This window comes from Halomonas sp. 111 (assembly GCF_052379685.1).
In the GTDB taxonomy this organism is placed as follows: domain Bacteria; phylum Pseudomonadota; class Gammaproteobacteria; order Pseudomonadales; family Halomonadaceae; genus Vreelandella; species Vreelandella citrativorans.
Window position 1 is genome coordinate 1 of record NZ_JBQSYV010000028.1, and the last position, 41591, is coordinate 41591.

Here is a 41591-nt window from a genome sequence, read left to right on the forward strand (position 1 = left end):
ATTAGGTTCTGTTTGAAAAATGCTTAACAGCAAATGGCCATTCGCATTGAATGGCCATTTCTTACTTCTGAACCCCTGTAAATCACAGCGGCGGACAACCTCAGACTTCTTCTGAACCCCTGGATTCAGGGCGTTGCTGGAACTGAAGACCCATTAAAAAATTACGCAACACCTGGTCTTTACACTCACGATAATTTTTATGCGTAGGCTTGCGGAAGAAAGCACTTAACTCGTGGTTGCTCAACCGAAACTCGGCCTGCTCAAAAATAGCTAGAATATCGTCGGCTTTTAAATTCAGCGCAATGCGCAGCTTCTGGAACACCATATTGTTGTTCAAGTTACTTTCTGGCGCGGGCTGCTCGCCGTCACGCTTCCCACGCTTATAGCTAATAAATCCGTTAAGAAACGCGGCCAACTCGCGGTCTCTCATCTTAAGGAATTTTTCGTCTTCCTCCTTTTTTAGCCACCCGGACACCTGCTCCTCAGATACTGTGAACTCTGCCAGCGCGAAAACTTTCAATACGGCAGTATCTTTTAAATCAAAGCAGTACCGGATACGGCGAAAAATATCATTATTGGTCAAACGACAGCTCCTGGTCTTAGGAAAACCCAGCACAATCCCGCTGGATGTGCATTTATCAAGATCATCATGGTAACAACAAAGCCAGCTATTTCGCTGTCAGTTTTTCAAGCAGCTCATCAATTTCTGCTTTCAAATCTTTATCTTCAATCTTGTTGGCACTGATTTTGGCATTTTGCAGATGTTGAATAGCAGCCTCTTCCTGGCCCAACTCAACCTGCAGGGTCGCCATTGAAAAACCGATAGACGACAGGTGGTCTTTAGCATTGGCGACCTCGGCTTTGTGAAGCGCCTTTTCATACATCACCAGCGCGTCATCCAGCTCTTCGGTAAAATCCGCCAACGTTTCCCACTGCTCTGGATGATCCTTATCGGTATCTTCATGCTCAATACAAATGGCGTTCAGCTCTGCATAAAGCGAATCAAACGTCTCTCGATCGTCCTTCTCTGCCGCCTTCATCAGCTTTTCAGCCAACTCATAAACAGCCTTGTAAATTTTGGTATTGATCATGTCAGCTACCTTCAACAGTAAAATGAGAATCGACTGATAAACTCGCCGATACGACCCGATATGCGCGCCCACACTACGGCAATTGGCGATGGGGCGCATTATACCCGTGAAGCGCTCTCTTGAAGGTTTTTCCGACAGTAACGTCGAGTTGGCATAGTTTGGCAGCGAGTAACGCCTAACACGTTCGTCTCCAAGCTATTGACACAAACCATCAAGGTAATCTGCATTATTCTCGGGCTAATCATGGCGTTAAGCCTAATCGGCGCCGAGACGATTATAGGTGCCCTGCGAGGAGGAGCTGGGGTGATCGGTATCGCCATTGGTTTTGCCGTCAAAGACACCATCGAAAACTACATCGCCTCCTTGATGCTCAGCATCCGCCAACCCTTTCAGGCGCGAGACCACGTAGTTATCAACGACAGAGAAGGCATCGTGGTACATCTGACCTCACGCGCCACCATTCTTATGACGCTGGTGGGAAATCAACGGCGTATCCCTAACGCCGACGTCTTCAAGGGCATCATTCTCAATTACACTCATAACCCGGAGCGCCGCACAATGCGGCACTCGGAAAGCATTACATGGTGAAGTTTATTTGTCAGCCAGAATGCCCGTTGCCACGACGGTTTCGAAATACTCAACTTTTAAATCGAAGGACTGGAGCAGTTTTTGTGTGCTCGGTTTCACGACAGCATCGTCGAAAGCGGCGCCCTCGAAATGGCCTGCGGATTCAAGATCTTCCCAAAAGCTGGCAACGACCAGTTCATTGTCCTTACCCTCGACTTTGGTCGACAGAGTTGCGCCAAGATGCCCCGGGAGCTCGGCCATCTCACGAAACGTCGTGCGCTCAAGGTGTTCTGCATACTGTTGAAGAACCTCATCGGTACCAGCTACGGCGCGCCACCAGCGAATAATCATGGTGTTATCCTCTTTATTATCGTTTCAAACATTGCCTGCATGAGAAATTTCTTATAGCAAAAAAATCCTATAAAAGCAATTAAATCAACAAAAGTGTCGAGTAAATGCTACCAGAGCTCTATACATTCCACTTTGAAAGAGCTTTTAAGCCTAGAATAACGACTTAAAATGCTATGCATCTTTAAAACAAATCAAGGTTAGGCCTATTGGACCAATGATCTATACCTAAAAACGAAAATTTCCGATATAAGTAAATTATGACGACAAAAAATATACTTCAAACCGCTCTGAAATCTCTTAGGGTACTCCGTATCGTATCCGAAGCGGGCGAGCCGATCTCCATGACAGAAGTCGCCGTCAAGGCCGAGCTGTCTCGCACTGTGGCGTTTCGTATGCTGAAAACGCTGGAAACGGCAGGCTACGTACAGGTAGTTCAGGGTGGATTACGTTATGAAGCGACCGTCAACCAGGCGGGCGCCGCCTCGCTGGGAGATGCACTCGAGCTTTTGCGCAAGATCTCAATTAGCAATCCCGTCGAGGGGGTCAGCGCGCAAATACTTCATCAGAACTCGTCCTTGTCACTGCCGCAAATTCATTCGGCACTGGACGATCTGCACCGTTATCGCCTGGTGGACCCCATAGGTGCCGATCACTGGCGAATCTCTCCAGCGATACTTGGCTATGCACAGCCGCTACTGCGGGGCTCACCCACTCTGACCGCGCTGCGCCCGATCATGCAGCGCCTTTCTGATGAGACCGGCGAAACCATCACCTTTTTCCGTGAAACAGATGGCTTTCAGGTGGTGACGGAAGTGATTTCCTGCAAGCAGCCGCTGAGCTATTCGCTTCCCCTTGGTAGCGCCCACTCGGTGCTGAGAGGCGCCGCCGGGCGCGCCTGGCTTTCGGGACACAAAACCGAGGAAGTTACCCGCATCGTTTACCGCTTGGGCGCGCTGGGTACTCACGAGCCGCTGGTCAGCCTGGAAACGCTGATCGAAGATGCCCATGCCTTTCGAAAACAGGGCTACGCCTACTGTCATAACGAGCGAATTCCGAATGCCGCCGCCACTGCGGTACCGGTCGTCGGACCTACAGGGCGGGTCGCCGGCGTACTGAGCGTCATGGCCCCAGATTCCAGACTATCGAGCAACCGAGCCAACATCATCGGCTCGCGCATGGCAAAACTGACCGAGAACCTTTTCGGAGCAACCGCCCTTGATGAAGAAGCGCTTACACCGCAGCAGGGCTGAATCTGGGCATCTACGCCCACCAGAGCAGAATTGGCAAACCGCCTTTCGAGGCTAATTAATAACGACAATATTCCCAATACCAGTGGAGACATCGCCATGATCATCAAACTAACTGCCACAACGCTCATCGGCGCAACGCTTGCTGCCGTTCCGGTGCTTTCCCAGGCAGCCGACTATCCGACCCGCCCGGTATCGGTCATCGTACCGTTCAACGCAGGCGGAAGTACTGATCTGCTGGGCCGCGCGTTTTCGCGGGAAATGGAAGATATTCTGGGCACCGCCTTCCCAGTCAAGAATATTGGCGGCGGCGCGGCAACGATTGGCACCGCCAACGTGGCGCGTGCACGCCCCGATGGCTACACCATTGGCTATGTGGCCGCCGCTCCGCTGATCAGCCAACCACACATGCGCGATACGCCCTACTCGACCAACGACTTTACCTATATCTGCAAGACTTTCGATTCGCCCCAAGTGCTGGCGACCAAGCCTGACTCCCCTTTCGAAGGGTTGGGCGACTTGGTCGCCTACGCAAGCGAGCATCCGGGTGAATTGACCTACAGCTCGCCAGGCCCCGGCTCGCTTCCACACCTTGCGATGGAGATGCTCCTTGCGGAAACCGGTATCGAAATCCGTCACGTGCCGATGAACGGCGACGCAGCCGGCGCGGCCGCGCTCATGGGCGGGCATATCGACCTTATGATGGCGGTTATCCCCATTGCGCTTCAAAACGAGCTGCACACCATCGCGGTGATGTCTGACGAGCGCTCGGACATGATGCCCGATGTCGAGACAAGCATCGAGCAGGGCTTTGACACCACCTTCTCCTGGTGGGGAGGCGTTGTTGCTCCGAAAGGCGTCTCCGACGATATCGCCGCAACTCTGGGCGACGCCTGCGCGAACGCGACTCAGCAAGAGCGGTATCTCGAAGTGTTGTCCCGGCTGGGAGCGCAGGCAGGCTACCTCGACAGCGAAGATATGGCCGAGGAAGTTCAGACACAAAGCGAAGCCACGGCCCTGATCATCGATAACATCACCACCGAGTGATCGCCAATCGACGCAAAGGAACATCCCATGTCAAAGCACTTGTCTGACCTGGTCGGCGGGGTGATCTTTTTCGGTCTCACCCTGCTGTTCTGGCTACAAACCACCGGCCAGCCTGCCGTTGGGCAGGATATGGCCAACAACCCTTTCTGGTATCCCAGGGTGCTGTTAATTCTGATGGGACTGGCCTCACTGTTGCTCATCGGCAAGGGGATGGCCAAGCGTTCGGAGCAAGGGGAGCGCATCAAGCTCCCCTTCAAGAGCATCCGACTGTGGGCCGGCGTGGGGTTGATCGCTCTGTTTCTGCTCGCCTTCGACTCGCTTGGCTTTTTACCCTCGGCGTTGTTACTGGTGCCTCTTTTTTGTTTCAGCATGGGCTACCGAAACTACGTTGTCGTCGCGGTATTCACGCTCGTGTTCGTCCCCCTGATCTGGCTCGTCTTCACGTATGGATTCAGTATCCGCCCGCCAGGCGTAGGGCTGGATACCGTTCTCGAAATGATCGCTGGAGGAACCGATGGATAGCCTTCTAACTGCGTTGCAAAGTCTCAGCGACCCTCAGGTCATCTTTCTGGTCATTGCCGGCACCGGCGCAGGCATTTTGATTGGCGCCATGCCGGGTCTTGGCTCCGTACTAGCGATCACCTTGGCACTGCCGCTCACCTTCGTGCTCGATCCCCAGGCCAGCATCATACTGCTGCTTTCGCTCTATTGTGGCTCGGTCTATGGAGGCTCGCTTTCGGCTATTACCATCAATACGCCCGGCACCCCGCAATCCGCCGCGACGCTGCTGGATGGCTACCCGATGATGGTCCAGGGCAAGGGCCCCCAAGCCATGGGCTGGGCCACCGTGGGCTCTACTATCGGCGGTCTGCTGTCGGCGGTAATTCTTGTGATGGCTGCTCCGGTGCTGGCTCGCTTCGGGCTGAGATTTGGCCCTATAGAATATTTCGCACTTGGGATTTTCTCCTTAACCTGTGTAGTCGCAGTTTCTGGCGAGGCGCGGCTCAAGGGGCTTATCGCCTGCCTGTTCGGCTTGCTGATCGCCACCATCGGCCAAGACCCGCTGACCGGCAGCCTTCGCCTAGACTTCTCTTCCTTCGAACTATCAGCGGGCGTCGGCCTCATTCCGCTTCTCGTAGGTCTCTTTGCTCTATCTGAAGTATTTTCACGCCTGTCCACCAAACTCCCCGCCACCCTGGGCAATACCCAATCCGGCTTTCGTCTGCCGGCGCTCAGGGATTTGCTCTCGCGTTGGCAGATTCTTTTACGCTCGTCGGTTATCGGCACGGCCGTGGGCACCCTGCCCGGCGTGGGCGCCACCGCCGCCTCAATGATCAGTTATGCCGAGGCGCGCCGCGTCTCTCCAAACAGGGAGAACTTTGGCAAGGGCGAACCCGATGGCCTGCTGGCCTCAGAAACCGCGAACAATGCGGTCACTTCAGGGGCGCTAGTGCCAACGCTTTCGCTCGGCATTCCGGGCGATCCAATCACGGCGGTCATGCTGGGAGCGCTCACGCTGCAGGGCGTAACACCAGGCCCCAAACTGTTCACCGAGAACCCGGATCTCACCACCTTCATTTTCGCCGGCCTCTTTTTTATCAACATCGCCATGTTCGCTTTGGGCGCTCTGCTCTGCCCGCTGTTCTCGCGCATCATCCGTGTGCCCGAGCAGTTGCTTCTGGCCGCGGTCATCATTCTCGTTGCTATCGGCACGTATTCGGTCAACTACAGCGCGTTCGATCTGGGGCTCATGCTGGTGGCAGGGCTAGCGGGCTTTGCCATGCGACTGCTGGGTTTTCCGCTCGCGCCGGTGGTCATCGGCTTCGTGCTCGGCAACATGATCGAACAGAGCCTGCGCCAGGGCATGATTCTTACCAACGGTAACTTCCTTGGTTTCCTGGAAAGCCCCATTGCGCTGACGCTGTTCGTTCTGACCGCCGTATTTCTTGCGCTGCCTCCCCTGCTGCGTCTGATCAAATTCCAGAGGGCACACTGATGCGTGCCGACACACTCACCACCGATACAAAGCCGATGCCATGACCATCTCCTATCAGTCAGACCTGTTGAACAAGATCAAGCCAGCCGCCGCCTTGGCGGTCGCCGCGAAGGCAACCGAACTGAAGGCCGCAGGGGCGCCGGTGATCAATCTCTCGCTGGGGGAGCCGGATTTTGATACGCCGCCCCACGTGTTGGACGCCGCCGAACGGGCCATGCGCGGCGGCGCGACCCGCTACACCGTGCCGGATGGCTCCGCCGAACTCAAGGACGCCGTGGTTGAGAAGTTCAAGCGCGACAATACGTTGACGTACACCCGCGAGAATATCTCCTGCGCCAACGGGGCGAAGCAGTCGATTTACAACACCCTGCTAGCCACGCTGAACCCCGGTGACGAAGTACTCTTCGGCGCGCCGCACTGGGTCTCTTATACTGGCGTATCAACCCTGGCGGGAGGCATTCCGCGGGCCGTACCTTGCAGCGCGGCCTCCAACTACAAACTCACACCACAAGCGCTGGAAGACGCCATCACGCCCGCGACGCGCTGGGTTATTTTCAACTCTCCGGCCAACCCCACCGGCGCAGTCTACTCCCGCGGCGAGTACAAAGCGCTGGGCGAGGTACTGGCGCGCCACCCGCGCGTGCTGATCATGTCAGACGAGATATACGAGCACATCTACTATCTGGATACGCCATTTGCCAGCTTTGGCGAAGCCTGCCCTGCGTTGTTTGATCGCACTGTCATCATCAACGGCGTTGCGAAGGCCTATGCGATGACGGGCTGGCGAATCGGCTACTTGGCCGCACCGGCGGAACTTGCCAAAGTCGCCTCCAAGATCCAATCACAGACGACCGCGAACCCCTGTTCCATTAGTCAGGCCGCGGCGATCGAGGCGCTGACCGGGCCCCAGGAGTTCATCGTATCGGCGCTAAGCGAATACTGCGCGCGGCGCGATTTGATCAGCGATGGGCTGGAGCGCCTTATGGGCATGCCGGTCAAAGCACCCGATGGAGCCTTCTATGTGTTCCCGGATATGACCGCTTATCTCGGGCGCCCATTGAAAAACGGCCTCAGCGCCAACACCGACGTAGCGCTTGCCACCATGCTACTGGAAACCGCCAACGTCGCCTGCGTGCCGGGCAGCGCTTTCGGTAGCCCCGGACATATTCGTTTCTCATTTGCTACTTCACGGAAGAATATAGGCCGCGCTATGGATAACCTTGAAACACTTCTACCCGGTGATACATCCGCCTGAGCGCTTACCATAGCAGCCCTTTTACCGAGTATGGGACCCCCTACCGGCGCACAATGACAAACGTAATAGCAGCACGATGAGCTTGATTTATAGCTCGCCGTGCTCAACACCCGCGATTTATGAGTCAAACCAAAGGCATGTTCTACAGACAAAGGTATAATCATCAAGCATGGGCGAGTTTAAGCCCGACAAGCCCCGCAACGATCAGCGTTAAACTCATTAGTTTGAGTACGCCCAAAGATTCGCCAAACAGCACGATGCCTAAAATGGCCGTCCCCACTGCGCCAATCCCTACCCATATCGCGTAAGCGGTACCCACGGGCAGGGTTTTCAGCGCCAGGCCCAGCAGTAGAAAACTCGCCACTAGCGAAAGTAGCGTCCAGGCAGTCGGCCAGAGTTTTGTAAAGCCCACCGAATATTTCAGCCCGATGGCCCAGCCGATCTCCAAAAGGCCCGCTACAAACAATATAAACCAGCTCATGTATTCCTCATCGTCGATTGCTTAATCAATTCTCTGACTCGATTATCTCATAATGGCGCACGGCGTTGCGGGTCAGCCCGCCCTATTCGGGATTTGGATGCGGAGCAGCAAGGCATGTGCAAAGTTCACGCAACACGGTAAATCAGCGCTACTACAAGCACTACGTTATACTGCGGCATATTTTCATTTCGACACCCCTTACGACATCCCGTCAGAGCCCCCTATGTCATTTGCAAAACTAGGCTTATCCAGCCCACTTGTTCAAGCGATTACCAAACTTGGTTACAAAGCCCCAACGCCCATTCAGGAACAGGCGATTCCTGCCATTCTTTCGGGTAACGATTTAATCGCCACCGCACAAACCGGAACAGGCAAAACCGCTGCCTTCGTTCTGCCTCTGCTGGAAAGATTTAGTACAGCGGGAACGCTACGCGGCAAACGCATCCGTGCGCTGATCCTCGTACCGACCCGCGAGCTAGCAGTTCAGGTTGAAGCCAGTGTGGCTCAATACGCTAAACATCTGCGCTTAACATCTATGGCGGTGTATGGCGGTGTGGATAGCGAACCTCAAAAACAGCGTTTAATTGAAGGGGTTGATATCCTTGTCGCCACACCGGGTAGATTGCTGGATTTGGCGCATCAGCGTGCGCTGCACTTTGATGAACTCAAAGCCATGGTGTTGGACGAAGCGGACAGAATGGTCGACATGGGTTTTGTCGACGATATCAACAAAATCATTGAACGCCTGCCTGAAAACCGTCAGAACCTGCTGTTTTCGGCCACCATGAATGGCGACGTTCGCGCCCTCGCCTACGGCTTTTCAGACAGCAAGATGACCGATCTAGCGTCTGAAATATCCATTTCTCCCAACATTCGCGCCGCCGCTAATATCAAACAATGGCTAATCGCCGTAGACAAAGACACCAAGTCCGCCCTTCTGAGCCACCTGATTAACGAGCAAGCGTGGGATCAGGCGCTTATTTTTATTGAGAAAAAACACGGCGCGGCCAAGCTGGTTGACCAACTCGCAAAACGTGGCATCAAAGCGGATTCCATTCATGGCGACAGAAGCCAGGCCATGCGCGAAAAGATTTTGGCGCAGTTCAAATCTGGCGAGCTAAAGTACTTGGTCGCCACGGAGGTTGCCGCACGGGGGTTGGATATTGGCGAGCTAAGCCGTGTGGTGAATTACGATTTACCCTTTCAACCAGAAGAGTACATCCACCGTATTGGCCGAACCGGCCGTGCGGGTGCCTCTGGTGAAGCTATCTCGTTTGTCGCCTTGGGCGACTTTAAAAATCTTTGCGCCATTGAAAGGCGATTAGACAGCATTATTGAGCGCAAAGAAATTGAAGGCTTTCCGGTTCGAAAAGTAGTGCCCGCTTCAAACCTGAACTTTAAGAAAAAGTAATCGTTAAGCCTTACCAAAGAAGCTCACCTCTTAATGAATAAAAGGTGAGCTTCTCTACTAAAGGCGTTTGCAATTAAGGTCTATTTAAACAAACCATGGGTAAGCAGTGTAGCCGTTAAAGGTCTTCCTGATGACTAGGCTGAGCCTGGTGAAAACGCGTCCAATAGTTCGGCATTGGTTGGATATTTCTCCAATAAATCAAATAACTTCTGCGCGCCTTCCACTGGTTTAAGTTGTGTCAACGCTCTACGCAGTGTGCGTACTTTTTCCATGTCTTTTGCCTCAATCAAAAGTTCTTCGCGCCGGGTACTGCTTTTGGCGATATCTATGGCCGGGAAAATCCTCTGATTGGCCACCTCGCGTGACAGCACGATCTCCATATTGCCCGTGCCCTTAAACTCCTCGAAAATCACCTGATCCATACGGCTTCCCGTATCCACCAGCACGGTGGCCAGAATGGTGAGCGACCCGCCGTTTTCGATCTTTCGCGCGGCGCCAAACAGCTTGCGCGGTATTTCCATCGCTCGGGCATCCAACCCACCCGACATGGTACGGCCATTGCCCCGCTGCTCGGCATTATGAACGCGTGAAAGCCTAGTCAGCGAATCGATCACGATCATCACATCGTGCCCTTCACCCGCTTGTTTGCGCGCCGTTTTAAGGAGCTTATCGGCCATACGCACATGGTGGGCGTAGCTTTCGTCTGACGACGACGCATGTACCTCTGCCGACACGCTGCGCTTGAAATCCGTCACCTCTTCAGGGCGCTCATCGATCAGCAAGGCATACAGCTTGATATCCGGGTGCGCCTCGGCCACAGCCTGGCAGATGTGTTTGAGCAACGTCGTTTTGCCGGAGCCTGGCGGTGCCACGATTAAGCCACGCTGCCCCATCCCGATGGGCGTGATCAAATCCATCGCGCGCACACTGCGCTGCTTGGAACCAGGCTCTAAATGAATGCGGGGGGAAGGATGAATCGCGACGCCGTTTAAAAAGCGTTTTTCGGGGTCATCGGAGAATTGGTCGCCTAATTCGTCGGCGGGCTTGGCGTCAGTCTGTCTTTTAACTTTTAAGCTTAGTGTTTTTCTCGTCATAAGATCGATGGATCGCCTTGGGTAAGCTGGGTGAATAGAGTAATGGCTGGGCTTTGAAAATGGTATTGAGCGCGAGCAACACTGCCTCAGCCATTCTCAGTGAACTGGAGCAAATCGTCGGCAATCTCGTACCACGGTGCCTTGTTGCCCACGAACACATGGCGGCCTGGACGCACACCGGGATCGGTATCGAGGGTGCCAAGGGGAAGCGCGTAAACCTCCGGCTTTTCCGTGAACCGAGTATGAATGCTGGACCCGCAGGTCGAACAGAAGACCTTGAACTCCCCGGGCGACGACTCGTAAGTTTTAAGTAGCTCTTCGCCTTTGATGGTTCGCCAGTCGCTGGCCTGCACCTTGGCACAGGTTCGAAAAGCGGCTGCGTGGAGCTTGCGGCACATCGAGCAGTGGCAGTGGTAGACGTCGGTTAGGGGGCCGGTTATTTCGTATTGGATGCCGCCGCAGAGGCAGCTGCCTGATAGGGTCATTTTTAAACTCGCTATTTTACGACCGCATTTGCGGCTGGTTTGGGGCACAGCAGAAAACCAGTCCGCCAACATACGCTCGCTAAGCCCTATACTTGACAGAACCACTAACTTTGAACACATGCATACACCGCCTTCCGGTGGTTTCGCTCCCTTGGCATGTAATGCTTTTTACTATCTCTTTTTCCTTGCTGTTTACCGCTTCTCGTAAAACATTACCCATCGAAAAACCACCACCGTCACACGATGGATTGGTGCAATCAATGTATTCACCGCCAGGGTACTTTGCGGTGAGGTAATGTGTTGTCTGTTCTTTCATCCAGATTAGGCTTTCTAACTCTATAACATGAATGGACATTTCCTGAACTTCAGGAAAAGCGTCTTTGAAATTACCTTTTGACCCGAAAACGTAGTCTTTTTCGTTAAAAACATCTGAAGCCTTCTTCGGCATACAACTTCTCCTTTACGGCTTAACGCCCGGCTTTGGGGCGGACTTGTAGCCGCGAAGCGGCGGAAAGGCCGTCCCAGCCCCGAAGGGGCGACAACAGCCGTTTGTTAGGCACCCGGCGGCTCCTCCGCCTGATCATCAGATTCTCCGTTATCGGTTTCTGTCGGATGGTTTCGGGCGTTCCAGAATGTGTTAAACACAATCTTGAGCATGAGCCACCACGCATAGATGGAGTAAGTGGACTGTGCCTGATCTACGCCAATTAGCCCGTGTGCAAGTTCATTTCGCAGGTTTGGGCCGAACGGGTCGCAGAAAAGCGCCTTGATTTCAAAGGCTATGTCCTCGCCGAAAATGGCCTTCACAGTATCGTTTTCCATCAACGTGCTCAGACCGTTCTCGTTCTCTATGCCACCTTGATCGAGATTTGTAGTTTGCACGCCAGCTTGTTTCAAGTGACACCGAACCAGGTGTTCCAGCTGAGGGACCAGAATGTGCAGTGCGGTAACGACATCGTTATCGAAGCCCGCATAGAGCCCCTTGCCAACAAGTTGCTCTCGACCGGCCGGCACGAGCGGTGATTGCTTGGCCAACGCGACGAAATCGCGCTCCCGGATACGGTGCTCAAGCCTGACAACTTCCAAGGCGGGCCAGATATCACCCTGAACTACGATTTCCAGTTCCATAACGTAATGCTTGACCGTTTCTGCCCACAATGCCCTTTCTTCAGCTTCGGCTGACCCGAAGTCGGCTCCGGGACGCTTGGCAATCACTCGACCGTCGGAGGACATGTGTGTTGCAGCAAATAGAGCCTGCAATGGGTATTGCGCCATCATCTCCCGGGAGAGTTCCTGAATTTTTTCGACTTTAGCTCCACGGTAGATGTTGGCTAGCGCGAGGAGTGCCTCCAGGGGAGGTTTTCCTCGGACTGCCTTCTTCGCGTTTTGTATTAACTCTGAAATATCAACCGGTTCTGACGAAATAACGCCCATTTCCTCAAGCGACAGCTCTCCCGCCTCATTCAACTCGGCCCGGAGTTCAGCCACTCGAACATCAACGTTATGCGCTTCACGATAGGCTCGAGGGACTGACCTATATTTTTGAATTGCATTTTCATAGAAGCTACCCGCCACCATGTGGCTTGGGGCTGAACCACCAGACTGCCGACCGATAGCCTCATTAACCCAGGCTTCGGCGGACTGAACGATCATTTCCGCCATCTTTTCTTGGTTTCCGCCACGGGCATACCATTGCTCAGCTGCTTCATAAAAATCGCGAGAACGTTGAATATTCCCCGACTCGGCATATGTGTTGGCTAATGTTTCGAGATGAGAGGCCACATTATGACGGCGATCCTTTCCGAGACGATGTTTATCCAGTAAATCAGCAATCCACACTGGCAGGTAGCCGTCTTCAATGCTCGAGCCAAAAAGCCCGGCCAAAATTTCTTGCTCTATCGCTTGAATTCGATCGCCGGCTCCAGCTCTAAGCATCAGACACAATTGAATGGCGCGATCCCAACATTCGCGACCATCTCTGACCCAACTCTCGGTGCTAATTGCAATTTGGTGATATGCGTCAATAGCTGCTAGCGCAGCCTGAGGCTGTCTGGGTTTGGCGACTAGCCAAACCAAATCTGCGATCCTGGCCCTCAACTTAGGATCATCTAGTTCGCCGTATATTGATGAAAAGAAGGCGATTTCTTCCTCACCCAAATCATCGGGCAATGCTGATCGCTTGCCATCCATGACCATGAAAGGCTTAAAGGGCTCGTTGATGCTTCCCGCCTTTAACATCATTGAGCACGCATCTGCGAGAAGCCAGAGAACACGTCCTTGCTCCGGATTACCTCCATCAACAGCCTCACGAGCGGCCGTCGATAGTGCTTGCCACATGGATGAGTAGTCTTCTCGTGCGGCCGCATTGAGGGCCTCATCCCAGCGTGATGATTCGAAGGCTTCTCTTGTTATCGGTGTATTGGCCGGATAGCGTGTCAACTTGATTCGCCTTGTTTGAGGGTGCCTAACGCCGACGCTCGGTTGCCGACCGAAGCGCAACAGCGCTTTGGGCGGCCAACTGCAGCGACTTGTTATACATATTCACGACCAGCTAAAGCCTGTAAAGCTCACACTATCCGTTACCTGGATCACTTGCTGGTCTGAGTATTTCTTACCGAACCACCCTTCATACTTAATAGTGATCGGAAAACAAGAACCGTAACGCCAAAAACCACCATCGTCGGCCATTGAAGTGCCAAATGAGCAAGTAGTTTCCTGCGTATTTTGCAAAACACGGATGATGTGTTTTTCTTCAAAGCAGCAAAGCCACCGAGCCTTGTTCTCTTGCGTTGCGTCACGGCCTAACGCCGACTCGATTTCGGACATATTGATGCTCAATCGTATGTTACGCGCTGGCAACGACCCCGAATTGGCTATTTGTAGGTCGTAGGCGATGGCTTTATTGTCAGCTTGGTGCGTTTTCACCATAGCAGTGACTATTGGTCGAAACGATTTTTTCCAGAACCAGACGGATACTGAAAGCGAAGCGATCGACGAGCCTAATGCAACAAACGCAATCAACGTAGACGGAGTTAGAACCAGGTCGAACGTCATTGACATCCTTCACTCTTTATAACGTATGGTTAAGGGGCGGGCTTTAGCCCGTCCCAGTGAGCGCAGCGAACGGTTTGAACCAGTTGTTAGACTTTTGGTGGTGTCCAGCCATTACGCTCTGCAAGGATTTGCCACTCTGGTTTCTTTGAGCCAACAGCTTTTTGACAATAATTAATCAGTGCTTTTGCTTCTGGGGCTTGAGCATTTTCTATTGAAAATGGAGTTCCCTTACTCTTGCTTCTTGCATGTCCGTTTTGGAGTTCACGAACAAGCGTGTCAATCGCCTGTATGAGAGTTGAATCCTCAGTGGCAGCTCTTATTTTTCCGAGCGCGGTCATATGAGCGCTGGCGCTCTTGACTTCCTTAAGTGAGACTAATGTTTTTTCGTAGTAATTCATAATGGCATCTTGAGCATTAGCTTGATGGCGGAACTTAGCGTGACTATTTTTACTTAAAAAGTTATATTTGGTGGCTGTTATGGCAATTCAAGATTTTTGCCATCGGTCATAAATACTGGGTTTTCCCAGTGTTGCTCCACAAATTTGTTTAATTCTTCTTTAGTTTTAAATGTGACGTCCTTCAGGGGTATCCCGCTTGGTGTTTTTTCCATCGGACGGCCTGTAAGTGGGTTCATTATTACAAAACCCTCGGGTGCTATTTCCTTATTGCTCATTACTTGCTCTCCACGAAAGTTATTTAGAGTGTAAAGGTTTATTGGTTTTGATGAGTCTAACGCTGCCAACACGCGCATATTTTTTGTGGAGCCGCAGGCGCGGCGAAAAATACGTCGCAGTGCTTGGCCTTGTTAGCTTATTGAGTTGTATACATTAATGAAATTTGGGATTTGTGAATGATCTGCACCCGCATCTTTAAGATAAGTAAATGCGGCCTCTGCTTTTTCTTCATCGATTTGAGGGTCGAAGCCGGATTCCTTCAGTTTTGACTTCCACCAGCTGATGTTCTTCTCGTGATCGTTTTTTGAGATCTCAAATATGACAAATGTATATACACCTTTCTCTAGATACTCCTCCCCACCTCGGGACATATGCTCTACAAACATGTGCCCCCGCTGAGCTCCCATAGCTGTAATCATGCTCTCAATAAAATGTGCCTTGACGTTGATCTTCCGCCCAATGCTGACAGCAACTGATCTCGGCTTTGAAGAAATTACTTTGTAGACAATTCCTAACACTAAAGCGATGCCAATTACCCAGTACCAAATCATTTGATGCTCCATAGGTTATTTTCAGCTAACAGTGATTATATCCCCATCTGCATAACCTCAATAAACGCGCCGGCGCGTTTATTGAGGTTATGTAGCCCGGGTATAAGCCATAACGTACTGATTCATATGCCACTTACCAATTGTCAGGCAGCATATTCATTATTCGCGTGCCCGCTCGTTTTGCTCATTTCAATCATACTCTATTCACAAATTTTCCTTCGGTCACGTAGTAATTTCATGACAGCGGTCAGCAATAGGTCAGAGTGCAGCGAGGTCACTGGAAAGAATGGGGCGCGGTGAGGAAAATCTGATGTCAGTTTTTTGAGCTAAAAGGCTGCATGAGCGCTAGCATCGGGGCAGCTAGCGCTGCCCTTCGCGGGTGCCTCATTGGCTCGTGCCTCGCCAAATCGTTACGCCGCGCTACGGGGTGATGATTATTGAGGCGGAATCTTTCGCGCGCTAAAGCGGGCTCCCACAAAACCAGCCTGTAGCAGTCCTAAGGAAAGGGGGGGGGCAGGCCAAGTTGGCCTGCAAAGTGGTGGCTTGCGTTATGCTTTCAGCACGTACTTGAGGGTTTCAACGACCTGCTCGGTGGTGGTGCACCAGGCTTGCGCACCGGCGTCCACTTCTTTCAACGGGTGAACGATATCCTCAGAGTGCAAGGTGATGTAGGGCTTGGCGAGTGCTGAACAGTAGCCCGCATCAAACGCGGCGTTCCACTGCTTGTATTTATCGCCAAAGCGTACGACGACTAAATCGCTTTGTTCGATCAGCGTGCGGGTGCGGATGGCGTTGACCTTGGAGGATTGGTGGTCACGCCAGAACGGGTTGCTCTGCTCGCCCAGGTGGTCGCCAGCGGCGTCACTGGCGTCGTGGTCGGTGACCGGGGCGGTGAACACTATATCTAGGCCGGCGGCGTCGGCGCCGCGCTGGATTTCGTCGCGCCAGTCGGTGTGAATCTCGCCGGAAAGGTAGACGTAAAAGCTCATGGCTTGCTCCTTGAATGCTGACTGTCAGGTAACTGTAGCGTCATTTTATGGAAAAATATTCCACATTAATACCGGCGCTAGATGAGTGGCTGTTGGGCGAGTAGGTAGATATCCATAATCCAGCCATGCGTTTCACGTAGTGCTGCGCGGCGTTCAATAATCTCGTCACTTACCTCGCTGAGCGGGCCTTTGATCAGGCACTGCTTATCCATGCCTAAATAAGCGCCCCACCAGATGTGGGTGTCGGCTTGTGGCAGCGTGGTAAACGCCCCGCCGCTGTCGAGCATCACGGCTACCGTGGCGGCATCTTCAGGCCAGCCGCGTTCGCGCAGGCGGCGGCCGGTGGTGATTTGGATGGGTTCGGCGAGCGCGTTGAGCGGGATTTTATGCTCGGCGGTGAGCACTTGCAGGCTGGTGATGCCGGGCACGACGTTGACCTCAACCGCACGGCCGCTATCCGTCAGGCGCTTGGCGATGCGCAGGCTGCTGTCGTAAAGCGAGGGGTCGCCCCATACCAGCATTCCTACTCGGCCACCGCCAGGCAGGTGCTTATCCATCAGCTCGGCCCATACGCTGGCAATGGCGTTATGCCATTCGTCTACTGCGTTTAGGTACTGGCTCTCGGCATCGCGGGTGGGTAAATCGAACTCAACGATGCGGGTATTAGCCGTTTCATTAAGAAGCTGTTCGCAAAGCACGCGGCGCAGGTCGATAAGGTCCGATTTCGCTTCACCCTTACGGGGTAGCAGAATCACTTCGGCCTCGTTGAGGGCACGCACGGCTGCGAGCGTTACGTGGTCGACGTTGCCGGTGCCAATACCGATCAGCGAGAGCGTGATCATGCGCCGCCCTCTTCATCGCTGCTGGCAAACGGTGAGTCGGCGGACTGGGGGCGAAAACGGCGGTCGTAACCTACCGCGTACAGGCTGCTTTCCTGAAAGTCTTCGGATTCGAGCACCGGCCCTACCAGAATCAGCGCCGTACGCTGGAGTGTGTTGTCGATCAGGGATTCCACCGTGGATAAGCGCCCGCGCACCACGTGCTCATCCGGCCAGCTGGCCCGCCATACAATCGCTACCGGGCACTCTTCGCCGTAATGGGGCGTCAGGCTTTCTACTACCTGGGCCAGGTTGTGGATGGAGAGGTGAATAGCAAGCGTGGTGCCGGTGCGGGCGAAGTTGGCCAGCGTTTCATTTTCAGGCATGGCGCTTGCCCGGCCCGGCGTGCGGGTCAGCACGACGGACTGCGCTACGCCGGGTAGCGTGAGTTCCTGGCCGAGCGTTGCCGCCGCCGCCGCAAAGGAAGGCACGCCGGGGGTAACACTGTAGGGAATATCAAGCTCGCGCAGGCGACGCAGCTGTTCGCCCATGGCGGACCACACTGATAAATCGCCGGAGTGCAGCCGGGCTACGTCATGGCCTGCGGCGTGGGCGGTTTGAATTTCCTGCATAATCTCATCGAGCGACAGCGGCGCGGTGTTGATGATGCGCGCGCCTTCTGGGCAGTGCTCGAGGATTTCTTCGGGGACGAGCGACCCTGCATACAGGCATACCGGGCAGGCGGCGATCAGGTCGCGCCCGCGCAGCGTGAGAAGATCCGGCGCGCCGGGGCCTGCGCCAATAAAATGAACCGTCATAATCCAACTCCTTGCGCCGCTGTGGCTGCCACCGCGGCCGTGGCCTTTCTATCGTCTGAAACTGTTCGCGGGCCTAGAAGCCGTGCCCCTTGGCCTGCGGCCAGCAGCGCCACGGCTTCGGCCACGCTGCCGGTGCCTTTTTCGCGCAGGCTGTAGGCGGAATGCGTCAGCGTGGTGGCGCTGGGTAATGCTTCGTCCGCTACGCCTATTACCGGGATGTTACGAGCGCTGCCCAGCGCTTCAACCAGTGGCAGCATACTGCGCGCTGCCGCCAACTGATCAATAGGGCCGTACTCGGCAATCAACTGATCCAGCGCCTGTTCAAGCGACTCACGCGTTGCCTGCCGGCGAAAGCCGAAACCTGCCACGTTCATCGCTATTGTTTGCGTAGTCATCGAACACCGCGCCACTGCACGATTGGGTAGCTGGATTTCCAGCCCCGGCGCGTGCCCATGGGCGCGGCGTGGGCAAGCTCCAGGCGCAGCAGTTCGCCGCCCGCCTGTTGCTGCCAATGCGCCAGCAACGCTTCGGATTCCAGCGTGACCGCGTTGGCTACTACCCGCGTGCCGTGGGGCAACACCTGCCATAAAGTGTCCAGCAGTTTTTGGGAAAGCCCTCCGCCGATAAACACCGCATCGGGCAGCGGCGCATTCTCAAGCACCTCCGGGGCGCAGCCTTCGTTTACCTCCAGCCAATCAACGCCGAGGTTTTCTGCATTACGCCGCGCCCGCGCGGCGCGCTCCGGATGCTGCTCAAAGCCAATGGCCTGATTATCCGGATGGGCCAGCAGCCACTCAATGGCGATGGAGCCAGAGCCAGTGCCGATATCCCACAACCGCTCCCCAGACTTGGGGGCAAGTGCCGAAAGCGTTAGGCTGCGCACGGCCTGCTTGGTGATCTGCCCATCGTGCTCAAAAAAGCTATCGGCCAGGCCCGGCGTTAAAGGCAGCGCGGGGCCGTTACCGGCGACTTCGATGCCGACCGCCACCGGGTGAGCGATATCCTCGGGTAGCGTATCCCCCATGCGCAGCGTGCGGACGCGTTCATCTTCACCGCCCAGAGCTTCCAGCACGCGTAGCTGGGAATCCCCAAAGCCAAATGTTTTCACCAGCGCGGCCAATTCAGCTACAGCGGCACCATCGCGTAACAGCACCAGCAAGCGTCTACCGCTTTGCAGGTAGGGTCGAATGCGGGTAAGCGGTTTAGCGTGCAGGCCCAGGCAGGTGCAGCGCTCAAGCGGCCAGCCCAACCGGGCCGCCGCTAGGTTAAAGGTCGAGGGTGATGGCACGGCGATCCATTCGCTGGCCTCCAAGTGGCGCGCCACGCTAGTGCCCGCCCCGAACCAGAACGGATCATTGGATACCAGCATGACCACTTGGCGGCCGCGCTCGTTGAGAAGTGCGGGGATGCCATCAAGAAACGGCACCGGCCACTCGCGAATATCCGCGTTTAACGGAGGAAGAAGCCGCAGATGGCGGCGGGCGCCGAACACGATTTCGGCACGTTCAAGCTGCTCACGGCTTGCCGCTGTCAGGCCCGCTGTGCCACTCTCCCCCCAACCTAACAGTGTGAGCCACGGAGCCTTGTTAACTAAAGCCATGATAAACGTCCTGATTCTTGGGGGTACGAGCGAGGCCAGTGCACTGGCCAGCGCCGTTAGCCAGCGCGGCATTCCAGCCATGTTCAGCTATGCAGGCCGCGTTAACGCGCCTAAAGCGCAGCCGCTGCCCACCCGCGTGGGCGGTTTCGGCGGCGCCGGCGGTTTGGCGGCTTTTATTACCCAACAGCGCATCACCCATATTATTGATGCAACCCACCCGTTTGCCACACAGATGAGCCATAACGTGTTGGCCGCCGCCCAGCAAACCGGCGTACCGGCGATTGCTCTGACCCGCCCCGCCTGGGTGCCCACCACTCACGATAACTGGCAACACGTGGCAAGTGTCGAAGAGGCGGTTAGCGCCCTCGAAGGCCCGCTCCAGCGTGTGCTGCTCGCCATTGGCCGCATGCACCTGGCCGCGTTTGCCGCACAACCTCAACACCACTATGTGCTGCGTTTGGTCGACGAGCCAACCGCCCCGCCGCCGCTTGCCCACTTCACCACCACGGTGGATAGAGGCCCGTTCACGCTGGAGGGCGATTTAGCGCTACTCAAAACCCAACGTATCGAGCGCATCGTGTGCAAAAACGCTGGTGGCGAAGGTGCTGTTTCCAAACTTGGCGCCGCCCGCGCGCTCGGCGTGCCAGTTATCATGATTGACCGCCCGGCGCTGCCCGCTCGCCATGAAGTGCATAGCGTTGATGAGGTGCTTGCCTGGCTTAATGATCGCTCTTGATCAAAGCGCTGAACGCGGCGTATAAACCAACGGCTCACCATCTCGCTCAATTAACCGCGTCTGTTTTGAACCGACAATCACCAGTGTGCGCATATCGGCCATTTCCGGGGTGGCATCTTTTAAGGCCGTTACGCGGATTGACTCTTCCGGCGTGGAAACCGCGCGGGCGAAGATGATCAACCGTTCGGGTTCGCACGCCTCGCGCAACACCTCCAACGTGCGTTCAAACCCTACCGGGCGCGATTTTGAGCGCGGATTATAAAACGCCATCGCAAAATCGGCTTCAACGGCCAAACGCAGGCGCTTTTCGATCAGCGCCCAGGGCTTCAAATTGTCGGATAAATTGATGCAGCAGAAGTCGTGGCCCAGCGGCGCGCCCGCACGGGCGCTGGCCGCCAGCATGGCCGAAATACCCGGCAGCACCTGAATATCCAGTGCGCGCCACGCGGCATCGCCCGCTTCCAGCGCTTCAAACACTGCCGAGGCCATGGCGAATACGCCGGGGTCGCCAGAGGAAACCACCACAACTCGGTGCCCTTCTAACGCCAGCTGCAAGGCCTGCTCGGCACGGCGAATCTCTTCGCGGTTATCCGAGCCGTGGCGCGTAAGTCCTTCCCTCGGCGCTACGCGGTTAACGTAAGGCACATAGCCGACAACGTCGGTGGCATCCGAAAGCGCGGCGGACACTTCGGGGGTCATCATCGCCTCGGCGCCTGGGCCCAGGCCGACAATTTTTAGCCAGCCGCTCATGGGCGCCTCCCGTTACCGTGAATCAGCACTATCGAGAAGTAAGGCACGCTCTCGCCAACGTCTACCAACGGCAGCACGCGCTGCTGCTCCATGGCAGCGTACTCAATCAACCACGCCTGGTCTTCCCGGCCCGCTTGTTTAAGCGCCCGGCGCAGCTTGTTTAGATTACGCCCAATCTTCATGACCACCAGCGCGTCGGTATCGGTGATATGTTTGCCGAGCGTTTCTTCCGGCAGCGTGCCCATCAGCACGGTCAGAATATCATCGCCCCAGGTAATCGGCTGCGCGGTCGCCGTCCAGGCGGCAGACATACCGGTAATCCCCGGCACTACCGACACCGGCACTTGGTTGAGCAGGCGCGTATACAGGTGCATAAACGAACCATAGAAGAACGGGTCGCCTTCGCAGAGCACCACCACGTTGTCACCGGCGTTGGCTATCTCGATCAGTTGGGCCACACATCGCGAGTAAAACTCCGAGAGCAGCGCGTTGTACTGCGGGTCGTCGAAAGGGATCTCTGTGGTAACCGGATACTCCATGGGCAGCTCGATAGTGCCGGAGGCTAACAAGCCTTCAACAATACTGCGCGCATGACCCTTGCGGCCCTTTTTACGAAAATAGGCGATATGTGTGGCGCCGCGAATCAGCCGGTCGGCGCGCACGCTCATCAAGTCCTGGCTGCCCGGCCCCAGGCCAACGCCGTAAACCGTGCCTTGCTTGGTACTTTGTATAGTTTCTTGCGTAGAGGCCTGAGTCATTCGACGCGATCCGCCATGGCGTTAATGGCCGCGACCGTCACCGCGCTTCCCCCCAAACGGCCACGAACGATGCAGCTGGGAATGGCGGGCGTCGCCCATAGCGCTTCCTTGGATTCAGCGGCGCCTACAAAGCCTACCGGGCAGCCGATTACTGCCGCTGGGCGTGGGCAGCTCGGGTCTTCCAGCATGTTCAAAAGATGAAACAGCGCGGTGGGCGCGTTGCCAATGGCCACCACGGCGCCTTCCAGATGCGGGCGCCATAGTTCTAGTGCTGCGGCCGAACGGGTGTTAGCCATTTCCTGGGCGAGGTGTGGCGTGCGCTCATCGTTCAGGGTGCAAATAATCTCGTTATTGGCCGGCAGCCGCTTGCGGGTGATGCCTTCGGACACCATGCGTGCATCGCAGAGAATCGGCGCGCCGCGTTCGAGTGCTGAACGCGCTTTATTGACCGCGTCATTTTGAAAGTGAATATGCGCGGCCAACTCGACAAGCCCGGCAGCGTGAATCATGCGCACGGCAACGGTCTCTTCCTCGGCAGAAAAGCGCGCAAGGTCGGCCTCGCTACGGATAATCGCGAAGGATTCCCGGTAAATCGCCGGGCCGCTTGTTTCATACGTATAGGGCACCCAAACTCTCCAAATATTCGACGACCTCAGTCTCGGTGAGGCCTATCTTAACGGGCGTGCTCTGGGCATCACCCTTAACAATAAGATTAAATCGGCCTGCCTGACCGACCAGGCACACGTCGGCCGATGAACGGCGGGCGCACCCCTTGGCGCAACCGGATATATGAACGCTGTGTCTTTTAACGCCGGGCGCTAACCGTTTAGCCAGCGGCTGGGTAGCAACGCTTGCCTGAGCGCAGTAAGGCGCGCCGGGGCAGGCATCCATCAATAAGCGCGTATCCTGATTATCACTGATCAACCCTTCAACCGGCTCACTTGCGCCCTTGACCCATAAGCGTCGCCACGGCGTTACCCGCACATAGCTTACCGCCGCAGGCGTAACCGCTGCCCGCAACGCAGCAGCGGCTGCGCGCCCAAACGGCAGCCCGTAAACCATCCCCGCTTGATACTTGCCAAGCGCCAGTACCGCGCCCTGCGTTGCATTCTCCATGGCAGAAGCGCTCGCGGGGCGCATTTTAGCAGGTGACCACGCGGGAAGCGGCACTTTATGCCGCCGCATCCGCCCGGCGTCATTTCCGCCGCTTTCCACAAACCAGTGCGTCAGGCGTATTAAATGCTCAATGGCCGCCTCAATAGAGCCCACCGGGGTACCGCAGGCCTGGCCTTCAGCGCGCACTATCAGCCCGCCTTCTATTGCGCGTTCCACTCGAAAATCAGCGGAGGTATCTCCCAATACCGCTAATTCACCCACATCAATCGCAATGCCAACTTTGCTGGGCATCGCGGCCAGTTCACTGCCTCGCAGCTGTAATAAGCAGGCAAGTTGATGCGTGTCATCGCCCGCCTGCCAGCCGGGCGCTAGCAGGCACTGGGGTTGCTGCTCGGTGGCGGGGTCCGCACTGACCAATTCGTGCACTACCAAAAAATCCATTAGCGGCGGCCATGTGCTTTCCGAGACGCCGCGCAGCTGAATATTGGCGCGGCTGGTTAACTCAATTAACCCATTGCCATAGGTTTCCGCTGCGTCGCACAGCGCGAGCACCTGCGCCCTGGATAGCTGGCCGAGCGGTGGGCGCACGCGCACCAACCAGCCGTCACCGGTTTCCATAGGCCGCCAGGCGCTTGGGCACCAGCCTTTGATCAGCGGACTAGTGCTCATAAACTGGCGGTTTCCCTGGCTTCGTCCATTTCCAGCAGCAGGTCTTGCAGCGCGTCGCCGTGCTCGCTGGGTTCCTGCCACATGCCGCGCTGGGCAGCTTCCAGCAACCGCTCGGCCATCTCTTCAAGCGCTGCGGGGTTATGCTCACGTAAAAACTGCTGGTTGGCCTCATCCAGCACCAGCGCTTCGCTCACCTGGGCGTACTGGTAATCCGCCACCAAATCCGTGGTGGCGTCATAAGCAAACAGGTAGTCGACCGTGGCGGCCATCTCAAACGCGCCCTTGTAGCCGTGTTCGCGCATGGCGTTGATCCACTTGGGGTTCAACACGCGCGAGCGAATGACCCGGGCAAGCTCCTCTTTGAGCGTGCGAATTTTGGGTACGGCGGGGTTGGCGTGGTCGGCGTGATAAATCTCCGGCGCCTGGCCGGCAAGCGCGCGGGTAGCGTTGGCCATGCCGCCCTGAAAGGCGTAGTAGCTGTTGGAATCGAGAATATCGTGCTCACGGTTATCCTGATTCTGCATCACCGCATCCAGCCCTTTGATCTGCTGCTCAAAGGCGCCGCGTGCGGCGGTGCCGGAATCCGCGAACTGCCCGTAAGCGTAGGCGCCGGTGCCCAGGTAGGCCTCGGCCAGGTCATCGGCATCGCTCCAGCTACGGTTTTCAATCAGCCGGTTCAGGCCTGCGCCATACTCGCCAGGCTTGCTGCCAAAAATACGGTAGCTCGCTTCCTGGGCGGCCATTTCGGCACTTAACCCTTGCGCTTCAAGGGCGTGCTGGCGTTCAAGCACAGCGGCGCGAATGGTGTTGCTATCGCCCGGTTCTGCATAGTTGGCCACTGCTTGCACGGCGGCATCAAACAGGCGAATCACGTTCGGAAAGGCATCGCGAAAGAATCCGGATACGCGCAGCGTGACATCCACCCGTGGGCGGTTAAGCAGCATCGAAGGAATCACTTCAAAATCGATCACCCGCTGAGAACCCAATGACCATTTGGGCCGCACGCCCATCAGCGCAAAGGCCTGGGCGATATCGTCGCCGCCGGTACGCATGGTCGCGGTCCCCCAGATGGAGAGCCCCAAGCGGCGTGGATAGTCACCGTGATCCTGCAGGTAGCGTTCGACAAATGCCTGGGCGGACTTTTCGCCCAGCGTCGAGGCGGCGGGCGATGGGATCGAGCGGTTGTCCAAGCTGAAAAAGTTGCGCCCGGTGGGCAGCGTATCCAACCGCCCCCGGCTCGGCGCACCGCTCGGCCCGGCGGGTACAAAAATCCCCTCAAGCCCATCCAGCAGCGAGCCAATCTCCATCTTTACGCCCTGCTGCATGGCGGCCCACAGCTGCTCGCGGGCAAATTTAAGCTGCTCAGCCGTGGTGGGATACACCTGGGCAAGCGCTGCCAGATTGCCTTGGGTCAACACGTAGTCGGCTACAAGCTCTTCGCCGAGCAGCTCCAGCCGCTCGCGGGTATCGGCGCCGGTTCGCCAGGCAGCGGTTAGTTTGCTTGCTAGCACAGCCGGTTTAGGGCCAAGCCAAGGCTCGCTGCCCGCCGCCAGCGGGTCGAAGTCCTCGCCCAGCGCCAGGTCAGCGGCCAGATTGTGCAGCAAACCGCGGCTTGCCACCGCTTCACCACGCGGCAGCCTTAACAGTGCTACCAGCGTGGCCGCCCGTTTTTCCTCGGGCGGAAGCTCACCCAGTATGTGCAGGCCGTGGCGAATCTGGGCTTCCTTGATATCGCACAGAAACGTATCCAGCTCATTGAGAATTTCGCTGTCACAGCTGCTATTCACCGCGTGGGCAAGCTCTTGATCAATGCCGGTTGCCCGCAAGTGAGCCAATATCTGTTCGCGAATCAGCGCTTCGCGACGCGGGTCCATGTCCAGCGCCTGATAATACTCATCGGTCAGCGCTTCAAGCTCGGCCATAGGGCCGTAAAGTTCAGCGCGCGCCAGCGGCGGCATCAAGTGATCGATAATTACCGCCTGGCTTCTGCGCTTGGCCTGGGCGCCTTCGCCGGGGTCATTGACAATAAACGGATAAAAGTGCGGCATCGGCCCGAGCGCGATATCCGGCCAGCATTCGGCGCTTAACGCGCTGCTTTTACCCGGCAGCCACTCCAGATTACCGTGCTTGCCCACGTGAATAACCGCCTCGACCTGATAGTGCTCGCGCAGCCAGAGGTAGAACGCCAGGTAGCTATGCGGCGGCGCCAGCTCCATATCGTGATAGGACTGGGTCAGGTCTTCGATAAAGTCGCGCTCGGGCTGGATGCCCACGAAGGTTTCGCCCAGGCGGATACCCGAGATCATCAGCCGCCCCTGGCGGCATTTGGGGTCATCTTGCGGCGCGCCCCAGCGGGTCCATATCGTTTTCTGAAGCGCGGCGGGCAGGGTTTGAAACCAGGCCAGATAGTCGTCAACGCTGATGCTTTGCCAGCAGGCGCGCTGATCCAGGCTGTCATGATCGTTAGTAACCGCGCCCTGGAGCAGGCGAATCAGCGCATCGCCGCTTTCCGGCAATTCGCTTAGCGGATAACCAGCACCTTGCAGGGCATTTAAAATGTGCAGCGTAGAGGCCGGTGTATCCAGCCCCACGCCGTTACCGATACGCCCATCGCGGTTGGGGTAGTTGGCCATAATCAGCGCGACGCGCTTTTGGGCATTGGGCGTTTGGCGTAGGGCGCAAAACCGTTGGGCCAGCTTGGCCACAAAGGCGGCACGCTCCGGGTGCAGCGTATGGTGCGTGACAGAGAGCTGGGCGCGAGCGTTATAGTGCGCCTCGGCTTTAAACCCAACGGCGCGGGTGATAATCCGCCCGTCCATTTCGGGCAGCACTACCTGCATGGCGACATCGCGGCTATGCAGGCCTGCGGCCATGCCCTGCCAGTCATCCGCCGTACTGCTGGCGAGTATCGCCTGAAGCACCACCGGCCGCCCGACAAAAAGGCTCTCATGAAGATTGCTGCCCAGCTCATCTGCTGCATTGGCGTCATCGGCGGTACGGTTTACCGAAAAGCCGGTGGTATTGACCACCAGCATGGCGCCGGTTTGCTCAATGAGGTGATTGGCGAACGCGATGCAGGGGCCTTCTTTTAAAGAGGCCACCGCGACGGCTAACGGCTCAAGCCCTTCGTCTTTCAGCGCGTCGATCATGCCGTCGAGCACAGCGGTATTCGCGCCTTGCAGGTGGCTGCGATAAAACAGCAGCAGGCACACCGGGCGCTCTGCAATACGCTGGTCACGCCACTCGCTTAGGCTGACCGCCTGCTGGCCGTTGGCTTGGGGTGCGTAAATTACCGCCGCCGGAATCACTTTAGGCTCTTGCCACAGATGCTCGTGCGCTAAACATTCATTGGCGATAAATCGAAGCATCTGCTCGGCGTTATCCACACCGCCTTCGCGCAAGTAGCGCCATACGCGGTAGGCATCGTCAAAGGCAATGCTAGAGTCTTCCAGCAGGGCATCGTCCGGGGCATCGCAGCCGGGCACCAGAATCAGCTGGCGCCCGGGCTTGGCAGCCGCCCAAGCCAGAAGCCGCTCGTAGCCATATTGCCAGTAGCCCTTTCCGCCCAGCAGTGACACCACCACCAGCCGGGCCTTTTCCAGCACGCGGTCTTCGTAAAGATCAAACGCCGCTGGTTTCACCAGGTTCATCCAGTTCGCCAGCCGCACCGAGGGGTAGTCATCGCCCAGGCGATCAACCGCCTGGGCCAACGCCGACAGGTTGCTGTCAGCGGCGGACATAATGACAACCTCGGCAGGGCTTTGCTGCAGGTCGATGATGCCTTCATCATCAACAAAGCCTCCCGGTTTGGCGGCGAAAAGATGCATTAGGCGCTTACCGATTTCTCAGCGCTGGCCAACGCCTTATGAATTTCATCGCTGTTCAGCGTTTTGCCGATAATCACCAGTTGGGTCTGGCGCGGCTCGTCCTGGCGCCACAATCGGTCAAAATAGCCGTCCAGGCGCTCGCCGACGGCCTGGATGACTCGGCGCATGGGCTTACCGGGAATTGCCGCAAAGCCCTTGGCGCGATAGATCTCCTGGGTTTTCAGCAGGTGTTGAAGCTTGGCCGCCAGCTCATCGCCATCGACTTCGCCCAGCGTAATCACGCAGGAATCAAAGTTATCGTGGGCGTGATCGTGGTGGGCGCCTTCGGCATGGTGCTTGTCGTGATGGTTGGTAATCTTGTCGATATGCTCTTCACTGGCCGCGCCTATGCCCATCAGGGCTTCCAGCTGGGCCGTGTCAGTCGCTAGCGTTTGGTCGATAAACAGCGTTTTGACCGATGCGGGTACCCGCGCCTGTACCAGCGCTTCAACGCGGGCTTTCTCGTCGGCGCTCAGCAGGTCGGTTTTACTGACCAGCACTAAATCCGCCGCGCTTAGCTGGTCATCCAGCAGTTCGCGCAGGCTGGGGTCGTGATCAAGGCTGTCATCGGCCAGCCGCTGGGCGGCAACCTTTTCTTCGTCGTTGGCAAACCGGCCCGCAGCGACGGCAGGCCCGTCGATCACCGTGATAATCGCATCCACGGTGCAGTGCTGACGCACTTCCGGCCAGTTAAACGCCTGTACCAGCGGCTTGGGCAAGGCCAGCCCGCTGGTTTCGATCAGGATATGGTCGATATCATCACGCCGCGCCACCAGTTGTTTCATCACCGGCAAAAACTCTTCTTCCACCGTGCAGCAGATGCAGCCATTGGCCAGCTCGTAAATGCTGCCGTCTTCACCGGAGGCGATTTGCTCACCCTCGTCACTTTCTGCGTCACAATCCAGCGCACAGCTACGCAGCAGGCTTGAGTCGATATCCTGCTCGCCAAACTCATTGACGATAACCGCAATTCGCTTACCGGTGATCTGGCGCAGAATATTGGCCAGCAAGGTGGTCTTGCCGCTGCCCAGAAAACCAGTCACAACCGTGGCGGGAATTTTATTTAACTGCATGCGAGGATTCCTTAATTTGGGAGCTTGCGGCCGTGGCCTGCGCTGAATCGTTGCCAAGAGCGTGGCTAAACAGACGCGCTACCGCCGCAGGATTATTCGGGAAAAACAGATGTAAGTAGGTCGCCGTCAGGCGCCCGGCACGATAAATCGGCTCGCCAGGCGCTGGGTGGCGCTGGCGGCGCCCGTAAGCAATCGGCTCGGGCGTTTGCTCGGCCATCGAGCGATGGTGCGCATGGCCGCGAACCGGTCCTTCGGGTAGCTCGGCAGTCTGCATGCCTTGGCAACCGCGACGCCCGCGCATGGCACCGTGCCCCGGCAGTAAACCGAGCATGGAGTGAGGGTTCTCAGCATAGTCGGTTAACGTTTCCAGGCTATACAGCATGCCACCACACTCGGCGAGGATGGGTTTGTCCGCGCTAAAGAAGCCTTTTATGGCATCGCGCATGGCGCCGTTCGCCGCAAGCGCCTGCGCGTGAAGCTCCGGGTAGCCGCCGGGTAGCCAAAGGGCATCGCACTCGGGCAGTTCAGCGTCGCTCAGCGGCGAGAAAAAGCGCACCTGCGCGCCCATCTGCGCCAGCAGGTCCAGGTTGGCCTGATAAATAAAGCTGAACGCCGCATCGCGGGCTACGCCTATCGTCTGCCCTGTTAGCCCTTGCGGCACAGCGGGAAGCGCCTCAGTAGAAGCACTAAAGCTGACCGGCGAAAGCGTGGCGAGCGCATCCAGCAGGCCTGCGGCTTCCAGCGCCTGCGCGGCGGCTTCAAAGCGAATTTCCAGATCGTCGCGAATCTCTTCCGCCTGCACCAGGCCCAGATGGCGCTCGGGAAGTGCCAGCTCAGGGTCACGTGGTACAGCAGCCAGAAACGGTATGGCTTCAGGCAGCGCGCCTTCAATCAGCTCACGGTGGCGCTGCGAGCCACAGTTATTGGCGATCAGCCCGGCAAAATGAATGTCTTCACGAAAGCCAGCCAGCCCTGTAACCAGCGCAGCGGCGGTTTGGGCCATGCCTTTAACATCCATCACGATGGCCATGGGAATGCCGAACAGCGCGGCTAAATCGGCACTGGAAGGCTCGCCGTCAAACATCCCCATGGCGCCTTCCACCAGAATCAAATCGGCTTCAACAGCGGCTTCATAAAAGCGTTGGCGGCAGTAGGCTTCGCCTGCCATCCATAAGTCGAGCTGATCAACCGGCTGGCCCGAGGCCTGGGCGAGTATTTGCGGGTCCAGGTAGTCCGGACCAGTTTTAAATACCCGCACCACCTTGCCCTGATTACGCAGCAGCCGCGCAAGCCCAGCGGTTACCGTGGTTTTACCCTGGCCTGAGGCCGGTGCCGAGATAAACAGCGCGGGGCAGCGGGCGGAAGGTGTGCTCATCAGTACTCGATCCCCGGCTGGGCTTTAACGCCGCCGCGAAATGCGTGACGCTCATCCTGCACGGTGCTGATAGTGTCGGCGATTTCCTGAAGCGGCTGCGCCATGGTGCGCCCGGTAATAATCACGTTTTGATGCGCCGGGCGACGCTTTAAAGCCTCGACCACCGGCACCGGGTCCAGGTAGCCGTACTTGAACATGTAGCTCATTTCGTCCAGCACGATGATGTTATAGGCCGGGTCTTCCAGCAGCCCCTTAGCGATTTTCCAGGCGGCTTCGGCGGCCTTTATATCGCGCTCGCGGTCCTGGGTTTCCCAGGTAAACCCTTGACCCATGATGTGCCAGTCAAGCCTTGGGTGGTCACGAAAGAACAGGTATTCACCGGTTTCGCGCCGCCCTTTAATGAACTGAATGACCGCGCCTTTCTGACCATGCCCCAGCGAGCGCGCCAATGTACCGAGCGCCGAGCTGCTTTTACCCTTGCCGTTGCCTTTGAGCAGGATTAACACCCCGCGCTCATCAATAGCGCGGCTGATGCGCTCGTCGACCACCTCTTTTTTGCGCTGCATGCGGTTTTGGTGATTGCTATCGCTCATGCTGACTCCTGGGTGGGCATGGCCCAATAGTGGGCGCCCAGCTGCTGGGCAAGGCGCGCGGCCTGGCCACGTTTTACAAATGAGTATTCGGTATCCATCACCACGCAGTCTCCCAGTTTTGGCAGGTCTGCAACGGTTTCGCGGGTGCGTCCGTCGGTGATCAAGTAAGTGCGTATATGCAGGCCAGGCTCACGGCACTGCCACTGGCGAATCAACCGTCCTGCCTCCTCTACCACTTTACGCAGCGGCGTACCGCCCCCGCCATCGGCACTATTCAGCGTCGCTTCCAGGCTTTTGGGGGCGCGTTGTCGGGTGAATAACGCTGTCACCGCATCGTTGCCAAAGCCCAATACGGCCAGCTGCTCGCGCGCGCTGTACGCCTGGCGAGTCAGGCTATCGACCCAGCCCTTGGCTTGGCCCAACAGGCGCTTACCCAGCGTCGAGCCGGAGGTGTCCAGCAGCACCAAATGCAGCACCGGCTGCCCAGTGCGCGCTTTTTGATAACGCAACTGCCGCCAAGGCCATTGGCCGCGATTGGCGATCAGCGTAGCAAACCAGTCTGGCCGAGGGCTCAGCGCAGCCCTGGTTCGCCCCTGGCCCGCTTCATCACCCTTGCGCCTACCACCCAGTGATAGCGGCTGCTTAGCCACAGGCCGGTGGGAAGAAGGAGCCAAGCGTAGCGCAGGGAGATCAAGCGGCTGACTATCCCGCATATTCTGCGCCACGGGCGGCATGGCGCCCCACTGTCCTTGCTCGCCAGAATGTCCACTGGCAGACGGCTGACCGCCAGAAGGTTTTTCATTTGGCGTGGATGACGGGGGCGGAGAAGACGGCGGTGTGGAAGATTCACGCGTACGCCGATGGGCCAATATCCAAGGCTCAACGGTATCGACATCGTCCTGAGTGATCGTATCGCTCCCCCGCCAAGCGGCATGGGCCTGGGCGGCGCGGTGCCAGGTAACATCGGCACGCAGGCCTTCAACGCCGGCCTCTTCACAGCGCCTGGCGATGTGCGCGTAAACCCAATCAGGTGCGGTAACGGCAGCAAGCGTGCGGCGCGCCTGCTCGATACGTTCACGCAGGGCTGACTGCTCATCAGCGTAGTCGGCGATAAAGCGCTCGGGGTCGCGATCAAAAGCATCGCGCTGCTGCACGATGGCGATGCGTTCTTCGATACGGATGGAGGCTGGCTGTTCCAGACAGAGGCCAAAGCGGTCGAGCAACTGCGGGCGCAGTTCCCCTTCATCCGGGTTCATGGTGCCAATCAGGCTAAAGCGTGCCGCGTGGGAGTGACTGATACCGTCGCGTTCGACGATATTGACCCCACTGGCAGCCACATCCAGCAGCAGATCAACCAGCGTGTCAGCGAGCAGATTGACTTCATCGACGTACAAAACGCCGCCATGGGCTTTGGCCAACAGCCCTTCGTGAAAGGTAGCTTCGCGCTCGTTCAATACCTTTTGCAGGTCCAGGCTACCGGTCAGGCGGTCTTCGCTGGCGCCCAGCGGCAGCGTAACAAACGGCGACGTGTCGCCCTGACCTGATTCTGGAAGCAGTGCGGCCAACGCGCGGGCGAGGGTCGATTTTGCGCTGCCTCGCGGGCCGCTAATCAGCACGCCGCCAATGCGCGGGTTAATCACGTTCAGAAGCAGCGCTTTTTTAAGCGATGCCTGGCCGACGACGGCGGTAAAGGGAAACTCAACCACAGGCATCACCATGGGCAGAAGGAACATTAACTTGATTTAACAAGAAGATATTGAGCTACTCAGCGCCCTAACAAGCGAGTAAAGCGCCTACTTTACAAGCGGGTAAACCTAATACATTAAGCGACGCATGGACACTGCAACACACGTGAAAGTTATTCATCACTGACAAGAGAATAACGATAGAGCCAAGCGCCGATAAAATGACTACAATAACCGCGCATTATAGAGGATGGCACCAGGGTGTAGCCACCTCCCCGCTTAAGCAAGTCATCAATCGCAAAGGTTTTTCGTGCTTTATCGTCACATCTTCGGCAGTCTGTCGAGTTTTATATCCATCGGCACCCGGAATACCATTCTATGAAGCCCTTCTCCGCCCTACCTGCTACCTCGTTTACGCCATGAAAGCGGTTGCGATGCAAAGCACCCAAGCACCGCGCTCTCAGGCGCACTGGTTTTGGCTTGCCCCCTTGGTATTGCTGGTAGCACTGCTCGCCGGTACGGCGATTGGTGAAACCTCGATCCCTGTGGATACGATTCTCAAGGTATTGGCCAATCATCTTCTGGGCGCTAACTACGCTGTTGATCGTATTGATGCCGGTATTATCTGGAACTACCGCTTAAGCCGCGCCATTGTGGCTGCGTGTTGTGGCGCCGCGCTGGCGCTGGCCGGAGTGGTGCTTCAAGCGTTGCTGCGTAACCCCCTGGCGGACCCGTACTTGATGGGTATTTCTGCAGGCGCCTCAACCGGTGCCGTAGCCGTTACCGTAGCAGGGCTTGGTGCGGGTGCTTTCACTTTATCTGCCGGGGCGTTTGCCGGGGCAGTACTTGCCTTTGGCCTGGTGGTACTGCTTGCCCATGCAGCCAGCAGCGGGACTGGCGGTGGGCGCAGCACCCAAGCCGCCGGGGCTATTATTCTGGCGGGCATTGCAGGCTCTCAACTGTTTAACGCGCTGACCGCCTTCATCATTACCAAGTCGGCCAGTGCCGAGCAGGCACGCGGCATCATGTTCTGGCTACTGGGCAATCTTTCCGGCGTGCGCTGGAGCGATGTCGTGATCGCTTTACCTGCCACCCTGGGCGGCCTGCTGATTTGCCTTTGGCACCGCCGCGCACTGGACGCCTTTACTTTCGGCGCCGACAGCGCGGCGTCCATGGGCATCGCCGTGCGCCCAACACGGGGGCTGTTAATTATTGCGGTAGCGCTGGTGACAGCCATTATGGTGTCGATGGTGGGCGCTATTGGCTTTGTCGGTTTGGTCATTCCGCATGCCATGCGTTTTATCGTGGGCACCCAGCACACGCGCCTGGTGCCCGCTTCGGCACTTGCTGGCGCCGTGTTTTTGATTGGCTCAGATATTCTCTCGCGCATTCTGGTGCCCGGCCAGGTGCTGCCCATTGGGGTTATTACCTCGCTGATCGGCGCGCCAGCTTTTGCGATGATTCTTGTTCGCGGCACGAGGAACCGATGAAATTAACCGCTGAACAGCTGGGCTGGAGCGTGCATGGACGCACGCTTTTAAAGGACGTTTGCCTGGACGTTGCGCCCGGCCAAACCTTTGGCTTGATTGGCCCCAACGGCTCAGGCAAGACCACGCTGCTTCGCCTGCTGGCAGGTTTAAACAAACCCAAAACGGGTCATGTGCACATGGGCGGTCAGCCGATCGCCAAAATGCGCCAACGCCATATTGCGCAGTCTATCGCAATGGTTGAACAGCAGGCGGAAACCACCGATAGAATTCATGTGCGTCAGGTGGTTGCACTGGGACGTACGCCGTTTCTCACTGCGCTTCGCCCCTGGTCTGCCGAGGATGATGCGATTGTCGGCCAGGCACTGGATGACGTGGATATGGCACACATGGCGGACCGCCTCTGGCATACCCTTTCTGGCGGTGAGCGCCAGCGCGTTCATATTGCCCGGGCACTGGCCCAGCAACCCAAAATTCTCCTGCTGGACGAGCCCACCAACCATTTGGATATCCGCCACCAGCTCTCCATTCTTGAGCTGGTCAGGCAATTGCCGATTACCGTTGTGATCACCCTGCACGACCTTAACCAGGCCATGGAGTGCGACCGCATTGGCGTGATGGACGGCGGACGACTGATCGCCAGCGGCCAACCACATGACGTGCTAACCGCCCAGTGCTTACAAGAGACGTTCGGCGTGCATGCCCACGTGCTGGATGATCCCATTGACGGCAAACGGATCATGCGTTTTAGAAGCGCGGTTTAAAAGGCATGCCAGCCACTCTCTGCGTACACGCCAGACAATAAAACAGCACTAATTCTATGCTGGCATCGGCATAACCAACCCATGGCGCACATACCAAACGTGCTCGGCACGTTCCGCTACGTCTTGGCTAAACCAGCCGTTTAAATCACGCAGGCGGCGTTGGTGGCGCTCGATGGGCACTATGCCTCGGCCGATATCGCTGGCGATAATAACCAGCGCTGTTTGCTGCGCCTTGGCAGATTGCAGAAGCTCGTTTAAATCATCGCACCATTGTGACCGCCAGCCATCGCTTCCTGCATCTGAGTCCATGGAGGCTGAGAGCCACTCCAGTACGCCATGCAGTATTAATGGTGTGCTGGGCAACATTACCCCGGCGCACTCACGTAAGCGCTGCCCAGGCGCTAACCGCCACCAGACAGCACTTGGAAAACGTGTTTTTACAAGGCTTCGCTTACCGGCACAGGCACCGCCGATGAACAGTTGCATAGCCACTCTCCTTTTCCACAATCGCCGGGGTGATACGTCAATTGCCAGCGTCTTCCCTGGGCCTGAGTCACCGCGCCATCCCAAAACTCAATCGTTTCAAAGCGGCGACGAAGCTCGCGGATAACGCCGCCATGCGTCACGACCAGAATCTTGTGATACCCATGCGCCAAGGCATCTTTCGCTACATCGGCAAGCCAAAGCGCCAAGCGCTCACGTAACTGAGCCGCGGACTCGCCACCGGGAATTTGTAGCTCGCCGACACTATCCACCCAGGCTCGATAATGCGGCAAGTCCTTAAGTTCATCGTAAACCTTGCCTTCATAATCGCCAAAATTGAGTTCTTGTAGGCGAGACTCCAAACGTAGCGGCACCCCCGGCTTGGCCGCTTGAATCCATTCAAGCGTTTGTTGGCAGCGGTGAAGGTCACTTGAATAGATCGCGTCAAAACGCTCGCTTGCTAGCGCTTCGCGAAGTGCTAAAAGCCCCTCTTCAGCATCAGGAAATAACAACGGAATATCGCGCTGCCCCTGATAGCGGCGCTCTACATTCCAGGCGGTGATGCCATGGCGTACCACCACCAGCTCAACATTAACCCCATCAGCCACAACTCACCCCCTTCTATCGTCGCACCCACCATATCACCATTAATACCCTGGAACAGTGTCATCAGCGCCCATCGGCTGGCGACTACAAATAAGCCCGTCGCAAGACACATTGCCATAATGCCCGGCCAAAAAAGCGCGAGCAGCAGCAAAGGTACCAGCGCCAGCAGTACATCACGCAGGCCAAGCGACTGTTTCCAGGCCCAGGCCAGCCCTGTTTGTTGAGCACATGGCGTGAATACCAGTAGCATTGCACCGCCCCACCGCCCCAGCGCGGGGAGTACCACCAACCACCAGAGCGGAGCACCGTATTGCAGCAATGCCCAAAGCAGGACGCCTTTCCAGGCAAGCAAAAAAAGCAGCGCCAGGATGCCGAAACTGCCAATTTGGGGGTCTTTCATGATTTCCCAGCGGCGCGCCAGCGGCTGATTGCTGCCCAGTGCATCGGCTAAATCCATTACCCCATCCAGGTGCAAGCCACCGCTCAAGCCCACCCATAGGCTGAGCAGCGCAAGTGCGGCAATTGGCGTGGGCGCGTTTTGAAGCAACAGCGCCAGCAGCGCTAACAAACTACCCAACAATAGCCCCACCAGGGGATAGACACGGATAGCCCAGCGGCGGGTTTTAGGTGTCCAAGGGCAAGCAATCGGTACCGGTAAGCGGGTTAAAAACTGCAGGGCAAGCGCACCACCATAAAAAGCATTTTTCATGAAGGCTCACTCTTGGGTTTCCACTCAATGGCATGCCCAGCCACCACTTCAAGCACCGAGTTTGCCTCAGCCGCCAGCCAGCAATGCAGTGCCTGTAAAAACGTCAGGAAACTCCAGAGTTCTTTATCAGGTGAAGGCAGATCCTCATTGAGGTCGTTGGACACCAGCACCAGGTGAATGCCTCGCGAGCGCGCATCTTGTACGCTCTTTTGTAAGAGCGCCTTGCCTTGGGAGTCAGTTAAACCACCCGCGTAACGCACCTGACTGGCCCAGAGTGTCAGGCAGTCCAACAATACAGCGGCGCCATCGGGCACTTGTGCGATAGCTTGGTCAATGGCAATGGGTGCCTCTATCGTGATCCAACGCGTATCCCGTGCGCTTTGATGGCGTGCCACTCGAGCCGCCATCTCTGCGCCATAAACCTCCGCAGTAGCAATGTAGTAGCAACTGCTCCCCTTGGCGGCTTTTATTACCTGCTGCTCGGCCACTGCGCTTTTCCCCGAGCGAGCGCCGCCACTAACAAAGACAATCATTCAGTACCTTTAATAATCGTTGGTTCGCTGTTGCGCCACGCAGGGCAATGCGCACCCAATCACCGTCCAGACCTGCAAAGTTATGCGTATGACGAACCAGTATGCCGTTTCGCAACAGATGCTCAAAAAGTACGTTACTGGTAAGCCCCCTTTCACGCAAAGTGTTATTAGGCCTTACCAGAAAAAAATTCGTCGTGCTGGTGACGACATCAAGCTCTTTTGTAGGCAGAGATGCCGCCATCAGCGGATGCTGCTGGTTTAGCCAGCTGCGAGTTTGCTCAGCAAACACCGCATCCCGAAGGAGCGGCGCCACCAACGCAGCCGCCATCTGATTTACGCTCCAGGGCGGTTGATGCACCGCCAGCGTTTGGATGACCACCGAAGACGCCAGCACGTAGCCTACGCGTAACCCCGGCAACGTATAAAACTTGGTCATCGAGCGTAGCAGCAGTAGATGCGGATACTCGGTCAACAGGGGCGTTAACGACGCTCTTTCCCCCTCCTCCACGGTCATATCGACAAACGCTTCATCAACCACCACATCGCAACCTATCGCTGCCGTGCGGGCCAATAGCGCCTGCATGGTACTCAGTGGAATCAACGTAGCGGTAGGGTTATTGGGGCGGCATAAAAACAGTACGCTGATGTCTTTTAGTGATGCCATTAATGCGTCGAGATCAAGCTCAAACGTTGGAGCGGGTAACGCAATATAAGTAATTGGCAAACGGTGTGCGCGGCAGGCGCGCGCATACTCTCCAAAGCCAGGCGTCACGATGGCGGCGCGCTTGCCTGCATATCGGGCTGCCGTTAAAAAAATCGCCTCAGCGCCCCCGTTGGTCAGCAGTACCTGCTCGGGCGTAACGCCGTGGTAGGCGGCTATCGCTTCCCGAGCCTCGCGATAATCAGGTGCCGGGTAATGGGCTAGCGACGCAATCGACGTAGTGAGCGCGTTTGCCACCCACTCAGGCGGACCAAGCGGATTAAGGTTGGCGCTAAAGTCTTCTATCGGGTGCGCATCGGGTAGCCCAAAGCGCTTTAAAAGTGCGGCTGGCTGGCCACCATGGCTTGGCCAGTGAGAGACGCACTGCTCTGCTTTATAGCTCACCTTACCCCCACCCATAGCAACCCCATCAGCACCATAAACAGCAGCCACCCTACATGCATTAGTTGAATGGTCGCCCCAATGTGCGTCACGTTTAGTGGCGCCAGTGGCTCGCCAAGCGTTGCGCGCCGAGAAATAGCGCCTTGATAGGTATTAAGCCCACCCAACTGCACACCCAATAGCCTGGCAACCATGGCCTCTGGCCAGCCGGCATTGGGGCTTGGGTGACGCGGGGCCTCTTGGAAAGTGGCACGTAGCGCGCCTCGCCAGCGTAGCGGCTTGTTGGCCACCAAGGCCAATAAAATGCCGCCTAACCAAAGGCAACACGCGGTGATTCGGGCAGGCAGCCAGTTGGCAATATCGTCCAGCTTGGCCGAGGCAAAGCCAAAATTTTCAAAGCGCTCGTTACGGTAACCTACCATGGAGTCCAGCGTGTTAATCGCCTTATACGCCAGAGCTAACGGCGCCCCACCTATCATGGCAAAAAACAGCGGTGCGGTAATACCATCCACGGTATTTTCAGCCACGGTTTCCACCGTCGCCCGAGTGATTTCAGCCTCATCGAGCGCTGCCGTATCGCGCCCAACAATCATGGAAAGCGCTTGGCGTGCGCCCGGCAAATCGCCGTTAGCCAGCGGTACCGCGACGGCTCGGCCTGCATCCGCCAGCCCTTTAATGGCAAGCGTTGTAGCCAGCAGCCAGAGCTCCGCAGCTAACCCAAGCCAAACGTTAATCGCCGTTAACAGCGCAAGCACTGACCAGCTTACGCCCCATACGCTAATGACGACGGTTGCGGTGAGTAGAAATCCCCGGCGCTTTCGCTGTGAATCAGTGCCTCGATTCCAGCGCTTTTCCAAAAAGCTGATCATGCGGCCAATGAAAACGACCGGGTGCGGCAACGAGCGAGGGTCGCCTAGTAGTAAATCCAACCCGATAGCGAGGGTAATAAGCAGTAGCAGGGTCACGCTGTTTTGTCCGCGATACCGGCGGAGGTAAACGTCGCCATTTCAGCCATCATGGCGGTAGCCGCCTGGAGCAAAGGGAAAGCCAGCGCGGCACCGCTGCCTTCCCCCAAGCGCATGCCCAGCGCGAGTAACGGTGTTGCCTCAAGCGCTTCCAGCGCTACCCCGTGGCCTGGCTCTTCAGAGCGATGACCGAATACAAGATAGCCGCTTACAGCGGGGCAAATTCGGCAGGCAGTCAGTGCGGCCACGCTCGCAATAAAGCCATCGACAATGACGGGCAGACGATAAGCGGCTGCAGCCAAATAGGCGCCGGTCATCGCGGCTATTTCAAGCCCACCCAAGGTGGCCAGCACACTTAACGGTTGATTCGCCTCAAAATGCCGCGCCGCAAGCGCCCGTTCAATAACATTCACCTTATGGGTTTGCTGCTGGCTGTTAAGCCCCGTGCCTGCGCCCACCACCTGAGCCACCGGCGTACCGGTCAAGGCCGCTAACATGGCGCTACTCGCGGTGGTGTTGGCAATGCCCATCTCGCCTACTATCACACTACGACAACCCGCCTGGTGAGCGCGCCTCACGGCACTAATGCCTGCCTCAATTGCCGCTTGGGCTTGCTCAGGGAGCATGGCATTTTCAATAGCAATATTACCCGAGGCGCGACGTATCTTATTGACGACCACGCCCGGCATATCAATATCGCCTACGACACCCACATCGACGATTTCCAGCCTGGCGTTCACCTGCCGGGCAAACACGTTGATTGCCGCACCTCCGCTGGCGAAGTTGGCGACCATCTGTGCCGTAACCGCTTGGGGAAAGGCAGAAACGCCTTCGGCGGCAACGCCATGGTCCGCGGCAAACACCACGACCCCAGGCGGCGTAAGAGTAGGCGCACGTTCACCGCTAATTTCGCTAAGCTGAATCGCCAACTGCTCTAGCATCCCAAGGCTTCCAGGCGGCTTGGTCAGCGTGTCCAGATACGCCCTTGCCCTATCACCAGCAGCGTAATCAACAGGTTGTATCTGGGCAATAAGGGAATGCATAGCGAGCTCCGGTAGCGTAAAAGAAAACAGACAGTTAAGCCTCAAATAGTAACAAACGTTGGGGCTTTAACGTTGCTCTTTCATCGCCGCGCACCTGGCTTTTTAGCCGTTACGCTGGTGCTATTGCAGTGTTGCCGGAGGATTGGCCTGCCACCCGCCGCCCAGGGCTTTAAATAACGTCGCTGCCGCCGCCAACCGTTCGCGCTGCACATCCGCACGGTCAAGCTCGGCTGAAAGCAGCGAGCGATCAGCGTCGAGCCTTTCCAGCATGCTGACTTGCCCTTGCTCATGCATCAGCACCGCAAGCTCCTGCGCCCGCTCTACCGCCTCAAGCTGGTCATTGACTGCCTCGACGCGCTGCTGGCTGATATCGTAGTTATACAGCGCATCGCGTACTTCGTTGAAGGCGGTCAACACGGTTAGTCGATACTGCGCATCGGCTTGTTCGACCAGCGCTTCCGCGCTTTCCACATTGGCTCGGCTGCGCCCGAAATCCAGAAGCGGCCCAACAATTGATGCACCAAGCCCCCAAGAGTGTGCATTATCGGTAAACAGGTCGCTGGTATTGGCCGCCACGCTTGCCAGGGAAGCATTGAGGTTCAGCGATGGCAAACGGCCGGCTTCGGCCACACCAACCTGGGCGTTAGCGGCGATCAGCTCAGCCTCCGCTGCCCGCAGGTCTGGCCGCCGCTGAAGCAGTTCTGAAGGGAGTAAATGCGGAATACGCGCAGGCTCAGCAATTTCGCGTAGATGCGTATCGCCAAAATCAAGCTCGCCCATTAGTTCACGCGGTGACATCCCCGCCAGCACGGCCAAGGCGCCTCTCAGCGTCTCTACCCGCTGAGTAACCTGCGGGAGTTCAGTACGCGCGCCCTGCCACTCAGCTTCAGCCTGGCGCACCTCAAGTTCACTGCTTTCACCCAACTCGAACCGCAGTTGTTGCAGCCGGTACGTCTCTTCGTAAGCGGCCTGCGTCTCTTCAAGTATCGCCTGCTGGTACTGAGCGCTTTTAAGATCGAAATAGGTAGTGACAACATCCGCAATGACGCCAATTTCAGCGGCATCGTGGGCAAACTGACTCTCTTCAAACATGGCGATGGCGGCCTCGCGTTGGCGCGCCAACCGTCCCCAAAGGTCAAATTCATACTCAAGGCTACCCGCGAGAGAGTATTGATTGCTGGTCGAGGTGAGCAAGTCTTGCACCGGCTCAATATCGATGGGTATGGAAGCCCCAGGCATGCGTTCGCGGTTAGCTTCAGCTTGGTAACCAACGCTTGGGAATAGCTCGGCATCGGCCAACCCCAACTGTGCTCGGGCCTCTTGAATACGGCCCAGTTGAACGGCCAATTCGAGATTATCCTGCGTGGCACGGGCAACCAGCGTATTTAAGGCGGGATCATTGAACTGCTTCCACCAATCGCGCCATTCGCTGCGCTCTGCCTGGCTGAGCGTAATACGCTCAGGCCAGGTATCCGGTAGCGCTATTTCAGGACGCTGATAATCAGGCCCTACCGTACAGCCACTTAATAAAGCGACAAGCGCCACCCCTAACCAACGGCGTTTGACGTTCCCCTTGTACATCTGCACTCCTTTGCATTCTTCTACAGTGTTTGCCACCGTTGAGCTATTCATCCACTCAAATAATTATCTCAGGATAAAATTAAACAACCGTTCGTCGCACTCCCCGCTAACTACTATAGTTCTAACAGCTATGGCTCTAACGACGATGGTTCTAACGACTATAGTTGC

The 41591-nt window shown here is 56.8% G+C and carries 44 protein-coding genes; 10 read left to right on the forward strand and 34 right to left on the reverse strand.

Annotated elements, in window-relative coordinates:
• Positions 1 to 100 precede the first annotated feature (100 nt).
• Together ACT3T7_RS16965 and ACT3T7_RS16970 are read right to left on the reverse strand one after the other, a co-directional pair.
• Positions 101 to 583, reverse strand: a complete 483-nt coding sequence (locus tag ACT3T7_RS16965) for a YehS family protein (protein ID WP_172118236.1) — start codon at positions 581 to 583, stop codon at positions 101 to 103.
• Between the two features lie 85 nt (positions 584 to 668).
• Complete coding sequence (locus tag ACT3T7_RS16970) at positions 669 to 1091, reverse strand: tetratricopeptide repeat protein (RefSeq protein WP_172118345.1); 423 nt, start codon at positions 1089 to 1091, stop codon at positions 669 to 671.
• A gap of 198 nt (positions 1092 to 1289) precedes the next feature.
• Between ACT3T7_RS16970 and ACT3T7_RS16975 the strand changes: the two genes are divergently transcribed.
• On the forward strand, positions 1290 to 1679 hold the full coding sequence (locus tag ACT3T7_RS16975; RefSeq protein ID WP_444631671.1) for a mechanosensitive ion channel family protein: 390 nt from the start codon (positions 1290 to 1292) through the stop codon (positions 1677 to 1679).
• A 3-nt stretch (positions 1680 to 1682) separates the two neighbouring features.
• Here ACT3T7_RS16975 and ACT3T7_RS16980 read toward each other — a convergent pair whose 3' ends face one another.
• A complete protein-coding gene (locus tag ACT3T7_RS16980; RefSeq protein ID WP_444631672.1) occupies positions 1683 to 2009 on the reverse strand; it encodes a hypothetical protein in 327 nt (108 codons plus the stop codon).
• A 257-nt stretch (positions 2010 to 2266) separates the two neighbouring features.
• Between ACT3T7_RS16980 and ACT3T7_RS16985 the strand changes: the two genes are divergently transcribed.
• The 5 genes from ACT3T7_RS16985 to ACT3T7_RS17005 all read left to right on the forward strand — a co-directional run bounded on the left by ACT3T7_RS16985 (position 2267) and on the right by ACT3T7_RS17005 (position 7554).
• Entirely contained in the window at positions 2267 to 3259 is a 993-nt protein-coding gene (locus ACT3T7_RS16985; protein ID WP_444631673.1) for an IclR family transcriptional regulator, read from the forward strand.
• A gap of 96 nt (positions 3260 to 3355) precedes the next feature.
• Entirely contained in the window at positions 3356 to 4303 is a 948-nt protein-coding gene (locus ACT3T7_RS16990; RefSeq protein ID WP_444631674.1) for a Bug family tripartite tricarboxylate transporter substrate binding protein, read from the forward strand.
• 27 nt (positions 4304 to 4330) lie between these two features.
• Entirely contained in the window at positions 4331 to 4825 is a 495-nt protein-coding gene (locus ACT3T7_RS16995) for a tripartite tricarboxylate transporter TctB family protein (RefSeq protein ID WP_444631675.1), read from the forward strand.
• Positions 4818 to 6299 carry a tripartite tricarboxylate transporter permease gene (locus ACT3T7_RS17000; protein ID WP_444631676.1) on the forward strand — a complete coding sequence of 494 codons (1482 nt, stop codon included), beginning with the start codon at positions 4818 to 4820 and terminating at the stop codon, positions 6297 to 6299. Before ACT3T7_RS16995 ends, ACT3T7_RS17000 begins: the two co-directional genes overlap by 8 nt.
• A gap of 40 nt (positions 6300 to 6339) precedes the next feature.
• Positions 6340 to 7554 carry a pyridoxal phosphate-dependent aminotransferase gene (locus tag ACT3T7_RS17005; RefSeq protein ID WP_444631678.1) on the forward strand — a complete coding sequence of 405 codons (1215 nt, stop codon included), beginning with the start codon at positions 6340 to 6342 and terminating at the stop codon, positions 7552 to 7554.
• Between the two features lie 163 nt (positions 7555 to 7717).
• Here the strand turns inward: ACT3T7_RS17005 and sugE are convergent, their stop codons facing one another.
• A complete protein-coding gene (sugE, locus tag ACT3T7_RS17010) occupies positions 7718 to 8035 on the reverse strand; it encodes a quaternary ammonium compound efflux SMR transporter SugE (RefSeq protein ID WP_193053173.1) in 318 nt (105 codons plus the stop codon).
• A gap of 223 nt (positions 8036 to 8258) precedes the next feature.
• Between sugE and ACT3T7_RS17015 the strand changes: the two genes are divergently transcribed.
• Complete coding sequence (locus ACT3T7_RS17015; RefSeq protein WP_444631679.1) at positions 8259 to 9446, forward strand: DEAD/DEAH box helicase; 1188 nt, start codon at positions 8259 to 8261, stop codon at positions 9444 to 9446.
• Positions 9447 to 9580: 134 nt separating this feature from the next.
• Here ACT3T7_RS17015 and rho read toward each other — a convergent pair whose 3' ends face one another.
• The 13 genes from rho to cbiE all read right to left on the reverse strand — a co-directional run bounded on the left by rho (position 9581) and on the right by cbiE (position 19529).
• The gene (gene rho, locus ACT3T7_RS17020; protein WP_444631680.1) at positions 9581 to 10540 is read right to left on the reverse strand and encodes a transcription termination factor Rho; all 960 of its coding nucleotides are present in this window, start codon (positions 10538 to 10540) and stop codon (positions 9581 to 9583) included.
• 86 nt (positions 10541 to 10626) lie between these two features.
• Positions 10627 to 11025: a GFA family protein gene (locus tag ACT3T7_RS17025; RefSeq protein ID WP_444631682.1), complete on the reverse strand. Its 399-nt coding sequence runs from the start codon at positions 11023 to 11025 to the stop codon at positions 10627 to 10629.
• Between the two features lie 79 nt (positions 11026 to 11104).
• The gene (locus ACT3T7_RS17030) at positions 11105 to 11473 is read right to left on the reverse strand and encodes a hypothetical protein (protein WP_444631684.1); all 369 of its coding nucleotides are present in this window, start codon (positions 11471 to 11473) and stop codon (positions 11105 to 11107) included.
• 104 nt (positions 11474 to 11577) lie between these two features.
• Positions 11578 to 13464: a DUF4209 domain-containing protein gene (locus ACT3T7_RS17035; RefSeq protein ID WP_444631686.1), complete on the reverse strand. Its 1887-nt coding sequence runs from the start codon at positions 13462 to 13464 to the stop codon at positions 11578 to 11580.
• Between the two features lie 102 nt (positions 13465 to 13566).
• Entirely contained in the window at positions 13567 to 14085 is a 519-nt protein-coding gene (locus ACT3T7_RS17040; protein ID WP_444631687.1) for a hypothetical protein, read from the reverse strand.
• A gap of 80 nt (positions 14086 to 14165) precedes the next feature.
• The gene (locus ACT3T7_RS17045) at positions 14166 to 14477 is read right to left on the reverse strand and encodes a hypothetical protein (protein WP_444631689.1); all 312 of its coding nucleotides are present in this window, start codon (positions 14475 to 14477) and stop codon (positions 14166 to 14168) included.
• Between the two features lie 77 nt (positions 14478 to 14554).
• Positions 14555 to 14752 carry a hypothetical protein gene (locus tag ACT3T7_RS17050; RefSeq protein ID WP_444631690.1) on the reverse strand — a complete coding sequence of 66 codons (198 nt, stop codon included), beginning with the start codon at positions 14750 to 14752 and terminating at the stop codon, positions 14555 to 14557.
• Between the two features lie 132 nt (positions 14753 to 14884).
• Positions 14885 to 15304: a DUF1198 family protein gene (locus ACT3T7_RS17055; protein WP_444631691.1), complete on the reverse strand. Its 420-nt coding sequence runs from the start codon at positions 15302 to 15304 to the stop codon at positions 14885 to 14887.
• A gap of 548 nt (positions 15305 to 15852) precedes the next feature.
• Complete coding sequence (locus ACT3T7_RS17060) at positions 15853 to 16293, reverse strand: YtoQ family protein (protein ID WP_444631693.1); 441 nt, start codon at positions 16291 to 16293, stop codon at positions 15853 to 15855.
• A 77-nt stretch (positions 16294 to 16370) separates the two neighbouring features.
• Entirely contained in the window at positions 16371 to 17135 is a 765-nt protein-coding gene (gene cobF / locus ACT3T7_RS17065) for a precorrin-6A synthase (deacetylating) (protein WP_444631694.1), read from the reverse strand.
• A complete protein-coding gene (cobM, locus tag ACT3T7_RS17070) occupies positions 17132 to 17929 on the reverse strand; it encodes a precorrin-4 C(11)-methyltransferase (RefSeq protein ID WP_444631696.1) in 798 nt (265 codons plus the stop codon). The genes cobF and cobM overlap by 4 nt, the downstream gene beginning before the upstream one ends.
• Positions 17926 to 18324 carry a cobalamin biosynthesis protein gene (locus tag ACT3T7_RS17075; RefSeq protein ID WP_444631698.1) on the reverse strand — a complete coding sequence of 133 codons (399 nt, stop codon included), beginning with the start codon at positions 18322 to 18324 and terminating at the stop codon, positions 17926 to 17928. The genes cobM and ACT3T7_RS17075 overlap by 4 nt, the downstream gene beginning before the upstream one ends.
• Entirely contained in the window at positions 18321 to 19529 is a 1209-nt protein-coding gene (gene cbiE / locus ACT3T7_RS17080; RefSeq protein WP_444631699.1) for a precorrin-6y C5,15-methyltransferase (decarboxylating) subunit CbiE, read from the reverse strand. The genes ACT3T7_RS17075 and cbiE overlap by 4 nt, the downstream gene beginning before the upstream one ends.
• Here cbiE and ACT3T7_RS17085 point away from each other — a divergent pair.
• Positions 19528 to 20265 (forward strand): cobalt-precorrin-6A reductase, encoded by a 738-nt coding sequence (locus ACT3T7_RS17085; RefSeq protein ID WP_444631700.1) that lies wholly within the window; start codon positions 19528 to 19530, stop codon positions 20263 to 20265. The two genes, cbiE and ACT3T7_RS17085, sit on opposite strands and share 2 nt — an antisense overlap.
• Here ACT3T7_RS17085 and cobJ read toward each other — a convergent pair whose 3' ends face one another.
• From cobJ to ACT3T7_RS17130, 9 genes are read right to left on the reverse strand one after another with little or no spacing between them, the layout of a single operon-like run.
• Positions 20266 to 21015, reverse strand: a complete 750-nt coding sequence (gene cobJ / locus ACT3T7_RS17090; protein WP_444631701.1) for a precorrin-3B C(17)-methyltransferase — start codon at positions 21013 to 21015, stop codon at positions 20266 to 20268.
• Complete coding sequence (cobI, locus tag ACT3T7_RS17095) at positions 21012 to 21773, reverse strand: precorrin-2 C(20)-methyltransferase (RefSeq protein ID WP_444631702.1); 762 nt, start codon at positions 21771 to 21773, stop codon at positions 21012 to 21014. The genes cobJ and cobI overlap by 4 nt, the downstream gene beginning before the upstream one ends.
• Positions 21770 to 22399 carry a precorrin-8X methylmutase gene (locus tag ACT3T7_RS17100; RefSeq protein ID WP_172118253.1) on the reverse strand — a complete coding sequence of 210 codons (630 nt, stop codon included), beginning with the start codon at positions 22397 to 22399 and terminating at the stop codon, positions 21770 to 21772. The genes cobI and ACT3T7_RS17100 overlap by 4 nt, the downstream gene beginning before the upstream one ends.
• Positions 22383 to 23558, reverse strand: a complete 1176-nt coding sequence (locus ACT3T7_RS17105) for a cobalamin biosynthesis protein CobG (protein WP_444631703.1) — start codon at positions 23556 to 23558, stop codon at positions 22383 to 22385. The genes ACT3T7_RS17100 and ACT3T7_RS17105 overlap by 17 nt, the downstream gene beginning before the upstream one ends.
• Positions 23555 to 27385 carry a cobaltochelatase subunit CobN gene (gene cobN, locus ACT3T7_RS17110; protein WP_444631705.1) on the reverse strand — a complete coding sequence of 1277 codons (3831 nt, stop codon included), beginning with the start codon at positions 27383 to 27385 and terminating at the stop codon, positions 23555 to 23557. Before cobN ends, ACT3T7_RS17105 begins: the two co-directional genes overlap by 4 nt.
• The gene (cobW, locus tag ACT3T7_RS17115; RefSeq protein WP_444631707.1) at positions 27385 to 28497 is read right to left on the reverse strand and encodes a cobalamin biosynthesis protein CobW; all 1113 of its coding nucleotides are present in this window, start codon (positions 28495 to 28497) and stop codon (positions 27385 to 27387) included. Before cobW ends, cobN begins: the two co-directional genes overlap by 1 nt.
• Positions 28484 to 29872: a cobyrinate a,c-diamide synthase gene (locus tag ACT3T7_RS17120; RefSeq protein WP_444631708.1), complete on the reverse strand. Its 1389-nt coding sequence runs from the start codon at positions 29870 to 29872 to the stop codon at positions 28484 to 28486. Before ACT3T7_RS17120 ends, cobW begins: the two co-directional genes overlap by 14 nt.
• Positions 29872 to 30465: a cob(I)yrinic acid a,c-diamide adenosyltransferase gene (gene cobO / locus ACT3T7_RS17125; protein WP_444631709.1), complete on the reverse strand. Its 594-nt coding sequence runs from the start codon at positions 30463 to 30465 to the stop codon at positions 29872 to 29874. The genes ACT3T7_RS17120 and cobO overlap by 1 nt, the downstream gene beginning before the upstream one ends.
• Positions 30462 to 32183 carry an AAA family ATPase gene (locus ACT3T7_RS17130; protein ID WP_444631710.1) on the reverse strand — a complete coding sequence of 574 codons (1722 nt, stop codon included), beginning with the start codon at positions 32181 to 32183 and terminating at the stop codon, positions 30462 to 30464. Before ACT3T7_RS17130 ends, cobO begins: the two co-directional genes overlap by 4 nt.
• Before the next feature lie 401 nt (positions 32184 to 32584).
• Between ACT3T7_RS17130 and ACT3T7_RS17135 the strand changes: the two genes are divergently transcribed.
• On the forward strand, positions 32585 to 33640 hold the full coding sequence (locus ACT3T7_RS17135; RefSeq protein ID WP_444631712.1) for a FecCD family ABC transporter permease: 1056 nt from the start codon (positions 32585 to 32587) through the stop codon (positions 33638 to 33640).
• Complete coding sequence (locus ACT3T7_RS17140; RefSeq protein WP_444631713.1) at positions 33637 to 34401, forward strand: ABC transporter ATP-binding protein; 765 nt, start codon at positions 33637 to 33639, stop codon at positions 34399 to 34401. The genes ACT3T7_RS17135 and ACT3T7_RS17140 overlap by 4 nt, the downstream gene beginning before the upstream one ends.
• Before the next feature lie 54 nt (positions 34402 to 34455).
• On the opposite strand, the gene ACT3T7_RS17145 is transcribed toward ACT3T7_RS17140, so the two are convergent.
• The 8 genes from ACT3T7_RS17145 to ACT3T7_RS17180 form a co-directional block, all read right to left on the reverse strand.
• Positions 34456 to 34887, reverse strand: coding sequence for a bifunctional adenosylcobinamide kinase/adenosylcobinamide-phosphate guanylyltransferase (locus ACT3T7_RS17145; protein WP_444631715.1), 432 nt, complete (start codon positions 34885 to 34887; stop codon positions 34456 to 34458).
• Positions 34839 to 35492, reverse strand: coding sequence for a histidine phosphatase family protein (locus tag ACT3T7_RS17150; protein ID WP_172118263.1), 654 nt, complete (start codon positions 35490 to 35492; stop codon positions 34839 to 34841). The genes ACT3T7_RS17145 and ACT3T7_RS17150 overlap by 49 nt, the downstream gene beginning before the upstream one ends.
• Positions 35429 to 36199: an adenosylcobinamide-GDP ribazoletransferase gene (gene cobS / locus ACT3T7_RS17155; RefSeq protein WP_444631717.1), complete on the reverse strand. Its 771-nt coding sequence runs from the start codon at positions 36197 to 36199 to the stop codon at positions 35429 to 35431. The genes ACT3T7_RS17150 and cobS overlap by 64 nt, the downstream gene beginning before the upstream one ends.
• A complete protein-coding gene (locus ACT3T7_RS17160) occupies positions 36196 to 36732 on the reverse strand; it encodes a bifunctional adenosylcobinamide kinase/adenosylcobinamide-phosphate guanylyltransferase (protein ID WP_444631719.1) in 537 nt (178 codons plus the stop codon). The genes cobS and ACT3T7_RS17160 overlap by 4 nt, the downstream gene beginning before the upstream one ends.
• Positions 36716 to 37837 carry a threonine-phosphate decarboxylase CobD gene (cobD, locus tag ACT3T7_RS17165; RefSeq protein ID WP_444631720.1) on the reverse strand — a complete coding sequence of 374 codons (1122 nt, stop codon included), beginning with the start codon at positions 37835 to 37837 and terminating at the stop codon, positions 36716 to 36718. The genes ACT3T7_RS17160 and cobD overlap by 17 nt, the downstream gene beginning before the upstream one ends.
• Positions 37834 to 38799, reverse strand: coding sequence for an adenosylcobinamide-phosphate synthase CbiB (gene cbiB, locus ACT3T7_RS17170; RefSeq protein ID WP_444631721.1), 966 nt, complete (start codon positions 38797 to 38799; stop codon positions 37834 to 37836). Before cbiB ends, cobD begins: the two co-directional genes overlap by 4 nt.
• The gene (gene cobT / locus ACT3T7_RS17175; protein ID WP_444631723.1) at positions 38796 to 39842 is read right to left on the reverse strand and encodes a nicotinate-nucleotide--dimethylbenzimidazole phosphoribosyltransferase; all 1047 of its coding nucleotides are present in this window, start codon (positions 39840 to 39842) and stop codon (positions 38796 to 38798) included. The genes cbiB and cobT overlap by 4 nt, the downstream gene beginning before the upstream one ends.
• Before the next feature lie 120 nt (positions 39843 to 39962).
• Entirely contained in the window at positions 39963 to 41423 is a 1461-nt protein-coding gene (locus ACT3T7_RS17180) for an efflux transporter outer membrane subunit (RefSeq protein WP_193055077.1), read from the reverse strand.
• Positions 41424 to 41591 lie beyond the last annotated feature (168 nt).

What these genes read in the sequence shown, in the direction of transcription:
- ACT3T7_RS17105 (WP_444631703.1), bottom strand. Translation starts at nt 23,558, where the DNA reads ATGAGCACTAGTCCGCTGATCAAAGGCTGGTGCCCAAGCGCCTGGCGG.
- ACT3T7_RS17140 (WP_444631713.1), top strand. Translation starts at nt 33,637, where the DNA reads ATGAAATTAACCGCTGAACAGCTGGGCTGGAGCGTGCATGGACGCACG.
- cobT (WP_444631723.1), bottom strand. Translation starts at nt 39,842, where the DNA reads ATGCATTCCCTTATTGCCCAGATACAACCTGTTGATTACGCTGCTGGT.
- ACT3T7_RS17040 (WP_444631687.1), bottom strand. Translation starts at nt 14,085, where the DNA reads ATGTCAATGACGTTCGACCTGGTTCTAACTCCGTCTACGTTGATTGCG.
- ACT3T7_RS16985 (WP_444631673.1), top strand. Translation starts at nt 2,267, where the DNA reads ATGACGACAAAAAATATACTTCAAACCGCTCTGAAATCTCTTAGGGTA.
- ACT3T7_RS17130 (WP_444631710.1), bottom strand. Translation starts at nt 32,183, where the DNA reads ATGGTGATGCCTGTGGTTGAGTTTCCCTTTACCGCCGTCGTCGGCCAG.
- ACT3T7_RS17045 (WP_444631689.1), bottom strand. Translation starts at nt 14,477, where the DNA reads ATGAATTACTACGAAAAAACATTAGTCTCACTTAAGGAAGTCAAGAGC.
- ACT3T7_RS17075 (WP_444631698.1), bottom strand. Translation starts at nt 18,324, where the DNA reads ATGACTACGCAAACAATAGCGATGAACGTGGCAGGTTTCGGCTTTCGC.
- rho (WP_444631680.1), bottom strand. Translation starts at nt 10,540, where the DNA reads ATGACGAGAAAAACACTAAGCTTAAAAGTTAAAAGACAGACTGACGCC.
- ACT3T7_RS17180 (WP_193055077.1), bottom strand. Translation starts at nt 41,423, where the DNA reads ATGTACAAGGGGAACGTCAAACGCCGTTGGTTAGGGGTGGCGCTTGTC.
- cobN (WP_444631705.1), bottom strand. Translation starts at nt 27,385, where the DNA reads ATGCATCTTTTCGCCGCCAAACCGGGAGGCTTTGTTGATGATGAAGGC.
- ACT3T7_RS17005 (WP_444631678.1), top strand. Translation starts at nt 6,340, where the DNA reads ATGACCATCTCCTATCAGTCAGACCTGTTGAACAAGATCAAGCCAGCC.
- cobW (WP_444631707.1), bottom strand. Translation starts at nt 28,497, where the DNA reads ATGCAGTTAAATAAAATTCCCGCCACGGTTGTGACTGGTTTTCTGGGC.
- ACT3T7_RS16990 (WP_444631674.1), top strand. Translation starts at nt 3,356, where the DNA reads ATGATCATCAAACTAACTGCCACAACGCTCATCGGCGCAACGCTTGCT.
- ACT3T7_RS17060 (WP_444631693.1), bottom strand. Translation starts at nt 16,293, where the DNA reads ATGAGCTTTTACGTCTACCTTTCCGGCGAGATTCACACCGACTGGCGC.
- ACT3T7_RS17135 (WP_444631712.1), top strand. Translation starts at nt 32,585, where the DNA reads ATGCAAAGCACCCAAGCACCGCGCTCTCAGGCGCACTGGTTTTGGCTT.
- ACT3T7_RS17120 (WP_444631708.1), bottom strand. Translation starts at nt 29,872, where the DNA reads ATGAGCACACCTTCCGCCCGCTGCCCCGCGCTGTTTATCTCGGCACCG.
- ACT3T7_RS17000 (WP_444631676.1), top strand. Translation starts at nt 4,818, where the DNA reads ATGGATAGCCTTCTAACTGCGTTGCAAAGTCTCAGCGACCCTCAGGTC.
- ACT3T7_RS16970 (WP_172118345.1), bottom strand. Translation starts at nt 1,091, where the DNA reads ATGATCAATACCAAAATTTACAAGGCTGTTTATGAGTTGGCTGAAAAG.
- ACT3T7_RS17050 (WP_444631690.1), bottom strand. Translation starts at nt 14,752, where the DNA reads ATGAGCAATAAGGAAATAGCACCCGAGGGTTTTGTAATAATGAACCCA.
- cobF (WP_444631694.1), bottom strand. Translation starts at nt 17,135, where the DNA reads ATGATCACGCTCTCGCTGATCGGTATTGGCACCGGCAACGTCGACCAC.
- cobM (WP_444631696.1), bottom strand. Translation starts at nt 17,929, where the DNA reads ATGACGGTTCATTTTATTGGCGCAGGCCCCGGCGCGCCGGATCTTCTC.
- ACT3T7_RS16995 (WP_444631675.1), top strand. Translation starts at nt 4,331, where the DNA reads ATGTCAAAGCACTTGTCTGACCTGGTCGGCGGGGTGATCTTTTTCGGT.
- cbiE (WP_444631699.1), bottom strand. Translation starts at nt 19,529, where the DNA reads ATGGCTTTAGTTAACAAGGCTCCGTGGCTCACACTGTTAGGTTGGGGG.
- ACT3T7_RS16980 (WP_444631672.1), bottom strand. Translation starts at nt 2,009, where the DNA reads ATGATTATTCGCTGGTGGCGCGCCGTAGCTGGTACCGATGAGGTTCTT.
- cobJ (WP_444631701.1), bottom strand. Translation starts at nt 21,015, where the DNA reads ATGAGCGGCTGGCTAAAAATTGTCGGCCTGGGCCCAGGCGCCGAGGCG.
- ACT3T7_RS17145 (WP_444631715.1), bottom strand. Translation starts at nt 34,887, where the DNA reads ATGCAACTGTTCATCGGCGGTGCCTGTGCCGGTAAGCGAAGCCTTGTA.
- ACT3T7_RS17160 (WP_444631719.1), bottom strand. Translation starts at nt 36,732, where the DNA reads ATGATTGTCTTTGTTAGTGGCGGCGCTCGCTCGGGGAAAAGCGCAGTG.
- cobO (WP_444631709.1), bottom strand. Translation starts at nt 30,465, where the DNA reads ATGAGCGATAGCAATCACCAAAACCGCATGCAGCGCAAAAAAGAGGTG.
- cobI (WP_444631702.1), bottom strand. Translation starts at nt 21,773, where the DNA reads ATGACTCAGGCCTCTACGCAAGAAACTATACAAAGTACCAAGCAAGGC.
- ACT3T7_RS17025 (WP_444631682.1), bottom strand. Translation starts at nt 11,025, where the DNA reads ATGACCCTATCAGGCAGCTGCCTCTGCGGCGGCATCCAATACGAAATA.
- ACT3T7_RS17030 (WP_444631684.1), bottom strand. Translation starts at nt 11,473, where the DNA reads ATGCCGAAGAAGGCTTCAGATGTTTTTAACGAAAAAGACTACGTTTTC.
- ACT3T7_RS17085 (WP_444631700.1), top strand. Translation starts at nt 19,528, where the DNA reads ATGATAAACGTCCTGATTCTTGGGGGTACGAGCGAGGCCAGTGCACTG.
- ACT3T7_RS17055 (WP_444631691.1), bottom strand. Translation starts at nt 15,304, where the DNA reads ATGATTTGGTACTGGGTAATTGGCATCGCTTTAGTGTTAGGAATTGTC.
- ACT3T7_RS17015 (WP_444631679.1), top strand. Translation starts at nt 8,259, where the DNA reads ATGTCATTTGCAAAACTAGGCTTATCCAGCCCACTTGTTCAAGCGATT.
- cobS (WP_444631717.1), bottom strand. Translation starts at nt 36,199, where the DNA reads ATGAAAAATGCTTTTTATGGTGGTGCGCTTGCCCTGCAGTTTTTAACC.
- sugE (WP_193053173.1), bottom strand. Translation starts at nt 8,035, where the DNA reads ATGAGCTGGTTTATATTGTTTGTAGCGGGCCTTTTGGAGATCGGCTGG.